A 55,715-nucleotide genomic window follows, 5' to 3' on the forward strand; every position below is an offset into this window, starting at 1 on the left:
TGTCGCGTTTCTAACTGGTCACCACCGTCGCAGCCCTATCCAGCTTTGACATCTTTTGTAGCGGGGTACATTCTATTTCCAAGTGCGACATGCCAGTAATTTCAATGGCTTCACTTTGGAGATTTTGGCATGTCTCGATGCTATACGCAGATCACCCTTGCCGATCGTCGGCGTCTTTATCATCTCGTGGCGGCAAAGGTTCCGGTCAGGGAGATGGCGCGTCAGCTTGGCCGTCATCGCTCGACGATTTACCGCGAGATCAGGCGCAACACGTTTCGCGATCGTGAACTGCCGGACGGCAGATTCCATTTTCAAATGCGACTTGCGAATAATACCAATGGCATGATGTCCGGACGTTTCGGTGTGCCCTGCCTGATGCCCGTCAAGTCTTGCGTTTGCGGCAGTAAAGTTCCAGCCGGTGGCGGACGAGGTCGTAGCCGAGTTCGGCGGCGATCTCGGCTTGCAACTGCTCGATCTTGTCAGAGCGGAACTCGATGACCGCGCCGGTATCGATATCGATCAGATGATCGTGGTGCGGCGCGTCAGCGGTTTCAAATCGGGCGGTGGCGCTTTCAAAGGCGTGGCGATGCACGACGCCTTGTTGTTCCAGCGCCGAGAGTGTTCGATAAACAGTCGAGAGCGAGACCGTGGCGTCGATTTCCTTTGCCCGGCGGTGCAATTCGCTTGCATCAGGATGGTCTTCGGCCGTGGCGAGAATCTTCAGGATTGCCGCGCGCTGACGTGTCACGCGTACACCACCGTCCCTGAGGACGCCCTCCAATTCCGCAACGCGATTCTTGTTCTGTTTCATGAGCGCACACTAGCCAAGCGAGGCAAGTTTGAAAATAGCTAGTTGCGAATGCTTCTCATTTGCATTGACTTGTGCAGACCATTCACATAGTTCTGTCGATGACAATCATGGGAGTATGGGATGATCGATCAGACGAAACGCGTGATTTTGGCGGTGGCGGCGGCTTTGGCGGCCATGGCGCTCGCTCCGGGAGCCGCATCGGCGCAGGAGAAATTCAAGGCCGTTACGACTTTTACTGTGATTGCCGATATGGCCAGGAACGTTGCCGGTGATGCAGCAACTGTCGAATCGATCACCAAGCCCGGCGCCGAAATTCATAATTACCAGCCGACTCCACGTGACATCCTGAAGGCGCATGACGCCAACCTCATCCTGTGGAACGGCCTTAATCTCGAACTCTGGTTTGAAAAATTCTTCCAGAACTTCGACAATGTTCCCGGGGTTGTCGTATCCGAGGGCGTGGAGCCGATGGGCATTGCAGAAGGCCCCTACAGCGGCAAGCCCAACCCGCATGCCTGGATGTCGCCGTCGTCCGCGTTGATCTATGTCGACAATATCCGCGATGCTTTCGTCCAATACGACCCAGCTAACGCGGATACCTACAAGGCCAATGCCGAGGCCTATAAGCAGAAGATCGAGGCGGCGATTTCGCCTATCCGCGCCGAGATTGGCAAAATCCCCGAAGGCAAGCGCTGGCTGGTGTCGAGCGAAGGTGCCTTCAGCTACCTGACTCGGGACTTCGGCTTGAAGGAACTCTATCTCTGGCCGATCAACGCCGACCAGCAGGGCACGCCGCAGCAGGTTCGCAAGGTGATTGATGCGGTGCGTGCCAACAATATCCCGGTCGTCTTCTCCGAAAGCACGATTTCACCCGACCCGGCACAGCAGGTGGCACGCGAAACAGGCGCAAAATACGGCGGCGTGCTCTATGTTGATTCCTTGAGCGAGGCGGACGGTCCGGTTCCCACCTATATCGACCTTCTGCGCGTCACGTCCGAAACCATCGCCAAGGGTCTTTCGCAATGAACCTTCAGGTTAAAGCCCGCCCCGGTCAGGGGCCGGCGGCCGGGCAGCCGGGCAGCGGCATACGCGTCTCTGGCGCAACCGTAACCTATCGCAACGGCCATCGGGCCTTGCTGGACGCCTCCTTCGACATCCCGACAGGGACCATCACCGCGCTTGTTGGCGTCAATGGTAGCGGCAAGTCGACCTTGTTCAAGGCGATCATGGGCTTTGCCCGGCTGGCCCGTGGCGACATTTCGGTGCTTGGGCTTTCCGTGCCGGAAGCGCTGAAGAGGAACCTCGTTGCCTATGTGCCGCAGGCCGAGGAAGTCGACTGGAATTTCCCGGTTCTTGTCGAAGACGTGGTGATGATGGGCCGCTACGGTCACATGAATATGCTGCGCATCCCCAAGAAGGCCGATCACGATGCGGTCGAAGCCGCCCTTGCCCGCGTTGGCATGAGCGATTTCCGCAAGCGCCAGATCGGCGAGCTTTCCGGCGGCCAGAAGAAACGCGTCTTCCTGGCCCGCGCACTGGCGCAGGACGGTCGGGTCATCTTGCTCGACGAACCCTTCACCGGCGTCGACGTCAAGACCGAGGACGCGATCATCCGCCTGTTGATGGGCTTGCGCGACGAAGGCCGGGTCATGCTGGTCTCCACCCACAATCTCGGCAGCGTGCCGGAGTTTTGTGATCGCACGGTTCTTCTCAAGAACACCGTGCTTGCCTATGGACCGACCGAAACAACCTTTACCCGCGAAAACCTCGAACTCGCCTTCGGCGGTGTGCTGCGCCATTTCGTGCTCGGGGGCGAGAGCCTGCATGACGATGCCGATCCGCGGCAAGTGTCCGTCATCACCGACGACGAGCGTCCGCTGGTCATGTACGGCGCCAAGGACCGGATGGTATCGCAACCGGCCAAGCCGGAGACCGATCCGGAGGCAGACGGCCGATGATCACAACGCTGCTGGAACCGTTCACCTATAACTATATGTTGAACGCCATGTGGGTGAGCGCGCTGGTCGGCGCCGTCTGCGCCTTCCTTTCGTCCTATCTGATGCTGAAGGGCTGGTCGCTGATCGGCGATGCGCTCTCGCATGCGATCGTCCCTGGCGTGGCTGGCGCCTATATGCTCGGTCTGCCACTCTCGCTCGGCGCCTTCTTTTCCGGCGGACTTGCGGCCGGCGCGATGCTGTTCCTCAACCAGCGAACCCGGCTGAAGGAAGACACCATCATCGGGCTGATCTTCACCGCGTTCTTCGGCCTCGGCCTGTTCATGGTCTCTCTGTCGCCGACATCGGTGAATATCCAGACGATCGTGCTCGGCAACATTCTCGCCATCACCCCGGCCGACACCCTGCAGCTTGCCCTTATCGGCGTGATCTCGCTGATCATCCTGACGGCAAAATGGAAGGACCTGATGGTAACCTTCTTCGACGAGAGTCACGCACGTTCGATCGGTATCCGCACGACCTTTCTCAAAGTCCTGTTTTTCACCCTGTTGTCCGCCTGCACGGTAGCGGCCCTTCAAACTGTCGGCGCTTTTCTTGTCATTGCCATGGTGGTGACACCCGGCGCCACGGCCTATCTGCTGACCGATCGCTTTCCCCGGCTGATCCTGATCAGCGTGGCGATCGGGTCTCTGACGAGTTTCTTCGGCGCCTATTTCAGCTATTTCCTCGACGGCGCCACCGGCGGCATCATCATCGTGCTGCAAACGCTGATCTTTCTCATGGCCTTTGTCTTTGCCCCGAAACACGGGCTGCTTGCCGCCCGCAGGCGCACAGCGCAAGCGTTGGAGGTGGTCCGATGATCTCGCTCGACATGCTCCTGGCGGTGTTCGAATTTGCGTTCATGCGCAACGCCCTGCTGATCTCGGTGCTGGTGGCGATTCCGACTGCGATGCTCTCCTGCTTTCTCGTGCTGAAAGGCTGGTCGCTGATGGGCGATGCCATCTCGCACGCTGTCTTTCCGGGCGTTGTGATTTCCTACATTGTCGGCCTGCCTTTTGCCGTCGGCGCCTTTGCCGCCGGCATGTCCTGCGCGCTTCTGACCGGCTACCTGAAGGAAAACAGCCGCATCAAGCAGGATACGGTGATGGGTGTGGTTTTCTCAGGCATGTTCGGCCTTGGCCTGGTGCTTTACGTCAAGATCCAGAGTGATGTGCATCTGGACCATATCCTCTTTGGCGACATGCTCGGCATCGGCTGGCCCGATATCCTCCAAACCGGCCTGATTGCGCTGGTGACAACCGGTATCCTTGCAGTCAAATGGCGGGATTTCCTGCTGCATGCCTTCGATCCTGCCCAGGCAAAAGCCGTCGGCCTGCGCGTCAACTGGCTGCACTATGGGCTGCTTGCTCTTTTGTCGCTGACGATTGTCGGTGCCTTGAAGGCCGTCGGGTTGATCCTCGCCATCGCCATGCTGATTGCCCCCGGCGCCATTGCCTTCCTGATCACCCGCACGATGGGAAGGATGCTTGTTGTCGCCGTATTCGTCGCGACCGTTGCCTCCTTCTCCGGCGTCTACCTCTCGTTTTTCATCGACAGCGCACCGGCGCCCACCATCGTGCTCCTGATGACCATAATCTTCATCGCTACCTTCATCTGGTCGTCATGGAAAGCCGCCCGTATCGAGGCACAGCGGACAGTGATCGAGTGACTTGCCGCGGTTTCAGCGGGAGCTTCCTGCCTGCCGTAGCGCTTATGCGTGCCGCTGCCCATCCCGGTTTCTCATGAGCGTATAGCCCTTTCGCCGCTTCTTCCGCAGGAGGGCGAGAAAGTGATCCACGGCCTGGGTCTCGTGCGCGAACAGATCGACCCGCCATTGGCCATGCGTTCCGATGCGGCCCCAGTTGCGGATCAGGGACGTGTCGCCGAACAGGGTCGGTTCGATCGACATGGCGTAGAACCGCGCCATGTTTTTTGAAGGATCGATCCTTTGAACGCGAAGGTGATACGGTTGCTTGCTCATGATGCAAGAATCGCCCGAACAGCATCATGCGTCCAATGAGAGTTTTGAATCGGTCACGCGTGTTCGATTCATGTTGATGATGGCTTGGGACCGCCAATGAGCATGCTTCACCATATTTCGTTCGGGGTGTCGAACATCGAACGTTCGGCGTCGTTCTACGATGCGGCTCTTGCGCCGCTCGGCTATGTTCGCGTCTGGGAGGACATCGAGCCCGGCGCTATCGATCAGGCCGTTGGCTACGGTATTCTCGGCGGCGGCGATAAATTCGCCATCAAATTGCGGCCGAAAGGACAAAGACCGCCAGGGTCGGGCTTTCATCTCGCCTTCGCGGCTGCAAACCGGCAAGCGGTCGCGGATTCTCATGCGGCGGCGCTCGAAAAGGGTGGCCGCGACAATGGCGGCCCCTGCTTTCGCCCGGCCTATGGGCCAAACTATTATGCAGCCTTCGTCATCGATCCGGACGGGCATCCGATCGAGGCCGTCTTCAATTCACCAGAATAACGTTTTGTTCGGGAAAATCGGGATGGGCTTCAAACGATCCTGCCGCGCGCGACCACCGGCCAGATGGCTGAAATCTCGCCTTGGTCGATGATGTTGACTGCATCGACCAGATTGGTCACGACGCAGGCATGGTTCGGCACGACGCGTAGCCGGTCGCCAACCTTCAGGTTGATCGGGCCTTCGCTGACGAGGCGGCCATGCTCTTCCGAGAGCTGGTCGATGGTTATGTCGTCGCGGTCGAGCACATGGCCGTAACCGGAAAGGCCGAGAAGGTCGGAGGTCAATGCCTTGGAGCCAGCGTCGATGATGGCGCGATTGGCGGCAGGGACTGAAACGACGGTCGCAAGCACGGTGAGCGCACAATCGTCCCACGTGCACACACCGCGGGAAACCAGCGAGCGGTCGTTATAGACATAGGTTCCGGGCCGGTACTCGGTTGTGACCGGCGCTTTGGCCGCTTCCATCATCGATGGTGTACCGCCCGATGTAATCACAGGAACCTTGATGCCGGCTGCTTCGATGAAGGCCTTGGCCCGGGTCATGAAGGATTCGACCGCAGCAGCGCCATTGGCTGGCGGATAGGTCATCAGGCCGCCGAACGCAAGACCCGGTGCCTTGGCGATCCGTTGCGCAAGGGTTGCCGCGGCCTCCGGGGTCGGCACGCCGCAGCGGTCAGCCCCGGTATTGCATTCCACCAGCACCCGCAACGGCGCCGGCTCAGACGCGAAAGCGTCCGAGAGGCCATCAATGACCGTCTCGTTGTCGGCGACCACACTCAGCGTCACTTTCCGCGCGAGAGCGGCGAGATGGCTCAGCTTCTCGGCGCCGAGGATATTGTAGGTGATCAGGACGTCACGGATTTCGGGGCTGGCAGCAATCATCGCCTCGGCTTCGGACACCTTCTGGCAGGTGACGCCGATGGCCCCTGCCCTCAGCTGCATCTCGGCGACCGCCGGCAGTTTGTGCGTCTTGATATGCGGGCGAACCTTCAATCCATGCGCGTCGGCATAAGCCTGGAAACGATCGATATTGCGCCGCGCTATGTCCATATCGATCAAGACGGCAGGCGTGCTCACGGTCTCAAGCGTCGATGGGGCCTTGCTCATGGGGTCTCCGAACATTCTGCTGCAATTTTAAACGGAAGCGTGTTGCGCTTGCGCCCGAATTCCTATCCGGCAAACTCCCGGCAGTCCATGCATTCTGTATTGATTATATGATTCTGATATGCGAGCCGCCCCACGCCGAGGTCAGGCAAGCAAAGATCGGCGGCTGCGCGCTTACCGCAGAGGAGCGTTGGAAGCCAGGATATCAACCCTCCCTACCCTGCCTGCGCCGCCATTGGCGCGGCGAGAGGCCCGTTTGAGTCAGGAAGAAACGGGAGAAATAGGCAGGATCGGTAAAACCGAGCCGGAAACCGATTTCCTGCACCGGGATCTGCGTAAACAGCAGTTCGCGCTGCGCTTCGTCGATCAGTTTGCCGTTGATCAGTGTCTGGGTACTGCCACCGGTGAGCTGTTTGACGATACGGTTGAGGTGCGTTGGGGAAATGCCGAGCGCATCGGCATAGTACGATGCTGGCTTGTGGGAGCGAAAATGCTCGTGGATCAACCCAGTCAACCGGTTTAGCCGCCGCTCGTTTTGCGTCGCTCCCCCGTCTTCGTCACCCTCCCCTTCGGCGGACAGGTGCGCTGTCAACCGGAGCGCGGACGTGAGGTATGCCTCGCACAGATCCGCCGGTCCTGTGCGTCGGGCGGCGGCTTCTGCAGCGAGACGATGCAGCGTATCGGCGATGTAGTGGCTGTCGGCATGTTCCTGCTGCAATGCCGTCAGCCGCGGAAGGCCCAGCCACGTGCCAAACCGGCTGTGATCCGCCGGCATGGTTTTCAGATGCGACGTCAGCACCGTGAAAACATAACCGTCAATATCCTTCGAAAACCGGAAGCCATGACGGGAAAGGGGCGGCACGGTGATGACGGCGGGCGCGATAATCGCATGTGCCACGTCATCAAAGATCGCATCGCCGGATCCTGTCTCGATGTACAGGATCTGAAAGAACTGCTCATGACGATGCTGGCCGATCTCCCAATGATGCAGGCTGCTGCGCGATGGGATCGTTTCGCAATGCAGCCAGAATCCGGAGGAATCGCCGCGCTTTTCGCCGTAGAGATCGTAGGTCGGGGTTGCGCGCATGTTGGTATCGCACCTGCTGGAATGTTCGATTTGTGCAATTTATTGAGCTTGATGTCCATGGTGGCGGCGGTGTGCCGGTGTCAAAATCCACCTGCATTGTTCGGGAGGAAAAAAATGCGCACGCAGGTCGTTATCATCGGTTCGGGTCCATCCGGATTGCTGCTCGGACAATTGCTGGCCAAAGCCGGCATCGAGGCGATCATTCTGGATCGTGTTGGCAAGGACTATATTCTTAACCGGGTGCGTGCGGGGGTGCTTGAGCAAGGTACGGTGGAGCTGATGGATGAGGCCGAAGCCGGTGGAAGGATGCATGCCGAAGGCTTGCCGCATGGCGGCTTTTCGCTTGCCTTCGACGAGCGGGATCACCGGATCGACCTGGCGGATCTGACCGGCGGTAAAGGCGTCATGGTCTATGGCCAGACCGAGCTGACGCGTGACTTGATGCAGCATCGCGAGGCGATCGGAGCAGTGACGGTCTATGATGCTTTCAATGTCTGTCCGCATGATTTCGAGGGCAGGTCGCCCTACGTCACCTATGAGAAGGCAGGGATAACCCACCGCATCGATTGTGATTTCATTGCCGGATGCGATGGATTTCACGGTGTCAGCCGCAAGGCCGTCCCGGACAAATCGATTACCACACTCGAAAAGGTCTATCCGTTCGGCTGGCTCGGATTGCTTGCCGATGTGCCGCCGGTCAATCACGAACTGATCTACGCCAACCATCCGCGTGGTTTTGCGCTCTGCTCTATGCGCTCGGAAAGCCGCAGCCGCTACTACCTGCAATGTGCGCTGGACGAAAAAGTCGGGGACTGGAGCGATGATCGCTTCTGGGACGAACTGCGCCGCCGCCTGCCCGCACATCATGCCGAAGCCCTGATCACCGGCTCATCGTTCGAAAAGTCCATCGCGCCGCTGCGCTCGTTCGTGGCCGAGCCGATGCGGTTCGGCAATCTCTTCCTTGTTGGTGATGCCGCGCATATCGTTCCGCCAACGGGCGCCAAGGGGCTTAATCTGGCGGCGAGCGATGTCCATTATCTCTATGCTGGTTTGTTGGAGTTTTATCAGGAGCGCTCGCTGGCCGGCATCGACGCCTATTCCGTCCGCGCTCTTTCCCGTGTGTGGAAAGCCGTGCGCTTTTCCTGGTGGATGACGACGATGATGCATCGTTTTCCGGATACCGGTGCCTTCGACCAGAAGATTCAAGAGGCCGAACTGGATTATCTGACCCATTCGCGTGCGGCGGCGACGGTGCTGGCTGAGAATTATGTGGGGTTGCCGTACTGAGGCGACCTTAACCGAAGTTATTGGACCATCGGCGGCAAGCAGGCTTGCCGCCGATCTCCCACTCAGGCGCGTTCAAGCCCGATCGCGATACCCTGTCCGACCCCAATGCACATGGTCGATAGCGAATAGCGGCGGCCGGTCAGCTTGAGTTCGAGGGCAGCAGTGCCGGTGATACGGGCGCCGGACATGCCGAGCGGGTGGCCAAGCGCGATGGCACCGCCGTTGCGGTTGACGCGTGGATCGTCGTCGGCAATACCCAGCTCGCGAAGAACGGCAAGACCCTGGCTGGCAAAGGCTTCATTGAGCTCGATCACGTCGAACTGGTCCTGCGTCATGCCAAGCCGGGCCATCAGCTTTCTCGAGGCGGGCACCGGGCCGATGCCCATAACGCGCGGCGGCACGCCTGCGGCGGCACCGCCCATGATCCGGGCGATCGGTGTCAGTCCGTGTTTCTTCACGGCGGCTTCGGAGGCAATGATCAGGGCAGCGGCACCATCGTTGACGCCGGAGGCATTGCCGGCGGTAACGGTGCCGCCTTCCTTCTTGAATGGAGTGCCAAGCTTGGCAAGCGTTTCGATGGTCGTTGCGCGCGGGTGCTCGTCCCTGTCGACGACGATCGGGTCGCCCTTGCGCTGCGGAATGGTCACGGATGTGATCTCCTGGCTGAGGCGTCCGTTTTGCTGAGCGGCGGCGGCCTTGTCCTGCGAGCGGACGGCAAAGGCGTCCTGATCCTCGCGAGTGACCTTGTAATCCTCAGCGACATTCTCACCTGTTTCGGGCATGGAATCGACGCCGTACTGTTTCTTCATCAGTGGGTTAACGAAGCGCCAGCCGATCGTGGTGTCGTGTATTTCGGCGGCGCGTGAAAAGGCGCTTTCCGCTTTCGGCATAACGAAGGGTGCTCGCGACATGCTCTCCACCCCGCCGGCAATCATCAGGTTCGCCTCGCCGGAACGGACGGCACGGGCGGCGGCAATGACGGCATCCATGCCGGAGCCGCAGAGCCGGTTGATCGTCGTGCCGGAGACCTCCAGCGGCAAGCCCGCGAGCAGCAGCGACATGCGCGCGACGTTGCGATTGTCCTCGCCTGCCTGGTTGGCACAGCCGAAAATGACGTCATCGACCGCCTGCCAGTCAACACCGGCATTGCGCTGCATCAGCGCCTTGAGCGGGATCGCTCCGAGATCATCGGCCCGGACGGAGGAAAGAGAGCCGCCGAAACGGCCGATCGGGGTGCGGATATAGTCGCAAATATAGGCTTCGGTCATTACGCGGCTTCCTTGTTGCCCTGATGGGCTTTCTTGGTGCGCGCATTGATGTCGCGCAGGGTCTGAAGCTCGGTTTCAGTGGGAACCGGCGTGTCGATCACCGTTTCGGCAAACTTAATCGGCCAGCCGCAATTCTCGACGATCTGTTCGCGGGTCACGCCCTGGTGGATCGAGACGACGGTGAGCTCCTTGGTGACAGGGTCCGGCTCGAGAATGCAGAGATCAGTGATGACGCGGGTCGGTCCTTTGGTCTTCATCCCCAGCCGTTCGCGATGATTGCCGCCTTCGCCATGGCCCATCGAGGTGATGAAATTGAGCTTGTCGACGAAGCCGCGCTTGGAGAGCGCCATGGTGATGAAGATCTGGCCGCAATTGCTGGCGATCTCCGGAGCTCCGCCACCGCCAGGCAGCCGCACTTTCGGATGCTCATAGGGGCCGACCACGGTGGTATTGAGATTGGCAAACCTGTCGATCTGGGCGCCGCCGAGAAAGCCGGTGGTGATGCGGCCGCCCTGCAGCCAGTAGCGGAACATTTCCGGCACCGAGACCGTGAACAGCGCTGTGTCGCAGAGTTCTCCGTCGCCGATCGACAGCGGCAGGACATCTGGTTTGGTGCCGACCGTGCCGCTTTCATAGATCAGCGTGATATCCGGTGCATGTGTCAGACGGGCGACGTTGCAGGCGGCCGACGGTGCGCCGATGCCGACGAAACAGACATCGTCATTGGTGAGCGCGCGCGAGGCGGCAATGGTCATCATTTCGGTGGGGGTGAAATCGCTCATCGTTTATCTCCTCACGCAGCCTTCTTCGCATGTTTGGCAAAGTCTCCCGGCCCGGCCTTCATGATGTTTTCCTCGATCCACGCCCGGAACGTATCGCGATCTCGGGCAATCTCGTCCCAGGCGATGTAGAAGGCGTTGGAGCGCGGATAGTAGCCTTGCGCATAGGACGGGAAAGCGCCGCCGGGTACCTCGACAACCGCAGTGACCGCCCAGGACGGCAGGACGACGGAGTTGGACGATGGTGGGTTCAGTTCGTCCACGATCTCTTCCACCGTGACGATTGAGCGTTTTGCGCCAAGCACGGCTTCCTTCTGTACGCCAACGATGCCTTCAAGGAGCACGTTGCCCTTCCGGTCTGCTCTGAGCGCATGAATGATCGCTACGTCCGGGCGGATGGCGGGCACGGCCGCCAGCACTTCGCCGGTGAAGGGGCAAGCTACCTGCTTGATATTCGGGTTTACCTTGGTGAGATCGGCGCCGATATAGCCGCGCAACATAGCAAACGGCAGATTTGCAGCGCCTGCCTCATAGGCATTGGCCATGGCGGCATGGGAATGCTCCTCGATCTCCAGCGGCCGCGGCCACTGGTTTTCGACAGCATCGCGGAAACGGTGCAGCGAGCCGACGCCGGGATTGCCACCCCAGGAAAATTTCATTCCGCGGGCCGCACCGGCACCGATCAGCTGGTCATAGAGAATGTCCGGCGTCATGCGGATCAGGAAAAGATCCTTCTTGCCCTGCCGGATCACCTCATGACCGGCGGCATAAGGGATCAGGTGGGTGAACCCCTCCATGGCAACGGTATCGCCGTCATGCACGTTTTCGGAAATGGCTTCCGCCAGCGAAATCAGTCGCGCCAAGGCATTCTCCTCCTGAGGTGTATCCAAGTCTGGATTGGCGCAAATAAGCGCTCGAATCCGTGCGTCGTCAAATATTTTGTGCGTTATTTGACATTTGTTCGTATATCGCACATTGTGGGCCGAATGATGGGAGCTTTGACATGCGGGAAACGGATTTCGTCAGCGGCTTTGCACGCGGTCTGAAAGTCATCGAGGCCTTCGGAGAGGCGCGGCCGAAACTCACGATTGCCGAGGCGGCGAAGCTGACGGAACTCGACCGGGCAACGGTGCGCCGATGCCTCCTGACGCTCGCCGATCTCGGTTATGCCGACTATGACGGCAAGTTCTTCGCGCTGACGCCAAAGGTGCTGCGGCTCGGCCATGCCTATCTGTCGGCAACACCGCTGCCGCTGATGATCCAGCCCTATCTCGACCAGCTTTCAGAAAAATCTGGCCAGAGCGCGTCGGCCTCCGTCCTCGATGGTACCGAGGTGGTCTACATTGCCCGCGCCTCGCAGAAGCGCGTGATGTCGATCAATCTCTCCCCCGGCTCCCGGCTGCCTGCATATTGCGCATCGATGGGACGGGTTCTGCTAGCCGCCTTGCCGGAAACGGAGGCGCGCGGCATCCTGGATCGCTCCGAACTCAAGGCGAATACGCCGCTGACGAAGACGGATCCAGATCTGTTGATGGACGAACTCCGCCGTGTCCGCGCCGGGGGCTGCGCGGTTATCGATCAGGAACTGGAGTTGGGGCTTTGCTCCATCGCGGTTCCGATCGAGAATGATCGCGGCCGGGTGGTTGCCGCGATCAATATTGGTGCTCCCGCGGCTCACGTGCCTGCCGCCGAGATGATAGTGCGCTACCTGCCCTTGCTGAAAGAAACGCAACGCGCACTGCGGCTGGTCTTGCGTTGAGCCATGCGTTGGTTCGCGGTTGTTCCTATCTGATCTGCCTGGGCAGGTTTACTGCTGCCGGCAGGGCAGCAGTAAACGCGTCCACGAAAGTACCGATTAGCCCTTCGGCCCGATCGTCATGAAGAGGGCCGGCTTTTCACCAGCAGTCTTTGCCACGGCAAAGACATCATACGCCGCATTCGGATCATCGCCCATGCCAAGCGAGCCGGATGGCATGCCGGGCACTGCCAGGCCGGCGATGGCAGGCTTTTCGTCGAGCAGTTTGCGGACGGCTTCCAGTGGCACATGGCCTTCGAGGAAATAACCTGCCACGACGGCGGTGTGGCACCCCTGCAGATCGACGGGTACGCCGAAACGGGCCTTGATCGGTGTCAGGTCATCCCGATCCTCGATCTTGATGTCAAACCCTTCTGCTTTCATCGCCTCTGCCCAAAGATGGCAGCAACCGCAGTTCGGGTCCTTGTAGACGGTCATGGTCTGCACTGCGGCAGAGGCATGCCCCATGCCTGCAAATGTGGCTGCGATGGCGATGCCCGCGCAGATAAACCGTCTTCTATCGATGTTCATGTCGTCATTCCTTCAAGGATTATATTTCTGGTGTTTTGAGTACTTTCTTCCTGCGGTGGATGCCGTCGATCGAGCCAAGCGCCGTCCTTTGACGAGGTCTTGCGCGGCAGATAGGAGAGGATGCGCCGCTGCGGTTTCTCGTCATGACGATACGTCGCATGAACCAAATCTGCTATCTTGTTCCACAGGATGCGCGTACGGATGCAACCATTGCATTCGCACTGATGTACTCGATGATGCGAGATCAGACCCTGGGAGGCCGAGACGGCGGATCGACCAGTGACGATGCAAGAACCGGGGACGGCACACTCAAAAATCGATGGGTGGTCCAGGTAAGGTTCACGGGCGTGTCACCCGCTGCATGGCCAACAAAGGCCGTGGCGCAAAGCAGGGCCATTGGACAAGCCACGCCATCACAGCCCGACGCCTCGCCGGGACAGCAGGACATGTCTTCCGGCATCGCTGTCATATGCGTTGAAACTGAAGCCGCCATGGTGCTGCCGGCCGCGCCTATGCTGACGGGACCAAAAAAGATCCCGAGCAGGGCAGACAGCAAGAGCAGCCGATGGATGATCGCAGCGAGCTTCATGCACTTGTCATGGCATGGTGCTGCCCCTGTTGGAAGAGGTGCCATGAAAATGTGTCGGCATGCGGCCCGCCTCGCGTCGCCACCAGCGACAATAGCTGCTGCCGGCAACTTGCCTGCAGCCGCATAAACCTGAGGAGATTGGATAACCTGAAGCCACAGACGCCGCTTTATCGCATAAGGGCGGTATACCCTGCACTGAGGTGCGGGGGTGAATGGCAATCTAATCCGCTCAAAAGACCGAGAGGGGTGGATGAGCGGCCAATCCATCGCGTTTTTAAACGATATCGGCAATAAGCGGCCGCTTCCCCCGCAGCGGACGCCGCGGGGACTTTCGTTTCACGAAGGCACTGCTTCTTACTTGAGCTGATCCTGCACCTTGGCAATGGCGGCGTTGGCGCAGGCTTCATCGAGATGGCCGCCCGGTGCGCCGCCGACGCCGATAGCGCCGATGGTTTCTTTGCCGAGCTTGACCGGCACACCACCGGCCAGAACGAGAAAGCCGTCAATGGCGACGAGCTGGGCTGCACCCTGGTTCTTCTGGATGTTTTCAACCATGACGCTGGTCGGGATACGGGCAGATACGGATGTGAAGGCCTTCTGGCTGGCAGCGCTGACTGTATGCGGTCCGGCATTGTCGGCGCGCAAGAGGGCGCGAACCACGCCTGCCCGGTCGACGACGGCCGCCGATACGTTGTAGCCATCGGCGGCGCAAGCGGAGACGGCGCCCTGTGCCAGTTCTACCGCGATATCCAGCGGCATGTTGTTTTCTTTGAGAACTTCGGCAGAGGCTGCGGATGTCAGGGCAAGTGCAATCGTGCCGGCAAGCAGTATACGGTTCATCTCATCTGTCTCCTATCGTGTACGCGATGCGGGAAAGCGCCTTGCTTTCTGACGACCGGGATATCTGAGCAGGTGCGGATGCTGAATCCGCAACGGAACCAATGCGACTAGGTATTCCTACCTATGGGGAGTTCGGCGTTGACAGATGTCAGCTGCACGAAATCGGCCACGGAACTGGTGCCCAGCTTGTCGGCGATATTGGCCCGGTGTGCATCGATGGTTCGCGCCGAAACGTTAAGCGCAACGGCGATTTCCTTGGTGGCCCAGCCGCGGCAGACCATATCCAGTACCTCGCGTTCGCGCTCCGTCAGGCTGCGGAGAAGTTCCCTGGTTTCCTCTTTTTCCAAGACGCGCTCTAGCGTCCGGAACGCGGAGTGTATGGCGTCCATCAGAACCTGCTCATCGACCGGCTTGGTGAGGAAGTCGAGGATGCCTGCCTTGAAGGCGCGGCGGCAGGCGTTCACGTCACCATGGCCGGTTATCATGATCGTGGGCCAACCGATGCCGCGTTCCAGCAGCCGCTCGTGCATCTGCAGGCCGCTGATCAGCGGCATACGTAGGTCGGCGAGGATGCAGCCTGGGCATTTCGGATCGACATGAGCCGGGAATGTGGCCGGATCGGCGAAAGTTTCGACCGTCATGCCGTAGGTCCGCAAAAGCAGTTTTATCGCCTCGCGGACCGGTTCGTCGTCGTCGATCAGGTAGATTTGAAATGGTTTCATTGTGCGGCCTTCAGGTGTTGCTCCACGGCGGGCAGCGTAACGGTAAAGATGGCGCCGCCGGACGTCTGGTTGCGGCCGTCGATGTGTCCGCCGATCCGCTCTACCAATGACGCGCATAGCGCGAGCCCAAGCCCCATTCCATCGGTTTTTGTCGTGTAGAACGGTTCGAAAAGACGCGGCAGCGTGTCCGCTTCGATACCGGGACCGGTGTCGCTGACCTGAATGATCGCGCCGCTCTCCAATAGGATCGTCTCGATGCGGATGCTCCTATCAGGCATGTCCCCATGTTCCAGCGCGTCGGCAGCATTGCGGACGAGATTATGCAGCACCTGCTCCATCTCGATGGGATCGACCACTGCTTGCGGTGACGGCGTCGCAAGATCGAGAATGAGGGTGATCTGGCGCTTTTCGAGATCGGCCCGCACGAGCTCGGCGATATCGACAACGATCTGGTTGAGATCGGCAAGAACCAGTTTCTGCTCGCGCTTGCTGATATAGTCACGCATCCTTTTCAGCATCGCTCCGGCGCGCTTGGCTTCGCGCACATTGGCGCTTAGCGCTTCGGGGAGCAAGGCAGGATCGGGGTGTTCGCTCGCGGCAAGGCGCAGGGCGGCCTGGCTCTGGCTCAAGAGGGCGGTCAGCGGCTGTGTCAGCTCATGAGCAATACCTGATGCCAGCTCGCCCAGCGCGTTGACCCGCAGCGCGTGGGCCAGTCTCGTTTCATGCTCGTGCAGATGCGCCCGCCGCTCCGCTTCTTCCGCGGTTTGCTGCAATTTGCGGGCATTGGCCTTCAGCTGCCAAGTGAACAGCAGCAACAACAGCACAGCCAAGCAGGCGAGCGCGAAGCCACCGATCCTGGTCCCGCTCAAAATGTCCGAGAGGGCGAGAGGGCGCGTGGCGTCCACCATGAACGGCTGGCTCTGACTGTCCACAATCTTGCTGAAATGCGGTTGCGTCAGAATGCTGTCGGTCACGCTGGGTCCATTGGCCTCACGATCCAGCACCGTTTCGCCATCAAGGCTGACGCGCACATGCGCCCAGGCCGGTCGCTCATCGCCCTCGATCAGCAGGACAGGATCGATCTGGACAACGATCGCCAGACCCGGATTGCCCGCTGTCGCGCGCTTTCCCAGAAGGTATCTGCCTGGATAGGCGGTGTTGAGATAGGTCCGTACTTCACCCTGTTTTTGTCCGGCAATGGCGCTTGCTATGGGGGATAGGTCGGTTTTCAGCGGACCGGGCCACGATATCAATGTGGCCGCAGTGGAAACCCCGTCCACTGGAAGCCTGACGAGGTCGATTGCGGTGATGCGCGGGTAAAACTGGACAATGCTCTGAAAGACCTCGCCGATCGCTGTTTCGGGCAACTCGGGAGCGGCCTTGATCAGTGCCACGAGGCTGGTCAGGTGCGCATCGTGCTGCGCCGCCCGTTGCGAGATCAGACGGTGGATCGTCTGCCCTGTCGCGGCGAGTTCTTCCGACGCTCGTTGATACTCTATCCGCATAGAGACGCCGGCAAACAGTACGGTCAGACCAAGCCAGACGAACAATGCGACCGTCAGGTTCCTGAGTGGAAGATGCCGCCAGATCATGTCGTTCGAGTACCCGTCCAGGTTTGCCAAACTGTAACCCCTCGCCGTTTATCCAACGAAGGCTTGGTGGATCGTAGCACAACAAGACCGCTGCGGAAGGTGATGGCTGTCGCAGATGACGCAACAAGGCCCTGCAGCCAGGTTCAAGATATCAAAAACACCACCGGGAGCATCGGCAGCTTGACCCGACCCGGAAGCCTGAAACATAGATAACGCGCTACATATTGGCTGATACAGGCCAACCTGAATTTATGGAAGCGATGGAATGCGGAAATTACCTGCGCTTTCGGCGATGAAGGTTTTCGAGGTCGTCGGCCAGACGCGCAGTTTCACGCGTGCGGCCGAAGTGCTGAACCTGACGCAAAGTGCGGTCAGCCGGCAGGTGCGCAATCTCGAAAAACAGCTGGGCGAGAATCTGTTGATCCGCCATCACCATGATCTGGAGCTGACGCGTGCCGGTGCCGAACTGCTCGCAACTCTTCAGCTGGCCTTTCACAATGTCGAGCAGACGGTGCGCTCGATCATGGAGAAGAACAACCGCAACAGGCTGCGCATCAACGTGCCGCCGACCTTTGCCAAACGCTGGCTGATGCCACGGCTGTCGCGCCTGCGCCAGGCCCTGCCGGAGATCGAGATCAGCCTCAGCACCGATCTCAAGGACACGCTTGCCGAGCGCAGCCTGCTCGATTGCGCCATCCGCTTCGGTGACGGCGAATGGGCGATGCTGCAATCCCGCATCCTGATGACAGAGCGGCATATTGCTGTCTGCGCGCCCGGCCTGCTGGAGGCGGTCAGCCGAAGCGCTCCTATCGATCTTTCCGCCTTCACATTCCTGCATGTTCTGGCCGCAGCCGATCAGCGCTACCTCACCTGGCAGCATTGGCTGGACGCCGCCGGCCTTAGCGGCACCGATGTGCGGGGCGGGATGGAGTTCGACCTTCTCGACCTGGTGATCGAAGCCGCCTGCAACGGGCTTGGTATCGCCGTGGTCGATCGCTTCATGGTCGCCAGCCAGCTGCAAAGCGGCCAGTTGGTACCGGTACTTGATGTCGAGATCGAAGGCCACGAATCCTATTGGCTGGTGACACGCACGGATCAGCCCGAACCCGCGAATGTCCGGGATTTTCGCGCATGGCTGCAAAGCGAGGTCACGCTGGATCATGACCTTTACGGCGCCGCAAAATGAGCAGGGCCGAACATTCGTTTTTGGAATGATTGACCCGAGAATAAGTCGCTTGCGAACAGGGGGCGAGGTCCCGTCTACTGCCTGAAACAGATTACGTTTCGGGTGGTCATGACGCAGCATCGCAATTTCATCGGTGGCCGCTTTGTCGAGGCTTCCGGCTTGCCTGGGATCGAAGTGCGTAATCCCGCCGACGGCAAGATTTTCACCACGGTTCCGGCCGCAGACGACGCCGCTGTTGTTGCTGCCGTGGAGGCCGCGAAGACCGCGCAAAAATCCTGGCGCAAGTTGCCGGCGATCCAGCGGGGCGATGCCTTGCGGAAACTGGCCGATGCCATCGAGCGGCATGCGCCAAGGATAGGCGAGGCGCTGGCTCTGGAATCCGGCAAGAGCCTCGCAGACGCGACCGCGGAGGCCATCTACGGCGTCGAACTGATGCGCTACCACGCCGAGTGGGCGCGCCGGATCGAAGGCGAGGTCATTGAAAGCGATACGCCTGACGAAACCCTGATGCTGAAGCGGGAGCCGATCGGCGTCGTCGCCTGCCTCATCCCGTTCAATTTCCCGATCTATACCCTGGTGCGTAAGATCGCGCCTGCCCTGATCACCGGCAATGCCGTCGTCGTTCGTCCGAGCAACAACACGCCGACCTCGGCCTTTGCTTTTGCGCAAGCCGTGCTGGAGGCCGATCTACCGGCGGGCCTTATCAACATCATGACGATGTCGCACGACGCCGCACGGACGATGTGTACGCACCCGGCCATCGGCATGATCACGCTGACGGGCAGCGTCGCTGCGGGCCAGACAGTGCTCGATTATTGCAAGGTCAATATCGCCAAGCCATCGCTTGAGCTGGGCGGAAAATCGCCTGTCATCGTCGAGCCCGACGCCGATCTCGACGCGGTTGCTCGCATGGTTCTCGGTGCGAAGACGGCTCATTGTGGTCAGGTCTGCACCTCTGCCGAGCGGCTTTATGTGCATGCGTCGATCCACGACACACTTGTCGAGAAACTGCGCAGCGCTTTCACCGCCCGCCGCTTCGGCGATCGCGCTACCGATCCCGACTCCATGGGGCCGCTTGCCAATGCCGCGGCACGCGAACGTATTCACCGGATGATCGAGCGGGCCAAGGCTGAAGGGGCAACGGTTGTGGCCGGTGGCGTGATCCCGGATGGGGACGGTTATTTCTATCCACCGACCCTGATCACAGGCTGCCGCCAGGAGATGGAGATCGTCCGGGAAGAGGTGTTCGGGCCGGTGCTGGCGGTGCTTTCCTACGAGACGTTCGACGAGGCTTTGGCAATGGCTAGCGACCATCAGTTCGGGCTTGCCTCGGTGTTGTTTTCGGAAAGTTACCGCAAGGTCATGCAGGCCGCGAGCGAGATCGAGGCGGGCGAGCTCTATGTCAACCGGTTCCCGGCGGATCCCTACCAAGGCTATCACGCGGGATGGAAGAAATCCGGGCTAGGTGGCGACGACGGCAAACACGGCATGCTGGAATTCACGCAGACGCGGCTTGTCATCCTGAAACACTGATCATCTGGCCGGGGAGGAACCAACCATGAAGATCGCATCGCTGAAGACCCATGTGGTTGCCGTTCCACCCCCGCATGTCGGCGGCATGTGCTGGATTTTCGTCCAGCTCGAGACAGCGTGTGGCATATCGGGTGTCGGTGAAATCTATGCGACCTCGTTTCATCCCTCAGCCATGGTTCCGCTGATCGACGATGTCTTTCAGCGCTATCTTCTCGATCATGACCCTCACCAGATCGAGCGTTTCTGGCGGGCGGCCTATTCCAGCGGCTTCACGCAGCGCCCGGACACCACGATGATGGGTATCGTCTCCGGCCTGGAAATCGCTTGCTGGGACATCATCGGCAAGGCGGCCGGCCGGCCGGTCTCCGACCTGCTCGGTGGCACAGTCCACGAAAAGCTACGCGCCTACACCTATCTCTACCCGAAGAACGCGGCCGGCGATTACGACTATAACGATCCGGATCTTGCCGCCGAAGAGGCCATCCGCATGGTCGAGATGGGCTTTACCGCCGTCAAATTCGACCCGGCCGGCCCCTATACCAACTATTCCGGCCACCAGCTTTCGATGGGGGTTCTTGATCGTTGCGAACTGTTCTGCTCGAAAATCCGCGAAGCGATCGGCAGCCGCGCCGATATCCTCTTCGGAACACACGGTCAGATGGCGCCGTCCTCAGCGATCCGGCTGGCACGCCGCTTGGAAAAATACGATCCGCTCTGGTTCGAGGAGCCGGTGCCGCCCGGGCAGGAGGCTGCCATGGCCGAAGTGGCACGCGCCACATCCATCCCGATCTCGACCGGTGAACGGCTGACGACGAAATACGAGTTCCAGCGCGTGCTGCAACTCGGTGCCGCCGCGATCCTGCAGATGAATGTCGCCCGTGTCGGCGGCCTGTTGGAAGCCAAGAAGATCGCCGGTATGGCCGAGGCCTTCTACGCCCAGATCGCGCCGCATCTCTACAATGGTCCGGTCGGTGCCGCCGCCAGCATCCAGCTTTCAGCCGCCACCCCGAATTTCCTCATTCACGAGGCGATCATGGATTTCGGCGGCTTTCACGGTGAGGTGCTGAAAACCAAACTGCAGTTCGACGATGGCTATCTCATTCCGTCGCGCGAACCGGGTCTCGGCATCGAGCTCAATCTCGATGTCGTCGAAAAGCACTCTCCCTATACCGGTGAACGCTTGCATCTGCAGATGGCCGCCGAACCCGCCGACATCAAGGAGTTCATGCCCGCCAAAGGCTGAACAGAGACCTTTCATGATCTACGACTTCGTCATCGTCGGCGCAGGGTCGGCCGGTTGCATCCTTGCAAGCCGCCTGAGTGAGAGCGGCCGCTACAGCGTTCTCCTCGTCGAGGCGGGCGGCAAGGACTCGTCCTTCTGGTTCAAGATCCCGATCGGCTACGCCAAGAGCTACTACAACCCCAAGGTCAACTGGATGTATTCGACCGAGCCGGAGGCTGCGCTCGACGGGCGGCGGATCTATGTGCCGCGCGGCAAGGTGCAAGGCGGATCCGGATCGATCAATGCCATGGTCTTCGTTCGCGGCGCCGCCGATGATTTCGACGACTGGCAAGCGGCCGGAAATCCCGGTTGGGGTTCTGCCGATGTCCTGCCCTTTTTCAAAAAGCTGGAGACCCATGAAAAAGGTGCCTCCCCCTGGCATGGCGACAAAGGGCCGATCCATGTGACGCCGATGCGCGGCATGACCCATTCCGTCACTGATGCCTATCTGAAGGGCTGCGAAGAGCTGCAGCTGCCGTCGACAACCGATTTCAACGGGGCCTCGATCGAAGGTGCTGGAGTCTATGATATCAACACCCGCAATGGCCAACGTTCGCATTCCAGCGCCGAATATCTTCGCCCGGCCCTGAAACGGGCCAATCTCTCGATCGAGCGTGGTGCCATCGCTCAGCGGCTGGTCTTTGCGCCGGATGGGCGCGCGACCGGCGTCGAGGTTCTGCAGGATGGCACTGCGCGAACGTTTTCGGCAAGACGCGAAGTCATCGTCGCGGCCGGCGCGGTCGATACACCAAAACTGCTGCAGTTGTCAGGGATCGGCGATGGCGCAGAGCTTGGTGCGAAGGGGATCGAGACCCGCCACCATCTGCCGGCTGTCGGCGAAAATCTGCAGGATCATCTCGCTGCAAGTTTCTACTATCGCGCCAACCGGCCGACGTTGAACGGCGTGTTCGGCAGCCTGTTCGGGCAGGCTCGGCTGGGGCTGCAATATGTGCTGACCCGCAAGGGACCGTTTGCGATGAGCGTCAATCAGGCGGGCGGCTTCTTTCGCGGCAACCCGGCGCAGGAGCGGCCGAACATCCAGCTTTATTTCAACCCCCTCTCCTACCGTATTCCGGTCGATGCCAGCGCCTCGATGGTGCCGGAGCCTTATCCGGGCTTCCTGATTGCTTTCAATTCCTGCCGGCCGACCAGCCGGGGGCGCATCGCCCTTGCCTCTGCCGATCCTTCAGCTGCAGCGTTGATCCAGCCGAATTATCTGTCGACTGACCGTGACATCGAAGATGTGATTGAAGGGAGCCGGCTGGTGCGCCGGATCGCATCGGCGCCGTCGCTGGACGCCATCATCGATGCGGAAGTATCCCCGTCTCTATCGGCCACGAGCGATGAAGACCTGCTCGACTATTTCCGCGCCAATGCCAGCTCGATCTATCATCTTTGCGGCAGCTGCATGATGGGGCCGGATGCAAGGACATCGGTGGTGGATGCCCGGCTTCGGGTGCATGGGGTCGAAGGCCTGCGCATCGTCGATGCCTCGGTCTTTCCGAATGTCACAGCTGGCAACATCAATGCGCCGACGATGATGGTTGCGGAAAAGGGTGCGGCGATGATCCTCGAAGACGCGGCGTGAACACCTGACGACAGCGCCCGGATGGCGACCGATGGAGCCGCTTTCCGAGCCCAACCAGAAATGGAGGACGGATATGCGCTACGGCTTTATTGGACTTGGGCATCTCGGCCAGCATCTGGCAGGCAGTCTTGTGCGCGAGGGTTTTTCAGTCACCGTGCACGACCGGGATCGCGGTCGTGCAGAATCATTGCTGGCGAATGGGGCAGTGTGGGCGGACAGTCCGCAGGCACTCGCCAGCCAGGTTGATGCGGTCATCACCTGCCTGCCGTCGCCTGCGATTTCGGAGGCTGTGTTGACCGGTCCGGATGGTATTCTGTCCGGCTTGAAAGTCGGCGGCACGTGGATCGAGATGAGCACGCTCGACCAGAACGATATCGAGCGTCTGGCGGCGATTGCTGCAGCAAGGGGCATTCGCATGCTGGAAGCCCCTGTGACCGGCGGAGTTCACCGTGCGGCGGCAGGCGATATCACCGTCATTGCCGGTGGCGATCGCGACCTGTTTGAGGCGCATCTGCCGGCGCTCAGCGCCATGGGCGGCGAGATATTTCACGCCGGGCCGCTCGGCAAGGCAGCGGTGATCAAGGTCATCACCAATATGCTGGCCTTCATTCATCTTCTGGCGACCGGCGAGGCGCTGATGCTGGCAAAGAAGGGCGGCATCGATCTGACCGATGCCTTCAACATCATCAAGGCAAGTTCCGGCAACAGTTTCGTGCACGAGACCGAAGGCCAGGTAATCCTCAACGGCAGCTACAACATCAACTTCACCATGGATCTCGCCTGCAAGGATCTTGGCTTTGCGCTTGGCTTCGGCAAGCAGTTCGGCGTGCCGCTCGATCTCGCGTCGCACACGCTGCAGACTTTCATCCGCGCCCGCTCGACCTATGGCGGCGACGCATGGTCGTCGCAGGTGGTAAAGCTGCTCGAGGACGCAGTTGGCACCGATCTGCGCGCGCCGGGGTTTCCGTCCGAACTATAACGCTATCGGTGCAAGGTTCATTCGGAATGGACCGGTCCATAGCTTGCGACGATGTTTGACACCGACCGGCCACCGGCTGAATAGGTCAGCTGCCTCATCGGAATCCCGTAGAGTTCCGAAAGCCGTTCTTCGGTACAGGCGGTCTCGATGCTGCTTTCGTGGCACCGGCCTGCCCCATGCAAAAGGATGGCCCGGTCGGCGATCTCCAGCGCATGAGTGGGCTCGTGGGTTGTCATCACGATGGTCAGGCCGCGCTCTTTCGAGAGTTTTTTCAACATCGCGAGCATCAGGGCCTGATTGCGAAAGTCGAGCGCCGAGGCGGGCTCGTCGAGCAAGAGAATTTCGGCTTCGGAAGCGAGGGCACGGGCGATCAGGGCCAACTGGCGCTCGCCGCCGGACAATGTGCCGATAGCCCGTTCAGCGAACGCGCGTAACCCGACAAGATCGATCGCATCCGCCGCGAGTGCGCGGTCGCGGGCGGTGGGGTTGGAAAACAGGCCGACATGACGGGCACGGCCCATCAACACGACATCGCGAACGGAATAGCTGAAGGGGGTGGCGAACTGCTGCGGCACATAGCCGACCGCACCGGAACAGCGGATTGTTCCTGCCGTTGGCGTTGCAAGGCCGGCCAGGCACTTGAGCAGTGTCGTCTTTCCCCGGCCGTTGCGGCCGAGCAGGACGACGGTCTGCCCTCTGTCCAGCGAGAAGGAGAGATCTTCAAACAAGAAGGGTGTGTGTGCGGCATATCGGAACCCAACCGCGCGCGCTTCGATCATTTCTACCATCCCTCGCTTCGTGTCCGGTGCAGGAGCAGCATGAAGACGGGAGCGCCGACGATTGCCGTCAGGACGCCGAGTGGGATCTCGGCTGCGACCAACGACCGAGCCATCGTATCAACGGCCAGCATGAAGCTCGCGCCAAGAAGGGCGGCAGCGGGAAGAAGCCTGTTATGATCCGGCCCGACCAGCACACGTGCGAAATGCGGAACCACCAGCCCGACCCAGCCGATAATGCCGGAATTGGCGACGCTTGCCGCGGTGATGCCGGTCACGCAACACAGAATGAACCAGCGGCTGGGCTCGACCTTGAGGCCGAGCGCCCTCGCCTCTTCGTCGCCGAGCGACAGGATATTGATCCGGAACCGCATCATCAGCAGCGGGATGGCAAACAGCGCCACGATTGGCACCATGTAGAAGGCACGTTCGGGAGTTGCGCTGGCGAACGATCCCATCAGCCAGAAGACGATGGCGGGTAGCGTATCGTTGGGGTCGGCGAGGTAGGTGGCGAGCGAAACAAGCGCTGAAAACAGCGCCGACACCACGATGCCGGACAAGACCAGCATCAGGATCGAGGATCGGCCAGCCTTGCGGCTCGCCAGCACCACCAGCACGAGCGCCCCGAAACCGAGGGCGAAAGCCATCGACCAGAGGGCCATGGCGCCAAGACCGAGCAGGATTGCCAGCACGCCACCAAAGGCAGCACCGGAGGAGACGCCGATCACATGCGGATCGACCAGCGGATTGCGGAACACACCCTGCAGAACGGCACCCGACAGCGCCAGCCCGGCGCCGACAAAGGCACCGATCAGCATGCGCGGCACCCTGACGAGTTCGACGACGCGCCAGACCGGTTCCGCCACCGCCGCACGGCCTTCGCCAAGACCAAGCCAGCCACCGGCGAGAGTTACCAGATCGAACAAACTCACCGAATAACGGCCGATGCTGAGCGCGGCGATGGCGGTTGCGAACAGCAAGGCAACCAGCGCCGGCATCACCAGTCTTTGCGGCCCAACTCTGTGGTCAACCGCGTCGAAGGAGGCGTTTTCTTTCACGAGCGCCGACATCAGCGCAAAGTATCCGGCACGGTATCCTTGCCGGACACGAGGACCCCATCAGGAGCGATCAGCGCTTCCAGGATATCGTGGAACAGATTGGGCTGGTAACGCGGGTCGGAACAAAATTGTTCGATATGGTCGCCATTGTGCACGAACACCTTGCCGCCGTCCGGCATCTGCCAGACCCAATCGACAGGCCCTTCGTGGATGGAGCCGTCGGCGGTCGGTCCGCCGATCAGACATAGCGCCTGTCCGCCTTCCGGGACGTCCGTATACCCGCGCGCATATTGACCAAGAATGCCTTCGTGGCGGTGGAAATTCTCGAAATCCATCCGTCCGAAATAGGCGCCCGGTTGGGCGGGGCGGATCATCCAGTTGGTGAACGGCCGCGGGCTGACCGTCTTGAACGGAGAGAGGCAGGGTAGCCACGGCAGGATGATATGGCCGTTGATCAGGAAATGCCCGCCTGCTGCGAGATAGGCAACGAGTTTCGGCTCAATCGATTTCATGAAAATCTGATCGTGCATGCCGGAGACGAACAGCACATCAACATCATCGAGCGCGATGTCTTCCAGATCATAAATATCGTGCGCGCTGTAGCGCCAGTTCTGCGGGACGAGACCGCCCATGCGGTCGATATTGTAGCTTCTGGTGGAGCGGACATAGAGCAGGTGCGGCCGCTTCCCGCCGCGAAATGCCGGTGCCTGTTCAACCACGTTCCTGTACCTCCGCCTTGAGCCACGGGTAGAAGCCGTTGAGAAAACGTGTTGTGGCCGGCATGAAACGGCGGCCATGATGGGTATGCGGGTCGATCGTCGAGGCAATCAGTCTTCCGCCACCGGCCACGGGCTGGTCGTACATCAGACAGCCCTCGTCATTGTCGAGGTTGAGGATCGGGGTCGCGCCTTCGGCAAACCGGAACGCGCCGAAGAAATGCCAGCACATGTCGGCGAGCGGAATGGCCTTTGCCATGGAGTGACCGGGATTGGGCTGATAGGCCTCCATCCGCCCGCCCGGCTTCATCCACCATTTCCAGTCCTCGGTCTCGCGCGAAAACCACTGCACGGTCACGACATCGAGCCATTCGTCCATGCGGTTCGGTTCGAACACGATCAGGAACCCGCCATTGGCGAGGTAATCGTTGAGCTGGCGGGCGTGTCTTTGCAGCAGCGCCTGATTGGAGAAGTCGGGGACGACGATCGCCTTAAACCGGCCGAGATCGACGCGATCGAGCGTGCGCAGATAGATCTCTTCGTCGAGATAAGTCTTGTAGTCCTGATAGCATTGCAGATGCGCGCCATCGCCGGACGTGATGAAACCAATATCTTTCACGTCGTCCCCTCTTCCTTTACTCGGCCTTGCCGAATGCTTCGGCGTAACCGGCGCTCTTGCCATTCCAATCCATCTGCATCAGCTGGTCGATCTGTTTGTCGGAGAGCTTTTTGCCATAGAGCAGCTGGAAGCCATCGGTGACGGCTGCGCGCATATCGGTCTCGAAGAGGTCCGGATAGCCAATTTCGGCAAACCACTGATAGGTGAGTTCGCCGCCTGCAGCCGTTGCCGGATCGATGGCCGGTGTCTTGTAAACGCGGCCGTTCTTGACGGCGTCAAGCGCGCCGAGGACCGGGTGGGCAAGAATATCCGACGGCTTGATCGCATCGTTGTAGTAGTTGACGAAGATGATGTCCGGCTTCCATTCGAGCAGGGATTCCGCGCCGACCTTGACCGAACCTTCGGTGAAACCCGCTTCCGTTGCTGCGTTCGCGAGCCCCGAAGCGGCGAAGTAGGCCTCTTCCCGGCCGAAGACGACGAATTCGTTGTCGTTCATGCTGTCGATAAACGCGATGCGCGGTTTGGGCCGGCCGGCTTTTTCAAGAACGGCAGCAATATCCGAGACGGTCTTGTCCTCCCAGTCGAGAAAGGCCTTCGCGCGGTCTTCCTTGCCGAGGATCTGGCCGAGCATCGAGACATAGCCGCGGCGGGTTTCGCGCGATTCCGTACTGACGGTGGCAACCTTGATGCCGGCATTTTCCATCGGTGCGACACGCTCGTCGCCCTTGGCCTGCCATTGCACGACGACATCTGGCCCGGCTTTCAGAATTTCCTCGACATTCGGGATGAAGTTCGGGGCGACGAGATCGGTGCGGATATCGGCAATCTCGGGGAACAACTGGCCGATCACACCGCCCATCAGCGCTGCCTTGGCGCGCGGGTTGATCGCGGTCAGGCGCTGCGTGCCGCCATCGAGTGCGATCAGTGCTTCGGGAATGGGCAGCGGGAAAATCGCGACGCTGTCGACGGGACGCTGGATCGTGATGTCCTGGCCACGCGAATCCTTGACCGCGATGTCGTCGGCACGAGCCGGTGAAAAGGTCAGCGCTGCAAGGCTTGCGAGCAGCGGCAAGAGCGAGCGGGAATATGGCAGTCCGGTCATGAAGACACCCCTTCTGGCGAATATGTCATTCGCATAATAATCATGACTTCAATAGTCAAGTATTCGTTTGGGATATGAACCTGGATGCGTGGGATGCCGTAGAATACAAGCCGCAAGACCCTTTGCTTTCGGGCATTGAACTCCACTCCCTGGGTGGCGTCGGTGCGCTTCGGGCCGATCAAAGAGTCGAGGGGTGATGATGTGTTCACCCTGACCGGGGGAGGCCGCTGGGTAACAAGACTTCTCGTTCCAATGGGCCGATAAAGTGAAATATTTTCAACAGACTATCGCTAATTATATGACTGTATAAATTTCCTTGCACGATGGACGAAGCCCGCTATCCTGCCTGTACAGACTGCCCGGAAAAGCGGCAGTGGCGACAACAGCAAGTGGACGACGGCCAGACGATGATGAGAGATCCCCGCTACGATGTGCTTTTCGAACCGGTGAAAATCGGGCCTTTGACGGCACGCAATCGCTTCTACCAGGTCCCCCACTGTTCCGGCATGGGCTATCGCTATCCCAACGCCGAAGCGCATATGCGCGGGATCAAGGCGGAAGGTGGCTGGGCGGTGATTTCAACACAGGAGGCGGAAATCCATCCAACCTCCGACCTGACGCCCGCCAACGAGGCCCGGCTCTGGGATGACGATGATATCGGCGCATTGGCGCTGGTTGCCGACAAAATCCACGCGCATGGAAGCCTTGCGGCAATCCAGCTGGTTCACAACGGCCTGCACGTTGCCAACCGTTTCAGCCGGATGATCCCGCTCGCGCCCTCGCATGTCGTCGGTGATGGACTGGATCCGGTGCAGGCGCGGTCCATGGACAAGTCCGATATCGCCGACATGCGCCGCTGGTACCGCAACGCCGCCATCCGCGCCAAACAGGCCGGTTTCGACATCATCTACATCTATTCCGGCCATGACATGAGCGTGATCCAGCATTTTCTGTCGCGGCGGCACAATCACCGTACCGACGAATATGGCGGCTCATTCGAGAACCGGCTGCGGCTTTTCCGGGAGATTCTGGGTGACGCGCGCGACGTCGTCGGCGATACCTGCGCGCTTGCCGTCCGTCTGGCCGTCGATGAGTTGCTCGGACCTTCCGGCATTACCTGCGAAGGCGAAGGCCGCGACATCATCGAGGCGCTGGCCGAAGTGCCCGATCTCTGGGACGTCAACCTGTCGAACTGGTCGAACGACAGCCAGACGTCCCGGTTTTCCGAAGAGGGCTTTCAGGAGCCGTATATCCGCTTCGTCAAATCGGTGACCACCAAGCCCGTGGTCGGTGTTGGGCGCTACACGTCGCCGGACAGCATGGCGCGGGTGATCACGCAGGGCATCATGGATTTCATTGGTGCGGCACGCCCGTCCATTGCCGATCCGTTCCTGCCGGTGAAGATCGAGGACGGCCGGATCGACGACATCCGCGAGTGCATCGGCTGCAATATTTGCACCTCCGGCGATAACACCTGCGTTCCCATGCGCTGCACGCAAAATCCGACGGTGGGCGAAGAATGGCGCAAGGGTTGGCATCCGGAAAGGATTGCAGCGGCCGAGACCGCCGATGCTGTGCTGGTCGTCGGTGGCGGACCGGCAGGGCTCGAGGCGGCGCGTGCGCTGGCGCAGCGCGGACTTGACGTGACATTGGCCGAAGCCGGCCGGGAATGGGGCGGTCGTGTCAGCCGCGAAAGCCGGTTACCGGGGCTTGCAACATGGGCGCGCGTGCGGGACTGGCGCGTGGGACAGTTGAAGACCTACCAGAATGCGCAGATGTATCTGCAAAGCCCGCTCAGCGCTGAGGATATCCTGCAATACGGCATTCCTCACGTTGCCATCGCTACCGGCTCGCACTGGCGCAGTGATGGCGTTGGCCGCACGCACTGTCTGCCGCTGGATTATCTTCAGGCGGGCGTCACCGTATCTCCGGATGCTTTGCTTCGTGACGGTGCAAACGCGGTAGCGGCAGACGGCCCGGCCGTCATTTTCGACGATGACTGTTTCTACATGGGCAGCGTGTTGGCTGAACTGCTGGCGGCGTCCGGACGGAAGGTCACCTTCGTGACGCCGGAGGCGCAGGTTTCGCCGTGGAGCAATCATACATTGGAACAGGCGCGGGTCCAGCGGCGGCTGATCGACCTGAATGTGACGATCATCACCGCCCACTGTCTTTCCGGCCGCACGGCCGATAGTCTTGAACTGGCCTGCATCTACAGTGGAAAGACCCTGTCGATCGATTGCGCCACGCTTGTCACGGTGACCGCCCGCCTGCCTGACGAGGGGCTCTGGCTGGAGCTGACTGCGCGCCGCAGCGAATGGGCCAATGCCGGCATCCAGTCCGTGACGCGTATCGGCGACTGTCTGGCGCCGGGGTTGATCGCGGCTGCAAACTATTCGGGCCACCAATATGCGCGGGAGTTTGGAACGGCGCGGCCGGAAGATGCGGTGCCGTTCCTGCGCGAGGACATTGGCATGATCCGGTCAGCCGCCCCGGCCGCAGGCAGTTGAACCGGCATATCGATTATCCGCAAGTTGCCGCCGCCATCACGCCGCCAAGGCAAGCGTTTTGGGAGCCGCTATCGTCACCGTCAGCCCGCGGGGCTTGGTATCGGACAGCTCCATCAGGCCGTGATGGGCCTGGACGATATCGGCGACGATGGAAAGGCCCAGCCCGAAGCCTGCCTTCCCTTCCACCCGTGCCTGGTCCACCTTGAAGAAAGGCTCAAGCACGCGCGCCCGCAGATCGCTGGGAATGCCCGGGCCATCGTCCGAGACGGTGATTTCATAACCGGCTTTTGTTTCGCTCAGGCGAACCGTGACATGGTCGGCGAACTTGACGCCGTTGTCGCAAAGATTGGTGATTGCCCGCATCATCGCCAGCGGTTTGCAATGAACGATCATTCTGTCCGGCCCGGCGTAGCGGACCTGAAAACCGATATCGCTGAATTCGGCACAAACGGTTTGCAGGATGCTGACGAGATCGGCCTTCTGCATCGGTTCGATGGCATAATCGTCCCTGAGATAATTCAGGCTTTCGGCAAGCAGGCGATCAATCCTAACCACGTCTGACAGCAGCGCTTCGCGCAAGGGGCCTTCGTCCAGGCGTTCGGTGCGCAGCCGCAGCCGCGTCAGCGGGGTTCTGAGATCATGGCCAATTCCCCGCAGCATGCGCGTGCGCGATTCCACCATGATCCGAATACGGTTGCGCATGCCGTTGAGCGCGCGCGCGAGCGCGACGATTTCGACGGAGCCGCGCTCTTTGAAAATCTGCGAACCATTTGCGATGTCGGCCTCGTTCGCCGCCTGGGAAATCCGCCTGATCGGCTCGGTGATGGCCTTGATGGCAAAGAGGAAGAAGAACAGGACGAGCACGATGACGGCGACGATGTAATAGGCTCCCTGGCTGACGGTGGCGCTCGTCAAGATGGCGTCGGGTATGCCGCTGAGTACGAGAAGCGTCGTGTTGTCGATCTCCAATGCGATAACCCGCTCTCCATCAAGAAATGTGCGCCAGCCGCCAATCGGCGGCGTTGCGCCATCGGTTGGAAACAGCCATTCGACGATAGATGCGGCGATGCCGCCGACTTCAGGCGAACCCGTAAAGCGCGTGCTGACCGAGGCCGGCTGCAGCGAGAGTTTCCAACCTGCCCGGCCGGCATTGGCAAGAATGGCGTCCCGTTCCTGCGGGGTGGAAAATTTCAAAAGCTCCGCGACGGCGTTAACCCGCTCGGTGATAGTTTCCATGTTCGGAGCGCCGCCATCGCTTTTGGCCCAGCGCTCCAACGCACGGCCGGCGATAATCACCGTCAGCAGGGCCGCGACGATGACGAACGTAATCTGGCCGCGGATGGTGCGAGGCACGAGGCGGCTCAATCTCATAGCTCTTCGACCGCCGCCGTGAACATATACCCGCCGAGCCGAACTGTTTTGACGAGAACGGGATCGCGCGCATCTACCTCGATCTTCTGCCGCAAGCGGCTGATGTGAACATCGATGCTGCGTTCGATAGGCCCAGCCAGACCGGCATGCGTCACCCCCAGCAACTGTTCTCGCGTCAGCACGCGGCCGGGGTTCCGGCAGAATGCCAGCAGCAGATCAAACTCATGTGTCGTCATTGCCACGCGGGCGTCACTGGGATTGTGCACCTGCCGCCTGAGAGGGTCGAGGCGCCAGCCATCGAACCGCAGCAACCTTTGCCGGGCTCCACTCAACGGCGGCAGTGCCGAACGGCGGAGAAGGCCGCGGATGCGCGCAATTAGTTCGCGCAGGTTGAAGGGTTTGGTGACGTAGTCGTCGGCTCCGATCTCCAGGCCGACGATGCGGTCGATTTCACCATCAGCCGCGGTCAGCATGAGAATGGGAATATCCGTGGTGACGCGAAGGCGGCGGCAAAGGCTCAAGCCGGTCTCTCCGGGCAACATCACATCCAGGATGACCAGGTCGAAATTTGACGCCCGCATGCGGGCATCCATGGCCACCCCGTCCGCGGCGATTTCGGCGGCCATGCCGCTTTCGTTGAGGCTATCCCTCAGCATGCCGGCGATCTGCACATCGTCTTCGACGATCAGAATTCGGGACATATCCGGCAAAGCGCGACTTCCTCCACCGTGCATCCTGCCCCCATCCTTTCTTTTCCGGCCGTCTGGACTAGCACGGCTGGCGCCGGTTTTGACCCAGGCAAATATTAAGATTTGTTGCGTGATTGCGTGCCCGCCGGGCGACGCGAAACAATCCGCAACATTATCCAACATTGCAGCCTTTTGCAGCATGGCAAAAGAGAGCAGCGAAGACCGCTCCCTCGGCGCTTTCCTGATCGCAAGGCCGACGGCAGGAACCGGAGATTTCATGCCTCACAACCCCATCCCGACATGCTGGCTCCAGGGCAAGCTCTCTCTGGCACTTCTCTCGGTGCTGATCATGCCTGCATCCGGATACGCCGAAAGCCTTCCGGTTGGTGATGGCAGAACTACGGCGCCCATATTCATCCCAGACCGCTTCGGAGCCGTTGCACAAAAACTGCACGGCTGGGACACCGTTATCGGTGCAGGCGTCATGTACCGGCCGAAATATGAAGGCAGTCGCGACATGGAGATTTCGCCGGTCCCCTTCGTCTCGGCGACGTTCTTCGACCGGTGGACCATCGATCCCTCCGGTATTGGGGTGAAAGCCTATGAGCGGGGGCTTTTTCAACTGGATGTCAAATTTGGTTACGATCTTGGCCGTTCCGAGGACGATTCAGATGATCTTCGAGGCCTCGGCGATATTAATGCGGCCGCCACGATCGGCGGTAAGGCGAGCCTGAATTATGGGTCCGCGACCTTCTTCGTTTCGGCTGACAAGATGATCGGCGGCAGCGATGGCCTCATCGGCAAAGCTGGCATCGAGATCACGCAACCCGTTACGGAAACCATCATCCTGGGCGCCGGGGCGTCCGTGACGTTTGCCGACAGGAATTACATGGAGACCTATTTCGGCGTGGATGCAGGTCAGGCAGTTCGCTCCGGTTACAGAACCTACAAGCCGGGCGCGGGCGCAAAAAGCATTGATCTCTCGGTCTCCGCGACCTATCTGATCAACGGCAACTGGATGCTGCGCGGCGAACAGACACTGGGCATGGTTACCGGCGACGCGGCCGACAGCCCCATCGTCAGGCAAACCCTCCAGCCTTCAAGCCTGCTGATCCTCGGTTACCGATTTTAGGTGTGCTTACCACGGCCGCGAGGCGCCGTGAACGGCTCGAAGCGCACGGCCGTCGGAGCGGCTGTTCCATTCAAATAGTTGTGATCGCCGGTTGTGGGAAAGCGGATTGCTGCCGCCGATGCGGACACTTCGTGCTCCGGAGCTGAATCAAACGCAATATTTTCAAGGCCTGAACCCGGACAACCCGCCATCAGCCTGCAATCGGTGCTCATGAATACCAATCCGCTTGGTGGTCATCTTGCGGTCACATTTTCCTATTGACAGAAACTGCATGCGTTCTATTCTGTTATAAGAATACATATAACATAATAATGGAACAAATGGGAGGCTCCAATATGAAGATGATGACAGCACTTTTACTCGGAACGGCATTGACGGTCTTACCCTCCAGCCTGTTTGCGCAGGAGAAGGGGGGCATCGTCAACGTCGCTACGATCGGCGAACCGCCGACGCTCGACCCGATGTCATCGACCGCCGATCTCGTCGGTATCGTCACGCAGCACATTTTCGAAACGCTCTACACGTTCGACAAGGGCTGGAAGGTGACGCCGCTTCTGGCCGAGAGCCTGCCGGAAATCAGCGCCGACGGTAAAACCTATACGATCAAGTTGCGTACCGGCATCAAGTTTCACGACAATACGGACATGACATCCGACGATGTCGTCGCTTCGTTGCATCGCTGGGAAAAGATCGCTTCGCGTGGCAAGCAGGTGGCCGGCTTCATCACCTCGATCGAGGCCGTCGATCCCGCAACCGTCAAAATCACGCTGACGCAGCCCTATGCGCCGCTCGCCTCGCTGCTCGCCTTCAACAATTCCGCTGCCATCATCATTCCGGCTGAAAAGCAGGATGACGTGATGAAGGACTTCATCGGTACGGGTCCTTACATGCTGAAAGAGCGCAAGGCCGATCAGTATATCCAGCTGACCCGCTTTGACGGCTACAAGTCGCGCGGCGGCGAGAGCGATGGTTATGGCGGCGCCCGCCACCAGTATCTCGATGAGATCCGCTTCGTTCCTGTCCCGGATCCGAACACCCGCGTCGAAGCTGCAATCTCCGGCCAGTATGATTATGTCGACTCGATCGCGGTCGAATCCTTCGACAAGATCAAGGCTTCGTCGGCGACGCAGCCGATGATGCTGAAGCCGTTCGGCTACCCGGTCTTCGTCTTCAATACGGCTGAAGGTGTGAGCAAGAACGTCGCCGTGCGCAAGGCCATCCGTCAGGCGCTCAGCATGGAAGACATGATGGCCGCTGCCTTCGGCAGCCCGGACTTCTTCTCGCTCGATGGCGCAATCTATCCAGAGGCTTATTCTTGGCATACCGAAGCAGGCACCGATGGCGCCTATAACGTGGCGGACCCGGAAGGGGCTGCGGCTGCATTGAAGGCCGCCGGTTACAATGGCGAGCCGCTGCGCATTCTCACCAGCCGCCAGTATGAGTTCCACTACAAGATGGCGCAGGTCGCAGCGGAATATCTGAAGCTTGCCGGCTTTACCGTCGACATGCAGGTTGTCGACTGGGCGACGCTGACGCAGCGCCGTGCCGATCCGAAGCTGTGGGATATCTACATCACGCATAGCCCCTTCTTGCCGGAGCCGGCTTTGATCGGTTCGCTCTCGACCAGCTCGCCGGGCTGGTGGGACACGCCCGCCCGCAAGGCGGCGGTGGATGCCTTTACGGCGGAAGTCGATCCCGACAAGCGCGTTGCCTTGTTCGGCGATGTCCAGAAGGCAATCTATGATGACGTTGCCTTTATGAAGATCGGCAACTTCAACGCAGTTGCAGCCAAGTCGACCAAGCTTGAAGGTGTCGATCCGGCTCCGTGGCCATACTTCTGGAATGCCTCGATCGCGAAGTGATCATCGGGTAATCGACGACACCGGCTCATCAGGGCCGGTGTCCGTTCCGGGCCTGCAGGTGTCCGGAGCATAAGGATCAGGCTTTCATGATACGGTACATTTTCCAGCGCCTTTTCGGCATGATCGTCGTGATGTTTCTCGTCGTCACGATCGTTTTCGTCATCGTGCGCGTTACACCCGGCGACCCGGCTGCGGTCATGCTCGGACCAGACGCCACGCCCCAGGACATAGCCGATCTGCGCACGCAGCTCGGGCTCGACCGGTCGCTCGGCGTTCAATACATCTATTATATGGGCCAGTTGCTGAGGGGGGATCTCGGTCAGTCGATCTTCCTGAATATGCCCGTGACATCGGCACTGCTCGACCGGGCCGAACCGACCTTTTTCCTGACGCTGTTCTCGCTGCTGATTGCCTGTGCCATCGCTCTGCCGATCGGCATCTATGCGGCCTACCGGCGTGGCTCGATCTTCGACCAGGCCGCCACGGCACTGGCAATGCTCGCCGCCAGTATCCCGAGCTTCTGGCTCGGCCTCATCATGATGCAGGTGTTTGCGGTCCGTTTCGACATGTTTCCAGTGTCCGGTTATGGCGGGCCGGGATCGACCTTTACGGAGCGGATGTACCATCTGGCTTTGCCGGCGTTTGCACTCGGGATCGTTTCTTCCGCGCTGGTGCTGCGTTTTACCCGCGCATCGATGCTCGATGTTCTCGGTGATGATTATATCCGCACCGCCCGCGCCAAGGGTTTGATCGAGCGCCGCGTCATTCTCAAGCACGCCCTGAAGAATGCGCTGATCCCGATCCTTACCGTTATCGGCCTGACGGCGGCGGTTCTCGTTTCAGGTGCTGTCGTCACCGAGACCGTGTTCGGCCTGCCAGGGATCGGCAACCTTGTGGTGTCGGCCGTGCTGCGGCGCGACTATCCGGTCATCCAGGGTGCACTGCTGGTCATCGCTGCGCTCTACGTCCTGATCAATTTTGCCATCGACATGCTCTATCTGCTGGTCGATCCGAGGGTGCGTTACTGATGACAGCAATCGTCTCCAAACCGGCGCTCAGCGAGCGCAGCAAGTTCATCCGGCGGCTTTTGAAGCGCAAGACGGTGGCTTTCGGATTGATCGTCCTGACGATCTTCGTGCTGCTGGCTATTTTCGCGCCGCTGATCGCACCCTATTCGCCGTCGAAATTGTCGATCGTCAATCGGCTGAAACCACCAAGCGGAACCTTCATTTTCGGTACCGACGAATTCGGCCGCGACGTGTTTTCGCGGACGATTTATGCCGCGCGACTGTCCCTGCTGGTCGGTGCTGCCGTGGTAACGCTGTCTGCCGTGATCGGTGTGACGCTGGGGCTGATCGCCGGGTTCTTCAAACAGTTCGATGCGCCGATCGCCCGGCTGATCGATGCGATGATGGCGTTTCCGGATATTCTTCTCGCCATCGCGCTGGTGGCGGCCCTTGGTCCGTCGCTGACCACGGTTATCATCGCGCTCAGCATTGTCTATGCGCCGCGTCTGGCGCGTATCGTCCGCGCCTCGACGCTGGTGATCCGGGAACTGCCGTATATCGAGGCATCCCGGGCGTTGGGTATCTCGACGCGGCACATCATGACGCGTCACGTGCTGCGCAACCTGTTGTCACCGATCCTGGTGCAGGGCACGTTCCTCTTTGCCAGCGCCATGCTGGCGGAAGCCGGCCTCTCGTTCCTCGGCCTTGGCGTCAGCCCGGAAATCCCGACCTGGGGCACGATGATATCAGCCGGACGGCAATATATCGGCCAGGCCGACTGGATGACGTTGTTTCCAGGCTTTGCCATCATTCTCTCCGTGCTGTCGCTGCAAATGGTTGGCGACGGATTGCGCGATCTGCTCGATCCAAGACTTCGAAAGGACTTATAAATCATGTCTTCCGGATATGAGGCGAAGGGGCCTGTGCTTCTCGCCAACGTCAAACCCATGGCCTTCGGCGCAGGTGTACCCAGCACCTCGATCGATATTCTCATCAATGCCGACGGCCGCATCGCTGAAGTTGGCCCGTCGCTTTCAGTATCCGCAGATGTTCAACGCATCGACGGCAAGGGTGCGTGGATCTCGCCGGGCTGGATCGACCTGCATGTGCATATCTGGCATGGCGGCACGGATATTTCGCTGCGCCCGTCCGAATGCGGCGCCGAACGTGGCGTCACGACGATGGTCGATGCGGGCTCCGCTGGCGAAGCCAACTTCCATGGTTTCCGCGAATACATCATCGAGCCGTCGCGCGAGCGCATCAAGGCGTTCATCAATCTCGGCTCCATCGGCCTTGTCGCCTGTAACCGGGTGGCGGAACTCAGAAGCATTCAGGATATCAATCTTGATCGTATTCTCGAGGTCTATGCCGAAAATTCTGAGCATATTGTCGGCATCAAGGTACGTGCGAGCCATGTCATCACCGGTTCCTGGGGCGTAACGCCGGTCAAGCTTGGCAAGAAGATCGCCAAGATCCTCAAGATCCCGATGATGGTGCATGTCGGCGAACCGCCGGCGCTCTATGACGAGGTTCTCGAAATCCTCGGCCCTGGCGATATCGTCACTCATTGCTTCAACGGCAAGGCGGGTTCGAGCATCATGGAAGACGAGGATCTGTTCGATCTGGCCGAACGCTGCGCCGGCGACGGTATCCGGCTGGATATCGGCCATGGCGGCGCGTCCTTCTCGTTCAAGGTTGCAGAGGCGGCGATCAACCGCGGCCTTCTGCCGTTCTCGATTTCAACCGACCTGCACAATCACTCGATGAACTTCCCGGTCTGGGATCTGGCAACGACCATGTCGAAACTGCTGGTGGTCGGGATGCCGTTCGAGAAAGTGGTGGAAGCTGTCACCCAGGCGCCGGCCTCGGTCATCAAGTTGCCAATGGAAAATCGCCTTGCCGTCGGGGAACGCGCCGACTTCACCATCTTCGATCTCGTCGATTCCGACATCGAAGCAACGGATTCCAATGGTGACGTCTCGGTTCTCAATCGGATCTTTGAGCCGCGCTATGCCGTCATCGGTGCCGAGGCGATCGCCGCCAGCCGTTACATTCCACGTGCGCGAAAACTCGTGCGTCACAGCCATGGTTATTCCTACCGGTAACCGGCCATTTTTACGTTTTTGCAGACACAGGAGTTCGCGTGAACAGTTCCACAGCAACCGTCGCCGGCAGGATGGGGTCGCCCGCCGAGCGGCTGGCCTCGCTCGGCCTCACGTTGCCGCCGCCGCCGCCGCCGATTGCCAATTTCGTCACGCATGTGCGCGAAGGCAATCTGATCTATCTCTCCGGTCAGGGACCGCGCGAGGCGAATGGCTTCATGCATACCGGCAAGGTGGGTACCGGCGGCGTCACGATCACCGACGCCTACGGCCACGCTCGGTTGACCGGCATCAATCTGCTGGCCGTGCTGCAGGATGCGCTGGGCGACCTCTCCCGGGTGCGCCGCGTGGTCAAGCTGCTTGGCATGGTCAATGCGGAGCCTGATTTCGAGGATCATCCAAGCGTGATCAACGGTTGCTCCGATCTCTTCGTCGAGGTCTTTGCTGACGCTGGCCAGCATGCGCGCTCTGCCGTTGGCTTCGGATCATTGCCGGGGAATATCACCGTCGAAATCGAAGCGATCGTCGCCCTTTACGACTGAGGAACCATCCGGCATGTCAATGGCTGCGCCAGCCCATCAAGGTTTCGATCCGCTCCGCCGACGCGCGGACATGGGACGTGTAATGCGTCTCGTCGGAAAAAGCCTTCTGCTCCGGCAGAACGATAGAGATCGTGGCAACGCACTGCCCTTCGCGGTCGCAGATCGGCGAGGCAATGCACGCAACGGCATAATCGGATTCGCCGGCCTGAATGGAAAGCCGGGCGTGCATGGCTTCCGCCGCCGCCGTGGCCAAGGTCGCCGGATCGACATCGGCGCGGCCGGTGGGCGACGAGCGGGCACAGCGCTTGAAGAGTTCGAGGCGTTCGTCATCCGGCAGATGGCCGACCAGAAGGCGGCCGGACGCGGTCCAGTTCAGGGGCACACGGGTTCCGACCCGCGAGGTGACCTGAAAATGACTGGGGCCTGCCGCCATCGCCAGCACCAGCATATGATCGCCGTCACGGCCGCAGACCTGAACGGTCTCCCCGGCCTCACGGCAAAGATCGTGCATTTCATGGGTGGCGACGTTCATGAAATCGAGCGAGCGGGCATAGGCCAGACCGTAATGGTAAAGCCGGGCGCCGAGCCAGATCATGCTGTCGGCATCGCGCGTCAGCAGGTTCTTTTCGACGAGATCGTCGATGATCACGTAGACGGTGGACAAGGGCGCACCAATCGCCTTGGCGATCGCGTAGGCGCCGGAAGGCGCACCGGTCTCGTACAGGTAATCGAGGATCTGCAGGGTCCGGTCGATGCCGCTGACGCGCGAACGCTTTTCGCCTTTGACATTATCCAGGACTGCGGTGGAAACGGGCTGGGTTTTGGTATCCAAGAGAAAAGCTCACATTGCGATTTGGTATCGTTATTACATTATTATGGCATAGCTGTCGACTGCCTGAAGGCGATGTCTTCAAATTGTGACAGCGGAATTTTTGGAGAAGACAATGCCCACTGAAGACATCCGCACATCGCTTGGCCTGCGTCCGGTGATCAACGTTTCAGGCACGATGACCAGCCTTGGTGCATCCATCGTCGTCCCGCAAGCCATTGCCGCGATGACGTCAATCCTGCCGCAATTCGTCGAGATGAACGACCTGCAGCGCAAGGCAAGTGCGGTGATCGCAAGGCTGACCGGCGGCGAAGCGGGCTTTGTCACGGCGTCGTGTTCGGCGGGTATCAGTCTGGCTGTTGCCGGAACGATCACCGGCAATGACCTGCTGGCCATCGAGAAACTGCCGGAAGTGAGCACCCAGAAGACCGAAATTCTTGTGCAGATGGGCCATGTCGTCAGCTATGGCGCGCCGGTCGATCAGGCCGTCCGGCTGGCGGGCGGCAAGACTGTGATGATCGGTCAGGCAACCTCGACGCACCGCTACCACATGGAAAACGCCATAAACGAAAAGACGGCGGCGGCGCTCTACGTCATCTCGCACCACGTCGTCGATTACGGCCTGCTCAGCCTCAAGGAATTTGCCGAAATCGCCCATGCCAAGGGCGTGCCCGTCATTGTCGATGCCGCATCGGAATATGACCTGCGCCTCTTTCTCGAACAGGGCGCCGATATCGTGATCTATTCGGGCCACAAGTTCCTCGGCGGCCCAACCTCCGGCATCGTCGCCGGCAAGAAGGAACTGGTCCGCCACGCCTTTCTCCAGAACATGGGGATCGGCCGCGGCATGAAGGTTGGCAAAGAGAGCGTCTTCGGCGTCATGGCCGCGCTTGAAGCCTGGGAGACCCGGGATCACGATGGCATCCGCGCCCGCGAAACCGGCTACCTGCATTTGTGGCGCGACACGCTGGAAGGACGTCCCGGCGTCCAGGCGCTGATCGAGCCGGATCCGACCAACAACCCGCTAGAGCGCATGCGGGTGATCATCTCGGCGCCCGAAGCCCATATCACCGCCTGGGATCTTGCTGATGCGCTGGCCCGCGGTACGCCGCCGATCATCGTGCGCGATCATGAGGTCGAGCATCGCTATTTCTATCTCGATCCCTGCAACCTGCACCCCGGTCAGGAGACGATCGTTGCCAACCGTCTGGCCGAAGAGCTCGACAAGGCCAGGGCCTCGAACGAGGTCATCGCGACACCGCTGGAAAACCGCAGCAAGCACCGTTTCGACGGCGCTCTGCGCTGGCCGGATTGATCCGACCATTCTGAAACCCAACAAAGGATTCCGCCATGGCCAGTTCCCTCGCCCACAAGATCGACCCCGCGCAGCCCGTCCTGTCGGTGGAGAACCTGACGACATCCTTTATGGTCGACGGGGAGTGGAAACCGGTCGTGCGCAACGTCTCGTTCGCGGTCGCCCCCGGTGAAACGGTGGCGATCGTCGGTGAATCCGGTTCCGGCAAGAGCGTCACCTCACTGTCGATCATGCGGCTTTTGCAGACTGATACCAGCCGCATCGAAGGCAGTGTGCTGCTTGACGGGCGCGATATCCTCAAATTGCCGGAAAGCGCAATGCGCAAGGTGCGCGGCAACGATGTGGCGATGATCTTCCAGGAACCGATGACGAGCCTCAATCCGCTCTTCACGATCGGCGACCAGATCTCCGAAGCGCTTCTCTGTCATTCGGCGATGAGCAAACGCGATGCCCGGGCCGAAACCATCCGGCTTCTGGAAAAGGTGCGCATTCCTGCGGCCGCTTCCCGTTTCGACGAATATCCGCACCGGTTTTCCGGCGGCATGCGTCAGCGCGTGATGATTGCCATGGCGCTTGCCTCGCGGCCGAAGCTGTTGATCGCTGACGAGCCGACGACGGCGCTCGACGTCACCATCCAGGGGCAGATCCTGGAACTCATCAAGACCCTTCAGGAAGAGGAAGGCACCTCTGTTCTGTTTATCACGCATGACATGGGCGTCGTCGCTGAAATCGCCGACCGCACAGTGGTGATGTATCGTGGCGAACAGGTGGAGACCGGCCCGACCAGCGATATCTTCTTCCGCGCCAAGCATCCCTACACCCGCGCGCTTCTGTCGGCCGTGCCCGTGCTGGGGTCGATGAACGGCAAGGACCGGCCGATGCGCTTTCCGATTGTCGATCCGGCAACCGGACTGCCCGACACCCCCGCCGAAACGATCGACACGGTCGCCTCGGGCAAGCGCCCGGTTCTGGAAGTGCGCAACCTCACCAAGCGTTTCGACATCCATTCGGGCCTGTTTGGCCGTCTGACCAGCCGTGTTCATGCCGTCGAAAACGTCTCGTTTGATCTGCATGCCGGCGAAACCCTGTCGCTGGTCGGCGAATCCGGCTGCGGCAAGTCCACCACCGGCCGCGCCATCATGCGTCTGATCGAGCCGCAGGCTGGCTCCGTCATGGTCGAGGGCACCGAGGTCCTGACGCTCGACAAGGACGGCATGCGCGAGATGCGCAAGAGCGTCCAGATGATCTTCCAGGATCCCTTCGCCAGCCTCAACCCGCGCATGCGCATCGGCGCGGCGATCGCCGAACCCTATCTCGAACACAGGATGGGAACAGAAAAGCAGGCGCGCGATCTGGTGGCGGATTTGCTGGTCAAGGTCGGCCTGTCCGCCGACATGGCGTCGCGCTATCCGCACGAATTTTCCGGTGGCCAGCGCCAGCGCATCTGCATCGCCCGCGCACTGGCGCTCGATCCGAAGGTGATCGTCGCCGATGAAAGCGTCTCGGCGCTTGATGTCTCGATCAAGGCGCAGGTAATCAATCTGCTGCTCGACCTGCAGCAAAGCCTCAACCTCGCCTTCCTGTTCATCTCCCACGACATGGCCGTCGTCGAGCGCGTCAGTCATCGCGTGGCGGTAATGTATCTCGGCGAAATCGTCGAGATCGGTCCGCGTGCTGCTGTCTTCGGCAATCCGCAGCATGCCTATACGAAAAAGCTGATCTCGGCCGTGCCGATCCCCAATCCGGATCGGCGCCGGGAAAAGAACAAGATCAGCAATGACGAGATCAGAAGCCCGATGCGTCCGGCGGATTACAAGGCCGTGCCGATCCAGTATCACGAAGTTTCGCCGGGCCATCTGGTGGCGATATCAGTGTGACATGATGAAAAGTCGGCACACTTTATCCGTTTAAATTGTGCCTGCTCGAGAGGCAGTGCACCCGATGCGGATGACTGGTCACTCGGTGCTGCCGCCGAAAAATTTGGAAAGACTACGCAGGAAGCCGACCAGCCAGGCGCACCGCCTTTTGCCAACCCTCCCCTCCCGGCGCACGATGCAACCGTGTCGCAGTATCGATGGCCGTCAGGTTTCTGGCTCAACCTCGCGTCAGTGACGTCAACTTTTGGTGCAGTGCCGATGACATTTGCGGTCAAAGCGCCGAGATTCCGGATGACCTCTTGTCTCAACGCATGCCGCTCTTTCCGGGGACTGGCAGCGGCGTGCACCATCAGGGTTCAGGTATCTTTGCGGCCCAGCAAGACACTGCTCGCGAGCGGCCGGTGGCGGCTGCGCGGTCGATTGAATCTGCCGGCCCCGCTAGTTAGGGCCGGCAACAAGGTCACTATCCAAGGCGGCTGCCTTGGACAGTGATGGCGGCAGGGTCGTCAAAAAGCGACCCTCAAAGAAAGCGTGGCCGACCGGGGCGCGCCCAACATCCATTGTGTCGAACTGCCCGAGGTAGCATAAACCTCGTCGAACAGGTTCTCGACAAAGAGGTCGAGTGAAGCCGTCTCGGTCGGCCTCCACTGCAGGCCGGCATTCACGACAGCATATGCCGGCCGTGTCGCCGTGTTGGCATTGTTGGTGTACGCCTCGCCGGCATAGTGGACCCCGGCCTGCGCCATCCAGTTTTCAGCGAAGTCCCAGGAGGCATAGAAATTAGCGGCAAAGCGGGGGACGTTGGGTGGCGTTTTTCCGGAAAAATCGCCACTCGCCTGAATATAGTTGTCGAATTCAGCCTTTAGAATGGTGCCGTTGGCATCGATGCGCCATCCTCCATTAAGCTCCAGTCCGATTGCCGCCTGTATGCCCTGGGACGACTGCTGCCCGATCTGGCGGATGATGGTGTGGTTGTTGGGGTCTCGGGCCAATACGTTCGTCTTGACGATACGATAAGCCGAAAATGTCGCTTCGGCTCGGTCGTCCAGGAAACTGTATTTGACCCCAACTTCATACTGTTCTCCCTCGGGGAGTGCGTAATCCTTCTGCGCATCCGACAGCGACAAAAGGTTGCCGATCGGTTCGGATGCCGCGGAGTACTGTGCGTAGAGCGCCACGTCGGGGTGTGGATTGTAAACCATACCCACCCGCCAGCTCAGCGAATCGTAAGTCCGCTCGAAAGCGACGCCGGTCTGTGGGTTGGAGCGGTTCACGGTGGGGCTGTCGTAACGCAGACCACCAACGATCGAGAACTGATCCGTCAGCGCCAGCCTGTTGTCGGCGAACAGTGAATATTGCCAGACCGTGCTGCGGTTGTTCGTGAGGAGGTTGTCTGGCCCGATGAATTTACCTGGATCGAAATCGATGGCAGGGACAGTTGAGGCGCCCGGATAGGGTGAGTTGTTGGTGTTCGCAAAGCGAATGCGGTTTATGTCGAAACCGATGACGGTGTTGTTGTCCATACCGGCAACTGTGCTGTCGAGCACCAAATCCGTGCGGTTGCCGTACTGCTCATAATCATGGTGGACGGCAATGTAGTCGCTTCGCAACACCGTTTTGGTCGCTGGCTGGTAGAGGTAGCTCTCGACGTTTCGCCATTGGCGGTCGCTCGAGATGCGGTAGCTGGTGCTGTTGAGAGTGAGATTTTCCGCAGCCTGCCACTCGGCCTTGATCTGAGTGAAGTTGTCCTGGTAGCGGTTGAGTGCGTCGGCGACGTTGTAGTTTTGCTTGCGCAGGCGTTTGTCCAGTTTCCCATCGACAAGCGGGGTACCGAAATATGCGGTGGGCTCGGTGTCGCCGTAGTCATGGGAAAAAGTGAGTTTCAGATCATCGGTGGCCTGCCAGAGGACGCTCCCGGATATGGCGAGATTCGACGCATCGCCACGTTCGATCCAGCCTCGCGTATCCCTCGCACTGACATCAAGACTATAGGCCAGGCTGTCGTTGATCGGCCCGGCGCTGCCGAAGGCCAGCCCCTTCTTGCCGTCGGTGCCGATCGTCGTCACGATCTCATTGCGGCGGCTATCGGTAAGCGGCCTCTTCGGAATGATGTTGATAGCACCGCCAATCGCACCCTCGCCGTAAAGAACGGAGGCCGGCCCATGCAGGATCTCGATGCGATCGACCGTGTACGTATCGAAGGGAAAGCTGATGGTGCCGGCTGCGGGATAGAAGCGCGTACCATCGTAAAGGCGCGCTACGGCTCCATTGCCGGTGAAGCCGCGCATGCCGAGGGAGGTACCCCCATTGCCCGGCGAGCCCAGAAAGGTGATGCCTGTGCCGTTACGTGCGATGGCCTGGTTGACGTCGGTCTGACCGCGCTTGCGGATGGTGTCTCCGTCAACGATCTCGACACTGGCAGGCGTTTCGAACGGCGTGAGATCGAGGCGACTACCCGCGTTCGACCGGGCCTTGAGATTTGGACCCGGCCCTACTCGATCACCCTTGCCGGAGACCCTGATGGTTTCCAGCTCGGTGACCTGGTCTGTGAGTGGCTTTTTACCTCGCACGACCTCCTGCGCTTCACCACTCGCCGCCGTCAAGAGGACGGCGGCGAGTGCGCTGCCAGACAGTAATGTAGCACGAATTGGACGATACTTGGGATCGAGGCGGAGGGCGGCATTTTTTGAGGCGCCTATGGCGTGAGGTTTGGAAAACAAGGTGGAATGCTCCAGCGGTACGTTGCACGTCACCGCGACCAAAGCCGCCTTCGCCGCATTGTTTTGCGGCGAAGATTCGGCTTTCACCAGGACACCCCGCCCAGCGTGTTCACGTATGACAACGGCTGACGGCAGGTCTCCTGACTCGCGGTTCGCTGCTCCCTATCGCCTTCCCAGGCGGAGCCCAGTGGCGTGTTGACAGGAAGCTAGCCGCTTACAGTTGCGGGGGCAGTCGCGGCATTGGATGCATGACATCCGCACCGCGTTCCCTTTTGATTCCCTTGCGGGAAACCGTCGCGCCTTTGTTGCGGAGCACGCGCCGGTTGTGCAAGTCACGTTTGAGACTATAGTGGCGTTCTCATGCCGTGCGACCTGTCATGATAAGGAACATTGCCATCGGTCATCCCGGTCTCCGTCGGGACAACCTGTTGAGGCTCCACAGCAGCTACGATCACATTGGTGATCCGGCGGCGGCAATGGTCCGTTCAAGGGCCCCGTTTAACGCCGCAGGATTGCAATGAAGGCAAGGCCGCCGACCAGACCGGTTATCACGCCGATCGGTATGTCCTCCGGCGCCATGACGACACGGGAGGCGATATCGGCAAGGATCAGCACCACGGCGCCGGTGAGCGCCGACAGCGGGATAACACGGACGTTGTCGCTACCGGCGGCAAGCCGGACGAAGTGTGGCACCATCAGCCCGACAAACCCGATGGCGCCCGAAAAGGCCACCATCACCCCAGTTACTAGAGCGGTGATCACGAACAACTGTGCCCGAAAGCGGACGACCGGGATGCCGAGCGTTGCGGCAGTCTCGTCGCCCATGGCCAGCGCATTGATTTCCCGTGCGCGCAAGATGAGCCAGACGAGGCAGCCGCCGAGAGCAACGGCGGGATAGACAAGGTGTGGCCATTGCGCCAGCCCCAGGCCGCCCAGCAACCAGAATACAACCGTATGAGCGGCACGAGGATCACCAAGAAAGATCAGGAGATTGGCAAGAGCTGTTGCAACGAAGGCGACGGCAATGCCTGACAACACCAGCCGGTCCGCCGCTTGGCCGGTAAAGCGGGTGACCGCGACGACGGCGATAGTGGCGAGAAGCGAACCGATGAATGCAAACAGTGGCACGGTGACGAGACCGAAGATGAGGCCGGTGTGAAGCAGCGCCAGGATCGCGCCGAGCGCGCCGCCGGAGGAAACCCCGAGCAGATGCGGGTCGGCGAGCGGATTGCGTGTGACAGCCTGCAACACGGCGCCGACGACGGCAAGACCCGCACCCACCAATGCAGCCAGAATGACGCGCGGAAAGCGGACATCCCACACGATACTATCGCGGCCTGCCGACCATGTGACCTCGATCAGGCCCGGGGCCAGCTTGTTGACAACGATGGACCAGACGGTGACGAACGAAATGGGAGCAGCGCCCAGAGAGACACCTGCCGTGATACAAAGGCCGATCAGTATTGCCGGTACGGTCACAATCAGAAGAAGTCGGCCACTGGTCATGTCAGGTCCATCTTGTCCGCAGAAAGCAAAGGCCGGGCAGATCAGCCCACCCGGCCGGGTGTTTAGGGGCCGCGGAGGCTACATGTTGCGGGGATGAAATGCGTCAGCGAGGCGGCCGATCGCATCGATGTTGCGCGGGCCGGGTGTGGCTTCGACATAGTCGAGCACGACGAAACGGTCATTCTTGACGGCATCAAGGCTTTTGAAGGCGGGATTTTCCTTCATGAAGGCGATCTTCTGCTCGGCGCTCACGTCGCCGTAATTGACGATGACGATCGCTTGCGGATTGCGCTCGATTACCGGTTCCCAGGACACTTCGGTCCAGCTTTTCTCCACGTCTTCCATGATATTGATGCCCCCGGCCGCCTCGATCATCGCGGTTGGAATACCGAAACGTCCGGATGTAAACGGTTTTCCGGTGCCGGAATCATAGACAAAGACGCGCACGGGTTGCTTGACCTCGCCAATCCGGTTCTTGATGTCGGCAAGCCCTTTTTCGTAGCTTGCGACGAGGGCTTTCGCCCTGTCGTCGACGCCGAAGATTGCGCCGAGATTGAGAATATCGACAAACATGTCGTTCATCGTCGGCTTGGCCTTCGCCATGATGTGAATGCAGGATTCCGTCAGTTCATAGACCTTGATCTTGAACGGATCGAGTGTTTCGGGCGTCACCTCGCCACCGGCTTTCATGCCGTAGTTCCAGCCGGCGAAAAAGAAATCGGCGTCGGCATTGAGCAGGACTTCCTTGGTTGGATATTTTTCCGCCAGCTCGGGGAGCGCTTTGACGCCTTCGCGCAGCTTCTCGTCCAGCGTTTTCCAGCCGGATATCCCGGTATAGCCAACCATATGGTCTTGCAGTTGCAGAGCCAGCATCATCTCGGTGAGATTGACGTCGTGGGAAATTGCCCGCTTCGGCGCGGCATCGAAGGTGATCTCGCGGTTGCAGCTCTTGACGGTGACCGGATAGGCAAATGCCGGCATGGCGATGAGTGTCGTGGCGAGAAAACCCGCAGCGGAGGCGAGCAGGCGGAAAGAGGGCATGGTTGGTCCTTTCGGTTCAGGCGGTCTTGAGGGAAAATGAAAAACGCGCTGCGATGTTGCCCTCTACGGGATGAGCAAGGGCAGTGACGCCGAAGGTGTCCGAAATCGCGTGTGGCGTCAGTACCTCGTCCGGCCGGCCGAAGCCGACCATCCGGCCGTCGCGCATCAGCGCCACATGGGTAGCGAACGTGCTGGCCAGATTGATATCGTGCAGCGTGGTGACGATGGTCAGTTTCAGCCCGGCCAGCAGATGAAGAATTTCCAGCTGGTGGCGGATATCGAGATGGTTGGTTGGCTCATCAAGGATGATGATATCCGGCTCCTGCGCCAGCGCCCTGGCCACCAGCACCCGCTGCTTCTCGCCGCCCGATAGCGTCGAGAACTGGCGCTTGGCCATAATGGCGAGCTCGAGATGCTCTAGGCAGTGCACGACCTGTGCACGATCCTCGTCTCGCCAGCCTGTCAGCCCTTGGCGCCGCGGAATACGGCCCATCATCACCACATCGAACACGGTGAAAGGGAAATCCGCCGGCATTTCCTGAAGCACGACGGCAACGCGGCGGGCGACTGCCCGGGCTGAAAGCGTGCGAATGTCCTCGCCATCGATTTCGGTCCGGCCTTCCAGTGGCGCCACGCCGCGATAGAGGCAGCGCAACAGCGACGTCTTGCCCGCACCATTCGGCCCGACGATGGCAAGTCGGTCGCCAGCTTCCAGTGAAAAACTGACATCGCGAACAAGCATCAGATTCGTATTTGGACCCCAGCTGAGGCCCAAAACGTTGAGGCTTGCGCCCCTGCCGTCACAGCTCATGGATTGCCCCCCGGAACCACGGTTTCATTGAATGCGCTCTCCGGGATGTTCCGAGACGAGCAAGGCCGCCGGGATTCGGGCAATGGTCTTGCCGCCAAGGCCGCGGGGACGTTCGGCCTCGCGTGTCACGCCATCCGGCCGTCCGGCATAGATTACGGCGAAATCCACCAGTGCTGCGATATCGGTGTCCGGCGCGATGTCGCCAAACAGATAGGTCGCCTTGCCGCTCGCCTGGAACGCGATCGTGCAGGGACGCCGGCAACCGGCCATGCAAACGGTGCCCTCGATGGAAAAATCGGAGCCGCTGGCAACACCCATGCGCGACAGGCTGTCATTGAGGCGGGCAAGCAGTTCCAGTCCCGGGCGGCACGCGGCGCCGGTGATCCGGCAATCGGTGCAGACGGTTATGATGTGCTGTGGATGATGCGCCATGTCTTTTCCCCGGTGGCGACATCCGGAGTCCACATGGCAAAAAATCGCAAACGCGCTGAAACGTTGCTCTCAAGCCAGATTTTTTCCATCGGAACACCCCGTCCGTTGCAGTTGATCATCGATGATGGCAGGTCTCCTGGCTCGCGGGTCGATGCGCATCCACCCCTTCCCGGCGCTTGGCCAGTGGGATGTTGTGAATGCACTCTCCGCTTACAGTTGCGGGGGCAGCCACGGTTTTGGCCCCTGATGGGTCGTCCTCACCGTGTTCCCTTTTCAGCCGCTCCAAGGTCACCTGGAAGCAGCACCATCAGCTCGACATCTCGCACGATTCCACCAGCCAGGCAACGCCGGATACCGATCTTCCAATAGCCTTGTTGCGGCAGTAATGTTATTTAATAACATATTCAGTGTCAAGTGTCGCTATCGCCGGGTGAACCGGCTGGTTCTTCTCGCGTGTCGGATTTGCCGTGTCTGGAGCGCTGCCGGAATACTCCCGGCCTGGGTGGTGGCAATGCGATGTTCCTGCGGTAACTGCCGGATCCGGCAGGTTGAGCATAATCAGACTTCATCATCTGTGTTGGAGCGTCCAATGAACCTTTTCAATCCCGCCGGTCACCCGGAACGCAGTATCGCAATCTTTGCTCTTGTTGTGTGGCTAGCGACAATTGGACGGGCGATTACCATTACCTATGGCCAATGATGGCTGCAGCGAAAATGAAGATGGACGCCGAAGACGGATGAATCGCGGCTTTGGTCGCGGGCTGTTGCAGCTTGGTTTTCAGCGTTCTTGGCGGAAAACCGCCAGATTGATGAAGGGGTTCCTGCTAAAATTTGAGGGTCTGAACAAAAGACTAGGCAGATAATGTGAGAAATTTTGCCTTACGCTCTGGATTTGGTTCGTAAATTGCTCTACTGCCCCTGCCATCTCTAGTGAACATCAGACTTTGAAAGATTCACATGCAAGTATTGGTTCGCGACAACAACGTCGATCAGGCTCTCCGAGTGTTGAAGAAGAAGCTTCAGCGCGAAGGCGTATTCCGTGAAATGCGTATGCGGGAAGCATACGAAAAGCCGTCCGTCAAAAAGGCGCGCCAGAAGGCTGAAGCCATCAGCCGCCAGCGCAAGAATGCGCGCAAGCAGCTTCAGCGCGAAGGCCTGCTGCCGGCACCGAAGAAGAAGCCAACCCGCTAACAGCGGTAGCTTCTGACGAGATTGGGACTTTAAGTCCAAGGCGCGTCCGGATACCGGGCGCGCCTCGTTTCGTTGCTTCCATTACATAGATGCGCAGCTTTGTCGCCTGCCTGCTGTGAGGGCTCGAGGGCGAAAGGTAGTGGCTTGCCACCGGCGAGAGCGTGATCTGATTCCGTGCAAATTCCTTTGAGACATTTTTGGGTCGGATTAGCCGCGTTGCGCGCGTTCCCCCGTTCCGCTAAATCTCTGGCCTGCGGGCAGCACAAGCGGCTCCGTTTCGGTGCCTGTCGGGGGAAATCATGTCCGGTCAATCGCTTGTTACCTATGTCGGCGTGGCGCATCCGTGGATGTGCGACATCATGGGGCATATGAACGTTCGCCATTATGCGGCGATGTTCGATGATGCCAGTTTCCAGCTCCTCGGTCATATTACTGGCGCTGACAGTCTTGCCGATGCCAGCCGCGGCTGGGCCGATGTCCGGTCCGAGGTGGAATACAAGCACGAGACCAAGGCCGGCGCCCTGCTGACGATCCGCTCGCGTGTGATCAAGACCGGCCGCAGTTCGGTGACGTTCGAGCAGGTCATGTCCGGTTCGCTGGATGGCGTCGTCCACGCGATCAATAGAACGGTCAGCGTCCGGTTTGACCTTACCGCGCGGGTTGCCGTTGGGCTCGACGCGGAGATGCGGGCACGTGCAGAGGCGCTTCAGACGGACGCCGCAGCCAACGAAAATAGCGCGGGCTAAGCGCCATAAATCCGTTGATCGAGAGGTGTTTCGGCGATTGCGGTCTGGATGCCGGTGATCAGCGCCTTTTCGGCGCGGTTGATGATCTTTTCCGGGTTCACCAGCAGAAAGACATCGATTGCCGGTGGTGTCTCGTAGGGTGGCAGCCGCCACAGCACGCCGTCCGCGACATCGCGTCGGGCGACATGAAGCGGCAACGGCCCGATCCCGAGCCCCGCGATGATCATGCGGCGCACCTCCTCGAGGCTTGACGACACGCCAACAACATTGGTGGCGAGCTTCGCCTCGCTGCGCAGAAGTGCCACGGGCCTCAGCACATCAGCGATATTGTCGGTGTGGAACGAGACGGACGGTTCGCCTTTCAGGTCTGCGAGCGTCAAGTCCCCCTGGCCGAAGAAGCGATGATCCGGCCCGCAGAAAAAGCCGAAGAATTCCCGGTAGACCATCGTGTAATCGAGGGCGGCATCGCGGTTGCTGACAAGGCATAGCCCAAGGGACGCTCGCTTTTCACGGACCTGCCGCGTTACCTCGCCGCTGGTCGCGACCGAGATGGTCAGCGTGGCACGTGGGTGACTGCGATGAAATGCCGTCAGCGCCTTGTCGAAGATCGGCGAAATGACATGGCTGGCGACGGCGATCGTGACATGGCCGGTCACGTCATCGCCGACGCCGCGCACCAGTTGAGGCAACTGTGAAATCGTACCGAAGACCTCGATGCTCTGCTCATAGAGCAGTTGGCCGACATCCGTCAGTTCGAAGCGGGTGGCGTCGCGCTCGACCAGCCGGCGGCCGACCCGGTCTTCCAGGCGGCGCAGCGCATTGCTGACACTCGGTTGCTTGAGGTTGAGCTGCTCGGCGGCACGGGTAATGCTCTTCACTTCTGCAATCACCACGAAGGTCCGTAGCAGGTTCCAGTCCAGTTCCCAGACCAGCCGTTCAGATCGCGATGGTATCATTCCTGAAATCTATGCCTTCTATTTCCATTATCTATTTGCGCAATAATAGAACTAAAGCAATCATCAAATCCGGAAGGCGCGTCCACGCGTACCCAAGCGACAGAGAATGCGCTTTCATCCAGAGGAAAACAGTAACATGAAGACACTCATTTCAGGCCTCGTGGCCGCCACCCTGGCCCTTGCTGCCAGCTTTACCGCTTTTACGGCCAGCGCCGACGATCTGGAGGCGATCAAGTCCTCCGGTGAGATCCGCATCGCCATGTCCGGCCAGTATCCTCCGTTCAATTTTGTCAACGAGAAGAACGAAGTCGTCGGCTTTGATGCCTCGATCGGAACGGCGATCGCCGAACGCGTCGGCGTCAAGGGCACGCTCGTGACGACCGCCTGGGACGGGATCATCGCCGGCCTGCTTGCCAACAAGTTCGACACCGTCGTCGGCTCGATGACCATCACGCCGGAACGCGAAAAGGTCGTCGATTTCGTCGGTCCCTACTACCACGCCGGCCGGGCGGTCTTCGTCAGCGAAGCATCGACCGTGCAGAAGCTGGACGAACTGAAGGGCAAGACACTCGGCGTCACGCTCGGCGAAACACATGAGAAATGGGCTCGCGAACAGGGCGGCTGGGACGTGCGCACCTACAAGGGCCTGCCGGAACTGCTGCTCGAACTGAAGGCTGGCCGCGTCGATGCCATCGTCGTCGATAACATCCCGGTGATGGTTGCCGTCAAGGAAACCGGCGAAAAAGTCCGCCGCCTGGAAACGCCTGATATTGAAGGTGGCAGCGTCGCCATCGGCATTGCCATCCGCAAGAACAATCCGGAGCTGAAGGCTGCGATGCAGAAGGCATTGGACGAGATGATGGCGGATGGATCCTACGAGAAGATCGCCATGGAATGGGTTGGCAGCGACATCCGCTGATCGATCGATAGCCAAGACCATTTGGCCGGCTGAAATAAGCCGGCCAAATGCCGTTCGCAGGCCTTTTCCGGAGTTTTTCCCATGGATTTCCCGCTGATGCTGCGCGTCTTCCCGTTTTTCGTGGAAGCCGCTTGGGTCACCGTGCAGATATCGGTGCTGTCGTTGCTGCTTGGCCTTGTGGTCGCAGCCATTATCGCTTCGGCGAAGATGTCGGGTTCGTTTGTGCTGCGGGCAATCGGCAGTCTCTATGTCAGCGTGTTTCGCGGCACACCCTGCCTGATCCAGCTGTTCGTTCTTTATTTCGGCGGTCCACAGATCGGCATCAATCTCGATCCTTTTGCCGCCGGTGTCATCGGACTGGGGTTGAACATCGGCGCCTACATGGCCGAATCCATTCGCGGCGGCATTATCGGCGTCGATCGGGGCCAGGTGGAGGCCTCGCGCACCATCGGCTTCAGCCGGTTGCAGACGCTGCGCCTTGTTGTCCTGCCACAGGCGGCACGCCTGATGATCCGGCCGCTTGGCGTCAACGCCGTCGGCCTGATCAAGGGATCGGCGCTGGTTTCGACGATCTCGGTCGTCGAACTCACCTATACGGCGCAGCGTTTCATCGGTTCCACCTACAAGCCGTTCGAGATCTTCGGCATTGCCGCCCTGCTCTACATGATCATCGTCTACGTTGTGGCGCGGGCGGTCGATGTCCTCGACCGGCGCTACGCCATCAACTGAGGGAGAGGGCAACATGCAAGGTCTCGATTTCAGCGTCGTTACGCCCTATACCGACCTCCTGCTCATGGGAGTGTGGTGGACGGTGGTACTGACCATCAGCGGAGCCATCATCAGCTTCTTCTTCGGCATCTTCTTCGCCGTCGCTGTGCTCTATGCACCGAAGGTGATTGCCTATCCGATCCGCTTCTTCATGTGGCTGTTCATGGGGACGCCGCTGCTTTTGCAGCTCTTCCTGATCTATTTCGGCCTTGCGCAGATCGGCCTTAACGTGCCGGCGCTTGCTGCCGGCATCATTGGCCTTGGACTTCACTTTGCCGTCTACAATGCCGATGTCATGCGCGCCGGTATCGTCGCGGTTGATACCGGGCAGACGGAAGGTGCGCGCAGTATCGGTTTTGGCCGGTTCCAGACGCTGCGTTATGTCGTCATCCCGCAGGCGGTGCGCAACACCCTGCCCTCGATCGGTAACAATCTGATCGTGCTGTTGAAGGAATCGTCGCTGGTTTCGATCATCGGCATTGCCGAACTTGTGCATTCGGCCCAGCTGGCCATCAGCGAAACGTTCCGGCCATTCGAGTTCTACATCACGGTGGCAGCACTCTATTACATACTCAATCTCGTCCTTGAAACCGGTTTGCGGCAGGTCGAAAAACAAGTGGAGGTATCCCGATGACCGTCCAGCGGCCCATGGTCGAGGTAAAGGGCGCCCGCAAGGCCTATGGCGCCCTGGAAGTCCTCAAGGGGATCGATCTATCCGTCACACGCGGCCAGATCGTTGCCATTATCGGCCCGAGCGGTTCCGGCAAAAGCACGCTCCTGCGCTCCATCAACCATCTCGAAACGCTGAATGGCGGCGAGATCTGGCTTGATGGTGTGCAGGTCAATCAACCCCTGCGCGGAGCGGCGTTCGAGCGGCACATCAATGCGGTGCGCCAGCAGATGGGCATGGTGTTCCAGCACTTCAATCTGTTTCCGCATCTGACGGTGCTGGAGAACATCACCATGGGGCCGGTCATTCTCAAGGGCATGGCCAAGAATGCGGCCCGCGAGCTTGCTGTGGAGCTGTTGTCGAAGGTCGGGCTTGCGGAGAAGGTCGATGCCTATCCGTCACGGCTGTCCGGCGGACAGAAGCAGCGTGTCGCGATCGCCCGGGCACTCGCCATGCAGCCGAAGGTGATGCTGTTTGACGAAGCGACATCGGCGCTCGACCCCGAACTGGTCGATGAGGTCAATGCGGTGATGAAGCAGCTCGCTGCCGAGCATATGACCATGCTGATCGTCACCCACGAAATGCGCTTTGCCGGCGAGGTCGCTGATCGCGTCCTGTTCATGGATGGCGGCGTCGTCGTCGAAGAAGGGCCGCCGAGTGAGATTTTCCGCGCACCGGTACAGGACCGTACCAAGGCCTTCCTGAAGAAGTATCTCGCGGCATAAATGATACGATCCGTCATGCCGGAAGCTAATTCCGGCATGACGTTTGACGCCGGCGCAGTAGTGCCCGCCAGTCATCCGCGCGCCGCCATTGTTGCGGCAGGAACGCATGCGCCCCAGTGCCCCATCATCCTTGGCGGCTACCGCGCAAATATTGCCAATAGCGCCGCTATGGCCTGAAATCCTCTCCCAGACTGTTTACCCGGCACATCTCAAAATCGCGATGCCGAAGCCGGCGTGCGATACTGCAAGACAGCAGGGCTAATCTGCTGACGCTG

Annotated in this window: 54 protein-coding genes, 1 pseudogene and 2 riboswitches; of the genes and pseudogenes, 28 read left to right on the plus strand and 27 right to left on the minus strand. The window is 60.0% G+C overall.

Translation table 11 applies throughout. The features are described from left to right. Window positions 1-129: 129 nt before the first annotated feature. A pseudogene (locus ACSQ3J_RS27860) lies at window positions 130-297 on the plus strand (helix-turn-helix domain-containing protein); the annotation flags it as partial. 85 nt (window positions 298-382) lie between these two features. On the opposite strand, the gene ACSQ3J_RS27865 reads toward ACSQ3J_RS27860, so the two are convergent. After that, window positions 383-811, minus strand: coding sequence for a Fur family transcriptional regulator (locus ACSQ3J_RS27865; protein WP_060503489.1), 429 nt, complete (start codon window positions 809-811; stop codon window positions 383-385). Window positions 812-931: 120 nt separating this feature from the next. Here ACSQ3J_RS27865 and ACSQ3J_RS27870 point away from each other — a divergent pair, with 120 nt between their 5' ends. Genes ACSQ3J_RS27870 through ACSQ3J_RS27885 form a run of 4 tightly spaced genes read left to right on the plus strand, consistent with a single transcriptional unit; the run spans window position 932 to window position 4,474 of the window. Continuing rightward, the gene (locus ACSQ3J_RS27870; protein ID WP_060503488.1) at window positions 932-1,837 is read left to right on the plus strand and encodes a metal ABC transporter substrate-binding protein; all 906 of its coding nucleotides are present in this window, start codon (window positions 932-934) and stop codon (window positions 1,835-1,837) included. Continuing rightward, a complete protein-coding gene (locus ACSQ3J_RS27875) occupies window positions 1,834-2,769 on the plus strand; it encodes a manganese/iron ABC transporter ATP-binding protein (RefSeq protein WP_060503487.1) in 936 nt (311 codons plus the stop codon). Before ACSQ3J_RS27870 ends, ACSQ3J_RS27875 begins: the two co-directional genes overlap by 4 nt. Next, on the plus strand, window positions 2,766-3,626 hold the full coding sequence (locus ACSQ3J_RS27880) for a metal ABC transporter permease (protein WP_436040778.1): 861 nt from the start codon (window positions 2,766-2,768) through the stop codon (window positions 3,624-3,626). Before ACSQ3J_RS27875 ends, ACSQ3J_RS27880 begins: the two co-directional genes overlap by 4 nt. Next, entirely contained in the window at window positions 3,623-4,474 is an 852-nt protein-coding gene (locus ACSQ3J_RS27885; RefSeq protein WP_060503485.1) for a metal ABC transporter permease, read from the plus strand. Before ACSQ3J_RS27880 ends, ACSQ3J_RS27885 begins: the two co-directional genes overlap by 4 nt. A 42-nt stretch (window positions 4,475-4,516) precedes the next feature. Here ACSQ3J_RS27885 and ACSQ3J_RS27890 read toward each other — a convergent pair whose 3' ends face one another. Beyond that, a complete protein-coding gene (locus ACSQ3J_RS27890; RefSeq protein ID WP_060503484.1) occupies window positions 4,517-4,786 on the minus strand; it encodes a WGR domain-containing protein in 270 nt (89 codons plus the stop codon). A 102-nt stretch (window positions 4,787-4,888) separates the two neighbouring features. Between ACSQ3J_RS27890 and ACSQ3J_RS27895 the strand changes: the two genes are divergently transcribed. Then, complete coding sequence (locus ACSQ3J_RS27895; protein WP_060503498.1) at window positions 4,889-5,287, plus strand: VOC family protein; 399 nt, start codon at window positions 4,889-4,891, stop codon at window positions 5,285-5,287. Between the two features lie 29 nt (window positions 5,288-5,316). Here ACSQ3J_RS27895 and ACSQ3J_RS27900 read toward each other — a convergent pair whose 3' ends face one another. Together ACSQ3J_RS27900 and ACSQ3J_RS27905 are read right to left on the minus strand one after the other, a co-directional pair. Then, window positions 5,317-6,393 (minus strand): D-TA family PLP-dependent enzyme, encoded by a 1,077-nt coding sequence (locus ACSQ3J_RS27900; protein WP_060503483.1) that lies wholly within the window; start codon window positions 6,391-6,393, stop codon window positions 5,317-5,319. A 202-nt stretch (window positions 6,394-6,595) separates the two neighbouring features. Continuing rightward, a complete protein-coding gene (locus ACSQ3J_RS27905; RefSeq protein ID WP_060503482.1) occupies window positions 6,596-7,477 on the minus strand; it encodes a helix-turn-helix domain-containing protein in 882 nt (293 codons plus the stop codon). 114 nt (window positions 7,478-7,591) lie between these two features. Here ACSQ3J_RS27905 and pobA point away from each other — a divergent pair, with 114 nt between their 5' ends. Next, window positions 7,592-8,764, plus strand: a complete 1,173-nt coding sequence (gene pobA / locus ACSQ3J_RS27910) for a 4-hydroxybenzoate 3-monooxygenase (RefSeq protein ID WP_060503481.1) — start codon at window positions 7,592-7,594, stop codon at window positions 8,762-8,764. A 62-nt stretch (window positions 8,765-8,826) separates the two neighbouring features. On the opposite strand, the gene pcaF is transcribed toward pobA, so the two are convergent. The 3 genes from pcaF to ACSQ3J_RS27925 are packed head-to-tail and all read right to left on the minus strand — an operon-like array spanning window position 8,827 to window position 11,674. Next, the gene (pcaF, locus tag ACSQ3J_RS27915; protein ID WP_060503480.1) at window positions 8,827-10,032 is read right to left on the minus strand and encodes a 3-oxoadipyl-CoA thiolase; all 1,206 of its coding nucleotides are present in this window, start codon (window positions 10,030-10,032) and stop codon (window positions 8,827-8,829) included. Beyond that, window positions 10,032-10,814 (minus strand): CoA-transferase subunit beta, encoded by a 783-nt coding sequence (locus ACSQ3J_RS27920; protein WP_060503479.1) that lies wholly within the window; start codon window positions 10,812-10,814, stop codon window positions 10,032-10,034. Before ACSQ3J_RS27920 ends, pcaF begins: the two co-directional genes overlap by 1 nt. 11 nt (window positions 10,815-10,825) lie before the next feature. Continuing rightward, window positions 10,826-11,674, minus strand: a complete 849-nt coding sequence (locus ACSQ3J_RS27925) for a CoA transferase subunit A (protein WP_436040781.1) — start codon at window positions 11,672-11,674, stop codon at window positions 10,826-10,828. A 140-nt stretch (window positions 11,675-11,814) separates the two neighbouring features. Here ACSQ3J_RS27925 and ACSQ3J_RS27930 point away from each other — a divergent pair, with 140 nt between their 5' ends. Continuing rightward, window positions 11,815-12,570 (plus strand): IclR family transcriptional regulator, encoded by a 756-nt coding sequence (locus tag ACSQ3J_RS27930; RefSeq protein WP_436040782.1) that lies wholly within the window; start codon window positions 11,815-11,817, stop codon window positions 12,568-12,570. A gap of 96 nt (window positions 12,571-12,666) precedes the next feature. On the opposite strand, the gene ACSQ3J_RS27935 is transcribed toward ACSQ3J_RS27930, so the two are convergent. The 5 genes from ACSQ3J_RS27935 to ACSQ3J_RS27955 form a co-directional block, all read right to left on the minus strand. Then, entirely contained in the window at window positions 12,667-13,131 is a 465-nt protein-coding gene (locus ACSQ3J_RS27935) for a DUF411 domain-containing protein (protein WP_436040797.1), read from the minus strand. 250 nt (window positions 13,132-13,381) lie between these two features. Then, complete coding sequence (locus ACSQ3J_RS27940; RefSeq protein ID WP_156393913.1) at window positions 13,382-13,726, minus strand: hypothetical protein; 345 nt, start codon at window positions 13,724-13,726, stop codon at window positions 13,382-13,384. A gap of 354 nt (window positions 13,727-14,080) precedes the next feature. Continuing rightward, window positions 14,081-14,566 (minus strand): GlcG/HbpS family heme-binding protein, encoded by a 486-nt coding sequence (locus ACSQ3J_RS27945; RefSeq protein WP_436040783.1) that lies wholly within the window; start codon window positions 14,564-14,566, stop codon window positions 14,081-14,083. Window positions 14,567-14,673: 107 nt separating this feature from the next. Continuing rightward, window positions 14,674-15,288, minus strand: coding sequence for a response regulator transcription factor (locus ACSQ3J_RS27950; protein WP_436040784.1), 615 nt, complete (start codon window positions 15,286-15,288; stop codon window positions 14,674-14,676). Further along, window positions 15,285-16,910, minus strand: coding sequence for a sensor histidine kinase (locus ACSQ3J_RS27955; protein WP_156393912.1), 1,626 nt, complete (start codon window positions 16,908-16,910; stop codon window positions 15,285-15,287). The genes ACSQ3J_RS27950 and ACSQ3J_RS27955 overlap by 4 nt, the downstream gene beginning before the upstream one ends. Window positions 16,911-17,145: 235 nt before the next feature. Here ACSQ3J_RS27955 and ACSQ3J_RS27960 point away from each other — a divergent pair, with 235 nt between their 5' ends. The 5 genes from ACSQ3J_RS27960 to ACSQ3J_RS27980 all read left to right on the plus strand — a co-directional run bounded on the left by ACSQ3J_RS27960 (window position 17,146) and on the right by ACSQ3J_RS27980 (window position 23,448). Then, window positions 17,146-18,066 carry a LysR substrate-binding domain-containing protein gene (locus ACSQ3J_RS27960; RefSeq protein ID WP_060503472.1) on the plus strand — a complete coding sequence of 307 codons (921 nt, stop codon included), beginning with the start codon at window positions 17,146-17,148 and terminating at the stop codon, window positions 18,064-18,066. A 108-nt stretch (window positions 18,067-18,174) separates the two neighbouring features. After that, window positions 18,175-19,599 carry an aldehyde dehydrogenase gene (gene aldA, locus ACSQ3J_RS27965; RefSeq protein ID WP_060503471.1) on the plus strand — a complete coding sequence of 475 codons (1,425 nt, stop codon included), beginning with the start codon at window positions 18,175-18,177 and terminating at the stop codon, window positions 19,597-19,599. 25 nt (window positions 19,600-19,624) lie between these two features. After that, window positions 19,625-20,842: a mandelate racemase/muconate lactonizing enzyme family protein gene (locus ACSQ3J_RS27970; RefSeq protein WP_060503470.1), complete on the plus strand. Its 1,218-nt coding sequence runs from the start codon at window positions 19,625-19,627 to the stop codon at window positions 20,840-20,842. A 13-nt stretch (window positions 20,843-20,855) separates the two neighbouring features. After that, a complete protein-coding gene (locus ACSQ3J_RS27975) occupies window positions 20,856-22,469 on the plus strand; it encodes a GMC family oxidoreductase (protein ID WP_060503469.1) in 1,614 nt (537 codons plus the stop codon). A 31-nt stretch (window positions 22,470-22,500) separates the two neighbouring features. Continuing rightward, window positions 22,501-23,448, plus strand: coding sequence for an NAD(P)-dependent oxidoreductase (locus tag ACSQ3J_RS27980; RefSeq protein WP_244482028.1), 948 nt, complete (start codon window positions 22,501-22,503; stop codon window positions 23,446-23,448). Between the two features lie 17 nt (window positions 23,449-23,465). On the opposite strand, the gene ACSQ3J_RS27985 is transcribed toward ACSQ3J_RS27980, so the two are convergent. Genes ACSQ3J_RS27985 through ACSQ3J_RS28005 form a run of 5 tightly spaced genes read right to left on the minus strand, consistent with a single transcriptional unit; the run spans window position 23,466 to window position 27,719 of the window. Further along, window positions 23,466-24,227 (minus strand): ABC transporter ATP-binding protein, encoded by a 762-nt coding sequence (locus ACSQ3J_RS27985; RefSeq protein WP_060503467.1) that lies wholly within the window; start codon window positions 24,225-24,227, stop codon window positions 23,466-23,468. Window positions 24,228-24,229: 2 nt separating this feature from the next. Beyond that, window positions 24,230-25,294, minus strand: coding sequence for a FecCD family ABC transporter permease (locus ACSQ3J_RS27990; protein ID WP_082512055.1), 1,065 nt, complete (start codon window positions 25,292-25,294; stop codon window positions 24,230-24,232). Continuing rightward, complete coding sequence (locus ACSQ3J_RS27995; protein WP_060503466.1) at window positions 25,294-26,001, minus strand: hypothetical protein; 708 nt, start codon at window positions 25,999-26,001, stop codon at window positions 25,294-25,296. The genes ACSQ3J_RS27990 and ACSQ3J_RS27995 overlap by 1 nt, the downstream gene beginning before the upstream one ends. Continuing rightward, entirely contained in the window at window positions 25,994-26,617 is a 624-nt protein-coding gene (locus ACSQ3J_RS28000; RefSeq protein WP_060503465.1) for a hypothetical protein, read from the minus strand. The genes ACSQ3J_RS27995 and ACSQ3J_RS28000 overlap by 8 nt, the downstream gene beginning before the upstream one ends. Window positions 26,618-26,633: 16 nt before the next feature. Then, window positions 26,634-27,719: an ABC transporter substrate-binding protein gene (locus tag ACSQ3J_RS28005; protein ID WP_060503464.1), complete on the minus strand. Its 1,086-nt coding sequence runs from the start codon at window positions 27,717-27,719 to the stop codon at window positions 26,634-26,636. Window positions 27,720-28,126: 407 nt separating this feature from the next. On the opposite strand from ACSQ3J_RS28005, the gene ACSQ3J_RS28010 reads away from it, so the two are divergent. Further along, window positions 28,127-30,229 carry an NAD(P)-binding protein gene (locus ACSQ3J_RS28010; protein WP_060503495.1) on the plus strand — a complete coding sequence of 701 codons (2,103 nt, stop codon included), beginning with the start codon at window positions 28,127-28,129 and terminating at the stop codon, window positions 30,227-30,229. Between the two features lie 36 nt (window positions 30,230-30,265). Here ACSQ3J_RS28010 and ACSQ3J_RS28015 read toward each other — a convergent pair whose 3' ends face one another. Then, window positions 30,266-31,600, minus strand: a complete 1,335-nt coding sequence (locus tag ACSQ3J_RS28015; protein ID WP_200954921.1) for an ATP-binding protein — start codon at window positions 31,598-31,600, stop codon at window positions 30,266-30,268. Continuing rightward, a complete protein-coding gene (locus ACSQ3J_RS28020) occupies window positions 31,597-32,334 on the minus strand; it encodes a response regulator transcription factor (protein WP_060503461.1) in 738 nt (245 codons plus the stop codon). The genes ACSQ3J_RS28015 and ACSQ3J_RS28020 overlap by 4 nt, the downstream gene beginning before the upstream one ends. A 232-nt stretch (window positions 32,335-32,566) precedes the next feature. Between ACSQ3J_RS28020 and ACSQ3J_RS28025 the strand changes: the two genes are divergently transcribed. Then, window positions 32,567-33,421 (plus strand): MipA/OmpV family protein, encoded by an 855-nt coding sequence (locus tag ACSQ3J_RS28025; protein WP_436040787.1) that lies wholly within the window; start codon window positions 32,567-32,569, stop codon window positions 33,419-33,421. On the opposite strand, the gene ACSQ3J_RS28030 is transcribed toward ACSQ3J_RS28025, so the two are convergent. Continuing rightward, window positions 33,418-33,633 carry a hypothetical protein gene (locus ACSQ3J_RS28030; protein ID WP_060503460.1) on the minus strand — a complete coding sequence of 72 codons (216 nt, stop codon included), beginning with the start codon at window positions 33,631-33,633 and terminating at the stop codon, window positions 33,418-33,420. The two genes, ACSQ3J_RS28025 and ACSQ3J_RS28030, sit on opposite strands and share 4 nt — an antisense overlap. A 123-nt stretch (window positions 33,634-33,756) precedes the next feature. Here ACSQ3J_RS28030 and ACSQ3J_RS28035 point away from each other — a divergent pair, with 123 nt between their 5' ends. The 5 genes from ACSQ3J_RS28035 (at window position 33,757) to ACSQ3J_RS28055 (ending at window position 38,934) form a co-directional block, all read left to right on the plus strand. Further along, window positions 33,757-35,283 (plus strand): ABC transporter substrate-binding protein, encoded by a 1,527-nt coding sequence (locus tag ACSQ3J_RS28035; RefSeq protein ID WP_060503459.1) that lies wholly within the window; start codon window positions 33,757-33,759, stop codon window positions 35,281-35,283. Between the two features lie 86 nt (window positions 35,284-35,369). Next, window positions 35,370-36,311, plus strand: coding sequence for an ABC transporter permease (locus tag ACSQ3J_RS28040; RefSeq protein ID WP_060503458.1), 942 nt, complete (start codon window positions 35,370-35,372; stop codon window positions 36,309-36,311). Further along, window positions 36,311-37,180 (plus strand): ABC transporter permease, encoded by an 870-nt coding sequence (locus tag ACSQ3J_RS28045; protein ID WP_060503457.1) that lies wholly within the window; start codon window positions 36,311-36,313, stop codon window positions 37,178-37,180. Before ACSQ3J_RS28040 ends, ACSQ3J_RS28045 begins: the two co-directional genes overlap by 1 nt. Before the next feature lie 3 nt (window positions 37,181-37,183). Next, a complete protein-coding gene (locus ACSQ3J_RS28050; RefSeq protein ID WP_060503456.1) occupies window positions 37,184-38,395 on the plus strand; it encodes an amidohydrolase/deacetylase family metallohydrolase in 1,212 nt (403 codons plus the stop codon). 71 nt (window positions 38,396-38,466) lie between these two features. Further along, the gene (locus ACSQ3J_RS28055) at window positions 38,467-38,934 is read left to right on the plus strand and encodes a RidA family protein (protein ID WP_037110393.1); all 468 of its coding nucleotides are present in this window, start codon (window positions 38,467-38,469) and stop codon (window positions 38,932-38,934) included. 16 nt (window positions 38,935-38,950) lie between these two features. On the opposite strand, the gene ACSQ3J_RS28060 is transcribed toward ACSQ3J_RS28055, so the two are convergent. Continuing rightward, window positions 38,951-39,766 carry an IclR family transcriptional regulator gene (locus tag ACSQ3J_RS28060; protein ID WP_060503455.1) on the minus strand — a complete coding sequence of 272 codons (816 nt, stop codon included), beginning with the start codon at window positions 39,764-39,766 and terminating at the stop codon, window positions 38,951-38,953. Between the two features lie 112 nt (window positions 39,767-39,878). Between ACSQ3J_RS28060 and ACSQ3J_RS28065 the strand changes: the two genes are divergently transcribed. Continuing rightward, the gene (locus tag ACSQ3J_RS28065) at window positions 39,879-41,078 is read left to right on the plus strand and encodes an aminotransferase class V-fold PLP-dependent enzyme (protein ID WP_060503454.1); all 1,200 of its coding nucleotides are present in this window, start codon (window positions 39,879-39,881) and stop codon (window positions 41,076-41,078) included. A 35-nt stretch (window positions 41,079-41,113) separates the two neighbouring features. Continuing rightward, window positions 41,114-42,955: an ABC transporter ATP-binding protein gene (locus ACSQ3J_RS28070; RefSeq protein WP_436040789.1), complete on the plus strand. Its 1,842-nt coding sequence runs from the start codon at window positions 41,114-41,116 to the stop codon at window positions 42,953-42,955. A 506-nt stretch (window positions 42,956-43,461) separates the two neighbouring features. On the opposite strand, the gene ACSQ3J_RS28075 is transcribed toward ACSQ3J_RS28070, so the two are convergent. The 5 genes from ACSQ3J_RS28075 to ACSQ3J_RS28095 all read right to left on the minus strand — a co-directional run bounded on the left by ACSQ3J_RS28075 (window position 43,462) and on the right by ACSQ3J_RS28095 (window position 49,465). Next, window positions 43,462-45,762, minus strand: coding sequence for a TonB-dependent receptor (locus ACSQ3J_RS28075; RefSeq protein WP_436040790.1), 2,301 nt, complete (start codon window positions 45,760-45,762; stop codon window positions 43,462-43,464). A gap of 26 nt (window positions 45,763-45,788) precedes the next feature. After that, a riboswitch (cobalamin riboswitch) is annotated at window positions 45,789-45,986 on the minus strand. 187 nt (window positions 45,987-46,173) lie between these two features. After that, window positions 46,174-47,181 (minus strand): FecCD family ABC transporter permease, encoded by a 1,008-nt coding sequence (locus tag ACSQ3J_RS28080; RefSeq protein WP_436040792.1) that lies wholly within the window; start codon window positions 47,179-47,181, stop codon window positions 46,174-46,176. 78 nt (window positions 47,182-47,259) lie between these two features. After that, complete coding sequence (locus tag ACSQ3J_RS28085; RefSeq protein ID WP_060503450.1) at window positions 47,260-48,222, minus strand: ABC transporter substrate-binding protein; 963 nt, start codon at window positions 48,220-48,222, stop codon at window positions 47,260-47,262. Between the two features lie 16 nt (window positions 48,223-48,238). Further along, entirely contained in the window at window positions 48,239-48,964 is a 726-nt protein-coding gene (locus ACSQ3J_RS28090; protein WP_244482026.1) for an ABC transporter ATP-binding protein, read from the minus strand. Between the two features lie 93 nt (window positions 48,965-49,057). Continuing rightward, on the minus strand, window positions 49,058-49,465 hold the full coding sequence (locus ACSQ3J_RS28095) for a DUF1636 family protein (protein ID WP_060503448.1): 408 nt from the start codon (window positions 49,463-49,465) through the stop codon (window positions 49,058-49,060). 109 nt (window positions 49,466-49,574) lie between these two features. Beyond that, a riboswitch (cobalamin riboswitch) is annotated at window positions 49,575-49,789 on the minus strand. Between the two features lie 633 nt (window positions 49,790-50,422). On the opposite strand from ACSQ3J_RS28095, the gene rpsU reads away from it, so the two are divergent. Both rpsU and ACSQ3J_RS28105 read left to right on the plus strand, forming a co-directional pair. Beyond that, entirely contained in the window at window positions 50,423-50,656 is a 234-nt protein-coding gene (gene rpsU / locus ACSQ3J_RS28100) for a 30S ribosomal protein S21 (RefSeq protein ID WP_037110421.1), read from the plus strand. A gap of 299 nt (window positions 50,657-50,955) precedes the next feature. Then, complete coding sequence (locus ACSQ3J_RS28105; protein ID WP_060503447.1) at window positions 50,956-51,402, plus strand: acyl-CoA thioesterase; 447 nt, start codon at window positions 50,956-50,958, stop codon at window positions 51,400-51,402. On the opposite strand, the gene ACSQ3J_RS28110 is transcribed toward ACSQ3J_RS28105, so the two are convergent. Next, entirely contained in the window at window positions 51,399-52,358 is a 960-nt protein-coding gene (locus tag ACSQ3J_RS28110; RefSeq protein ID WP_060503446.1) for a LysR family transcriptional regulator, read from the minus strand. The two genes, ACSQ3J_RS28105 and ACSQ3J_RS28110, sit on opposite strands and share 4 nt — an antisense overlap. 136 nt (window positions 52,359-52,494) lie before the next feature. Between ACSQ3J_RS28110 and ACSQ3J_RS28115 the strand changes: the two genes are divergently transcribed. The 4 genes from ACSQ3J_RS28115 (at window position 52,495) to ACSQ3J_RS28130 (ending at window position 55,440) form a co-directional block, all read left to right on the plus strand. Continuing rightward, the gene (locus ACSQ3J_RS28115; RefSeq protein ID WP_060503445.1) at window positions 52,495-53,277 is read left to right on the plus strand and encodes an ABC transporter substrate-binding protein; all 783 of its coding nucleotides are present in this window, start codon (window positions 52,495-52,497) and stop codon (window positions 53,275-53,277) included. Window positions 53,278-53,358: 81 nt separating this feature from the next. Beyond that, complete coding sequence (locus ACSQ3J_RS28120; protein WP_060503444.1) at window positions 53,359-54,006, plus strand: amino acid ABC transporter permease; 648 nt, start codon at window positions 53,359-53,361, stop codon at window positions 54,004-54,006. Window positions 54,007-54,019: 13 nt separating this feature from the next. After that, a complete protein-coding gene (locus tag ACSQ3J_RS28125) occupies window positions 54,020-54,679 on the plus strand; it encodes an amino acid ABC transporter permease (protein ID WP_060503443.1) in 660 nt (219 codons plus the stop codon). Then, window positions 54,676-55,440 (plus strand): amino acid ABC transporter ATP-binding protein, encoded by a 765-nt coding sequence (locus tag ACSQ3J_RS28130; protein WP_060503442.1) that lies wholly within the window; start codon window positions 54,676-54,678, stop codon window positions 55,438-55,440. The genes ACSQ3J_RS28125 and ACSQ3J_RS28130 overlap by 4 nt, the downstream gene beginning before the upstream one ends. Window positions 55,441-55,715 lie beyond the last annotated feature (275 nt).

The organism is Rhizobium sp. LjRoot98, assembly GCF_964252935.1.
In the GTDB taxonomy this organism is placed as follows: Bacteria; Pseudomonadota; Alphaproteobacteria; order Rhizobiales; family Rhizobiaceae; genus Pararhizobium.

Bases quoted from the DNA above. Each gene is read 5' to 3' on its own strand.
- ACSQ3J_RS27975 (WP_060503469.1), top strand. From the start codon at position 20,856: ATGATCTACGACTTCGTCATCGTCGGCGCAGGGTCGGCCGGTTGCATC.
- ACSQ3J_RS27905 (WP_060503482.1), bottom strand. From the start codon at position 7,477: ATGCGCGCAACCCCGACCTACGATCTCTACGGCGAAAAGCGCGGCGAT.
- ACSQ3J_RS27985 (WP_060503467.1), bottom strand. From the start codon at position 24,227: ATGATCGAAGCGCGCGCGGTTGGGTTCCGATATGCCGCACACACACCC.
- ACSQ3J_RS27900 (WP_060503483.1), bottom strand. From the start codon at position 6,393: ATGAGCAAGGCCCCATCGACGCTTGAGACCGTGAGCACGCCTGCCGTC.
- ACSQ3J_RS28040 (WP_060503458.1), top strand. From the start codon at position 35,370: ATGATACGGTACATTTTCCAGCGCCTTTTCGGCATGATCGTCGTGATG.
- pobA (WP_060503481.1), top strand. From the start codon at position 7,592: ATGCGCACGCAGGTCGTTATCATCGGTTCGGGTCCATCCGGATTGCTG.
- ACSQ3J_RS28065 (WP_060503454.1), top strand. From the start codon at position 39,879: ATGCCCACTGAAGACATCCGCACATCGCTTGGCCTGCGTCCGGTGATC.
- ACSQ3J_RS28085 (WP_060503450.1), bottom strand. From the start codon at position 48,222: ATGCCCTCTTTCCGCCTGCTCGCCTCCGCTGCGGGTTTTCTCGCCACG.
- rpsU (WP_037110421.1), top strand. From the start codon at position 50,423: ATGCAAGTATTGGTTCGCGACAACAACGTCGATCAGGCTCTCCGAGTG.
- ACSQ3J_RS28020 (WP_060503461.1), bottom strand. From the start codon at position 32,334: ATGCACGGTGGAGGAAGTCGCGCTTTGCCGGATATGTCCCGAATTCTG.
- ACSQ3J_RS27930 (WP_436040782.1), top strand. From the start codon at position 11,815: ATGCGGGAAACGGATTTCGTCAGCGGCTTTGCACGCGGTCTGAAAGTC.
- ACSQ3J_RS27970 (WP_060503470.1), top strand. From the start codon at position 19,625: ATGAAGATCGCATCGCTGAAGACCCATGTGGTTGCCGTTCCACCCCCG.
- ACSQ3J_RS28070 (WP_436040789.1), top strand. From the start codon at position 41,114: ATGGCCAGTTCCCTCGCCCACAAGATCGACCCCGCGCAGCCCGTCCTG.
- ACSQ3J_RS28110 (WP_060503446.1), bottom strand. From the start codon at position 52,358: ATGATACCATCGCGATCTGAACGGCTGGTCTGGGAACTGGACTGGAAC.
- ACSQ3J_RS27895 (WP_060503498.1), top strand. From the start codon at position 4,889: ATGCTTCACCATATTTCGTTCGGGGTGTCGAACATCGAACGTTCGGCG.
- ACSQ3J_RS28130 (WP_060503442.1), top strand. From the start codon at position 54,676: ATGACCGTCCAGCGGCCCATGGTCGAGGTAAAGGGCGCCCGCAAGGCC.
- ACSQ3J_RS28030 (WP_060503460.1), bottom strand. From the start codon at position 33,633: ATGAGCACCGATTGCAGGCTGATGGCGGGTTGTCCGGGTTCAGGCCTT.
- ACSQ3J_RS27885 (WP_060503485.1), top strand. From the start codon at position 3,623: ATGATCTCGCTCGACATGCTCCTGGCGGTGTTCGAATTTGCGTTCATG.
- ACSQ3J_RS28090 (WP_244482026.1), bottom strand. From the start codon at position 48,964: ATGCTTGTTCGCGATGTCAGTTTTTCACTGGAAGCTGGCGACCGACTT.
- ACSQ3J_RS28025 (WP_436040787.1), top strand. From the start codon at position 32,567: ATGCCTCACAACCCCATCCCGACATGCTGGCTCCAGGGCAAGCTCTCT.
- ACSQ3J_RS27870 (WP_060503488.1), top strand. From the start codon at position 932: ATGATCGATCAGACGAAACGCGTGATTTTGGCGGTGGCGGCGGCTTTG.
- ACSQ3J_RS28055 (WP_037110393.1), top strand. From the start codon at position 38,467: ATGGGGTCGCCCGCCGAGCGGCTGGCCTCGCTCGGCCTCACGTTGCCG.
- ACSQ3J_RS27945 (WP_436040783.1), bottom strand. From the start codon at position 14,566: ATGAACCGTATACTGCTTGCCGGCACGATTGCACTTGCCCTGACATCC.
- ACSQ3J_RS27960 (WP_060503472.1), top strand. From the start codon at position 17,146: ATGCGGAAATTACCTGCGCTTTCGGCGATGAAGGTTTTCGAGGTCGTC.
- ACSQ3J_RS27950 (WP_436040784.1), bottom strand. From the start codon at position 15,288: ATGAAACCATTTCAAATCTACCTGATCGACGACGACGAACCGGTCCGC.
- ACSQ3J_RS27880 (WP_436040778.1), top strand. From the start codon at position 2,766: ATGATCACAACGCTGCTGGAACCGTTCACCTATAACTATATGTTGAAC.
- ACSQ3J_RS28115 (WP_060503445.1), top strand. From the start codon at position 52,495: ATGAAGACACTCATTTCAGGCCTCGTGGCCGCCACCCTGGCCCTTGCT.
- ACSQ3J_RS28125 (WP_060503443.1), top strand. From the start codon at position 54,020: ATGCAAGGTCTCGATTTCAGCGTCGTTACGCCCTATACCGACCTCCTG.
- ACSQ3J_RS27980 (WP_244482028.1), top strand. From the start codon at position 22,501: ATGGAGCCGCTTTCCGAGCCCAACCAGAAATGGAGGACGGATATGCGC.
- ACSQ3J_RS28080 (WP_436040792.1), bottom strand. From the start codon at position 47,181: ATGACCAGTGGCCGACTTCTTCTGATTGTGACCGTACCGGCAATACTG.
- ACSQ3J_RS28045 (WP_060503457.1), top strand. From the start codon at position 36,311: ATGACAGCAATCGTCTCCAAACCGGCGCTCAGCGAGCGCAGCAAGTTC.
- ACSQ3J_RS27920 (WP_060503479.1), bottom strand. From the start codon at position 10,814: ATGAGCGATTTCACCCCCACCGAAATGATGACCATTGCCGCCTCGCGC.
- pcaF (WP_060503480.1), bottom strand. From the start codon at position 10,032: ATGACCGAAGCCTATATTTGCGACTATATCCGCACCCCGATCGGCCGT.
- ACSQ3J_RS27890 (WP_060503484.1), bottom strand. From the start codon at position 4,786: ATGAGCAAGCAACCGTATCACCTTCGCGTTCAAAGGATCGATCCTTCA.
- ACSQ3J_RS28035 (WP_060503459.1), top strand. From the start codon at position 33,757: ATGAAGATGATGACAGCACTTTTACTCGGAACGGCATTGACGGTCTTA.
- ACSQ3J_RS28120 (WP_060503444.1), top strand. From the start codon at position 53,359: ATGGATTTCCCGCTGATGCTGCGCGTCTTCCCGTTTTTCGTGGAAGCC.
- ACSQ3J_RS28050 (WP_060503456.1), top strand. From the start codon at position 37,184: ATGTCTTCCGGATATGAGGCGAAGGGGCCTGTGCTTCTCGCCAACGTC.
- ACSQ3J_RS27990 (WP_082512055.1), bottom strand. From the start codon at position 25,294: ATGTCGGCGCTCGTGAAAGAAAACGCCTCCTTCGACGCGGTTGACCAC.
- ACSQ3J_RS28005 (WP_060503464.1), bottom strand. From the start codon at position 27,719: ATGACCGGACTGCCATATTCCCGCTCGCTCTTGCCGCTGCTCGCAAGC.
- ACSQ3J_RS27940 (WP_156393913.1), bottom strand. From the start codon at position 13,726: ATGAAGCTCGCTGCGATCATCCATCGGCTGCTCTTGCTGTCTGCCCTG.
- aldA (WP_060503471.1), top strand. From the start codon at position 18,175: ATGACGCAGCATCGCAATTTCATCGGTGGCCGCTTTGTCGAGGCTTCC.
- ACSQ3J_RS28015 (WP_200954921.1), bottom strand. From the start codon at position 31,600: ATGAGATTGAGCCGCCTCGTGCCTCGCACCATCCGCGGCCAGATTACG.
- ACSQ3J_RS28105 (WP_060503447.1), top strand. From the start codon at position 50,956: ATGTCCGGTCAATCGCTTGTTACCTATGTCGGCGTGGCGCATCCGTGG.
- ACSQ3J_RS27875 (WP_060503487.1), top strand. From the start codon at position 1,834: ATGAACCTTCAGGTTAAAGCCCGCCCCGGTCAGGGGCCGGCGGCCGGG.
- ACSQ3J_RS28095 (WP_060503448.1), bottom strand. From the start codon at position 49,465: ATGGCGCATCATCCACAGCACATCATAACCGTCTGCACCGATTGCCGG.
- ACSQ3J_RS27865 (WP_060503489.1), bottom strand. From the start codon at position 811: ATGAAACAGAACAAGAATCGCGTTGCGGAATTGGAGGGCGTCCTCAGG.
- ACSQ3J_RS28010 (WP_060503495.1), top strand. From the start codon at position 28,127: ATGATGAGAGATCCCCGCTACGATGTGCTTTTCGAACCGGTGAAAATC.